Annotated in this window: 52 protein-coding genes, 1 tRNA gene and 1 pseudogene (1 of these 54 running past the window's edge); 25 read left to right on the top strand and 29 right to left on the bottom strand. The window is 70.8% G+C overall.

What is annotated here, in order from left to right; genetic code table 11:
- Positions 1–792, top strand: the 3' portion of a protein-coding gene (locus ACFYXB_RS20880; protein ID WP_389584357.1) for an EI24 domain-containing protein. The gene continues 3 nt to the left of window position 1, outside the view; the window shows 792 of its 795 coding nt (coding positions 4–795); its start codon lies off the left edge, out of view; the stop codon is at positions 790–792.
- 317 nt (positions 793–1,109) lie between these two features.
- A complete protein-coding gene (locus ACFYXB_RS20875) occupies positions 1,110–3,533 on the top strand; it encodes a beta-glucosidase (protein ID WP_389584354.1) in 2,424 nt (807 codons plus the stop codon).
- 76 nt (positions 3,534–3,609) lie between these two features.
- On the opposite strand, the gene ACFYXB_RS20870 is transcribed toward ACFYXB_RS20875, so the two are convergent.
- Complete coding sequence (locus ACFYXB_RS20870; protein WP_351351007.1) at positions 3,610–4,584, bottom strand: aldose epimerase family protein; 975 nt, start codon at positions 4,582–4,584, stop codon at positions 3,610–3,612.
- Between the two features lie 16 nt (positions 4,585–4,600).
- The gene (locus tag ACFYXB_RS20865; RefSeq protein WP_389584351.1) at positions 4,601–5,488 is read right to left on the bottom strand and encodes an SGNH/GDSL hydrolase family protein; all 888 of its coding nucleotides are present in this window, start codon (positions 5,486–5,488) and stop codon (positions 4,601–4,603) included.
- A gap of 273 nt (positions 5,489–5,761) precedes the next feature.
- On the opposite strand from ACFYXB_RS20865, the gene ACFYXB_RS20860 reads away from it, so the two are divergent.
- Entirely contained in the window at positions 5,762–6,256 is a 495-nt protein-coding gene (locus ACFYXB_RS20860) for a DUF3145 domain-containing protein (RefSeq protein ID WP_351351005.1), read from the top strand.
- A 172-nt stretch (positions 6,257–6,428) separates the two neighbouring features.
- Here the strand turns inward: ACFYXB_RS20860 and fabF are convergent, their stop codons facing one another.
- From fabF to fasR, 5 genes are all read right to left on the bottom strand, one after another.
- A complete protein-coding gene (gene fabF, locus ACFYXB_RS20855) occupies positions 6,429–7,700 on the bottom strand; it encodes a beta-ketoacyl-ACP synthase II (protein ID WP_389584347.1) in 1,272 nt (423 codons plus the stop codon).
- Between the two features lie 86 nt (positions 7,701–7,786).
- Entirely contained in the window at positions 7,787–8,035 is a 249-nt protein-coding gene (locus tag ACFYXB_RS20850) for an acyl carrier protein (protein WP_015660680.1), read from the bottom strand.
- Between the two features lie 81 nt (positions 8,036–8,116).
- Complete coding sequence (locus ACFYXB_RS20845; RefSeq protein ID WP_388502531.1) at positions 8,117–9,148, bottom strand: ketoacyl-ACP synthase III; 1,032 nt, start codon at positions 9,146–9,148, stop codon at positions 8,117–8,119.
- Between the two features lie 22 nt (positions 9,149–9,170).
- A complete protein-coding gene (locus tag ACFYXB_RS20840; protein ID WP_389584560.1) occupies positions 9,171–10,100 on the bottom strand; it encodes an ACP S-malonyltransferase in 930 nt (309 codons plus the stop codon).
- 89 nt (positions 10,101–10,189) lie between these two features.
- Positions 10,190–11,395: a fatty acid biosynthesis transcriptional regulator FasR gene (fasR, locus tag ACFYXB_RS20835; protein WP_389584342.1), complete on the bottom strand. Its 1,206-nt coding sequence runs from the start codon at positions 11,393–11,395 to the stop codon at positions 10,190–10,192.
- A 206-nt stretch (positions 11,396–11,601) separates the two neighbouring features.
- Between fasR and ACFYXB_RS20830 the strand changes: the two genes are divergently transcribed.
- Positions 11,602–12,255, top strand: a complete 654-nt coding sequence (locus ACFYXB_RS20830) for a pirin family protein (RefSeq protein ID WP_351351067.1) — start codon at positions 11,602–11,604, stop codon at positions 12,253–12,255.
- On the opposite strand, the gene ACFYXB_RS20825 is transcribed toward ACFYXB_RS20830, so the two are convergent.
- Positions 12,252–13,070, bottom strand: a complete 819-nt coding sequence (locus ACFYXB_RS20825; protein ID WP_389584339.1) for a serine hydrolase domain-containing protein — start codon at positions 13,068–13,070, stop codon at positions 12,252–12,254. The two genes, ACFYXB_RS20830 and ACFYXB_RS20825, sit on opposite strands and share 4 nt — an antisense overlap.
- Positions 13,071–13,088: 18 nt before the next feature.
- Positions 13,089–13,559 (bottom strand): GNAT family N-acetyltransferase, encoded by a 471-nt coding sequence (locus tag ACFYXB_RS20820; RefSeq protein ID WP_389584337.1) that lies wholly within the window; start codon positions 13,557–13,559, stop codon positions 13,089–13,091.
- A gap of 96 nt (positions 13,560–13,655) precedes the next feature.
- Between ACFYXB_RS20820 and ACFYXB_RS20815 the strand changes: the two genes are divergently transcribed.
- Positions 13,656–14,144 (top strand): MerR family transcriptional regulator, encoded by a 489-nt coding sequence (locus ACFYXB_RS20815; protein WP_389584334.1) that lies wholly within the window; start codon positions 13,656–13,658, stop codon positions 14,142–14,144.
- Here ACFYXB_RS20815 and ACFYXB_RS20810 read toward each other — a convergent pair whose 3' ends face one another.
- The 3 genes from ACFYXB_RS20810 to ACFYXB_RS20800 form a co-directional block, all read right to left on the bottom strand.
- A complete protein-coding gene (locus ACFYXB_RS20810; RefSeq protein ID WP_389584331.1) occupies positions 14,145–14,999 on the bottom strand; it encodes a DUF4429 domain-containing protein in 855 nt (284 codons plus the stop codon).
- A gap of 66 nt (positions 15,000–15,065) precedes the next feature.
- Entirely contained in the window at positions 15,066–16,283 is a 1,218-nt protein-coding gene (locus ACFYXB_RS20805; RefSeq protein WP_389584328.1) for an alpha/beta hydrolase, read from the bottom strand.
- 124 nt (positions 16,284–16,407) lie between these two features.
- Positions 16,408–17,034, bottom strand: a complete 627-nt coding sequence (locus ACFYXB_RS20800; RefSeq protein ID WP_351350986.1) for a TetR family transcriptional regulator — start codon at positions 17,032–17,034, stop codon at positions 16,408–16,410.
- Positions 17,035–17,148: 114 nt separating this feature from the next.
- On the opposite strand from ACFYXB_RS20800, the gene ACFYXB_RS20795 reads away from it, so the two are divergent.
- Positions 17,149–18,762 (top strand): MFS transporter, encoded by a 1,614-nt coding sequence (locus tag ACFYXB_RS20795; RefSeq protein ID WP_389584325.1) that lies wholly within the window; start codon positions 17,149–17,151, stop codon positions 18,760–18,762.
- A 213-nt stretch (positions 18,763–18,975) separates the two neighbouring features.
- Here ACFYXB_RS20795 and ACFYXB_RS20790 read toward each other — a convergent pair whose 3' ends face one another.
- Both ACFYXB_RS20790 and aceE read right to left on the bottom strand, forming a co-directional pair.
- Positions 18,976–19,722: a potassium channel family protein gene (locus tag ACFYXB_RS20790; RefSeq protein WP_389584323.1), complete on the bottom strand. Its 747-nt coding sequence runs from the start codon at positions 19,720–19,722 to the stop codon at positions 18,976–18,978.
- Positions 19,723–19,795: 73 nt separating this feature from the next.
- Positions 19,796–22,543 carry a pyruvate dehydrogenase (acetyl-transferring), homodimeric type gene (aceE, locus tag ACFYXB_RS20785; RefSeq protein ID WP_389584321.1) on the bottom strand — a complete coding sequence of 916 codons (2,748 nt, stop codon included), beginning with the start codon at positions 22,541–22,543 and terminating at the stop codon, positions 19,796–19,798.
- Between the two features lie 386 nt (positions 22,544–22,929).
- On the opposite strand from aceE, the gene ACFYXB_RS20780 reads away from it, so the two are divergent.
- The 6 genes from ACFYXB_RS20780 (at position 22,930) to ACFYXB_RS20755 (ending at position 27,528) form a co-directional block, all read left to right on the top strand.
- Positions 22,930–23,367, top strand: coding sequence for a DUF3052 domain-containing protein (locus tag ACFYXB_RS20780; RefSeq protein ID WP_351350978.1), 438 nt, complete (start codon positions 22,930–22,932; stop codon positions 23,365–23,367).
- A gap of 185 nt (positions 23,368–23,552) precedes the next feature.
- Complete coding sequence (locus ACFYXB_RS20775; RefSeq protein WP_389584319.1) at positions 23,553–24,011, top strand: peroxiredoxin; 459 nt, start codon at positions 23,553–23,555, stop codon at positions 24,009–24,011.
- A 123-nt stretch (positions 24,012–24,134) separates the two neighbouring features.
- Positions 24,135–24,710: a TerD family protein gene (locus ACFYXB_RS20770; RefSeq protein ID WP_389584316.1), complete on the top strand. Its 576-nt coding sequence runs from the start codon at positions 24,135–24,137 to the stop codon at positions 24,708–24,710.
- 171 nt (positions 24,711–24,881) lie between these two features.
- Positions 24,882–25,457: a TerD family protein gene (locus tag ACFYXB_RS20765; RefSeq protein ID WP_351350972.1), complete on the top strand. Its 576-nt coding sequence runs from the start codon at positions 24,882–24,884 to the stop codon at positions 25,455–25,457.
- A gap of 77 nt (positions 25,458–25,534) precedes the next feature.
- Positions 25,535–26,680, top strand: a complete 1,146-nt coding sequence (locus ACFYXB_RS20760) for a DUF475 domain-containing protein (protein ID WP_351350970.1) — start codon at positions 25,535–25,537, stop codon at positions 26,678–26,680.
- Positions 26,681–26,793: 113 nt separating this feature from the next.
- Positions 26,794–27,528, top strand: a complete 735-nt coding sequence (locus ACFYXB_RS20755) for a Tellurium resistance (RefSeq protein WP_389584313.1) — start codon at positions 26,794–26,796, stop codon at positions 27,526–27,528.
- A gap of 23 nt (positions 27,529–27,551) precedes the next feature.
- Here ACFYXB_RS20755 and ACFYXB_RS20750 read toward each other — a convergent pair whose 3' ends face one another.
- On the bottom strand, positions 27,552–28,355 hold the full coding sequence (locus ACFYXB_RS20750; protein WP_351350968.1) for a TerD family protein: 804 nt from the start codon (positions 28,353–28,355) through the stop codon (positions 27,552–27,554).
- 185 nt (positions 28,356–28,540) lie between these two features.
- Here ACFYXB_RS20750 and ACFYXB_RS20745 point away from each other — a divergent pair, with 185 nt between their 5' ends.
- Genes ACFYXB_RS20745 through ACFYXB_RS20735 form a run of 3 tightly spaced genes read left to right on the top strand, consistent with a single transcriptional unit; the run spans position 28,541 to position 33,220 of the window.
- A complete protein-coding gene (locus ACFYXB_RS20745) occupies positions 28,541–29,707 on the top strand; it encodes an HpcH/HpaI aldolase/citrate lyase family protein (RefSeq protein WP_389584310.1) in 1,167 nt (388 codons plus the stop codon).
- A 22-nt stretch (positions 29,708–29,729) separates the two neighbouring features.
- Positions 29,730–32,408: a phosphoribosyltransferase gene (locus tag ACFYXB_RS20740; protein ID WP_389584307.1), complete on the top strand. Its 2,679-nt coding sequence runs from the start codon at positions 29,730–29,732 to the stop codon at positions 32,406–32,408.
- Entirely contained in the window at positions 32,408–33,220 is an 813-nt protein-coding gene (locus ACFYXB_RS20735) for an HAD family hydrolase (protein ID WP_389584304.1), read from the top strand. Before ACFYXB_RS20740 ends, ACFYXB_RS20735 begins: the two co-directional genes overlap by 1 nt.
- A gap of 5 nt (positions 33,221–33,225) precedes the next feature.
- Here ACFYXB_RS20735 and ACFYXB_RS20730 read toward each other — a convergent pair whose 3' ends face one another.
- The 4 genes from ACFYXB_RS20730 to ACFYXB_RS20715 all read right to left on the bottom strand — a co-directional run bounded on the left by ACFYXB_RS20730 (position 33,226) and on the right by ACFYXB_RS20715 (position 36,734).
- Positions 33,226–33,453 carry a zinc ribbon domain-containing protein gene (locus ACFYXB_RS20730; protein ID WP_389584301.1) on the bottom strand — a complete coding sequence of 76 codons (228 nt, stop codon included), beginning with the start codon at positions 33,451–33,453 and terminating at the stop codon, positions 33,226–33,228.
- A gap of 28 nt (positions 33,454–33,481) precedes the next feature.
- The gene (locus tag ACFYXB_RS20725) at positions 33,482–34,024 is read right to left on the bottom strand and encodes a DUF4383 domain-containing protein (protein WP_389584298.1); all 543 of its coding nucleotides are present in this window, start codon (positions 34,022–34,024) and stop codon (positions 33,482–33,484) included.
- A 476-nt stretch (positions 34,025–34,500) separates the two neighbouring features.
- The gene (locus ACFYXB_RS20720; RefSeq protein WP_389584295.1) at positions 34,501–35,892 is read right to left on the bottom strand and encodes a hypothetical protein; all 1,392 of its coding nucleotides are present in this window, start codon (positions 35,890–35,892) and stop codon (positions 34,501–34,503) included.
- Between the two features lie 74 nt (positions 35,893–35,966).
- The gene (locus tag ACFYXB_RS20715) at positions 35,967–36,734 is read right to left on the bottom strand and encodes a DUF4097 family beta strand repeat-containing protein (RefSeq protein WP_389584292.1); all 768 of its coding nucleotides are present in this window, start codon (positions 36,732–36,734) and stop codon (positions 35,967–35,969) included.
- 161 nt (positions 36,735–36,895) lie between these two features.
- Here ACFYXB_RS20715 and ACFYXB_RS20710 point away from each other — a divergent pair.
- A tRNA-Val gene (locus ACFYXB_RS20710) sits at positions 36,896–36,967 on the top strand.
- 19 nt (positions 36,968–36,986) lie between these two features.
- Here ACFYXB_RS20710 and ACFYXB_RS20705 read toward each other — a convergent pair.
- Both ACFYXB_RS20705 and ACFYXB_RS20700 read right to left on the bottom strand, forming a co-directional pair.
- On the bottom strand, positions 36,987–37,376 hold the full coding sequence (locus ACFYXB_RS20705; protein WP_389584290.1) for a hypothetical protein: 390 nt from the start codon (positions 37,374–37,376) through the stop codon (positions 36,987–36,989).
- A 159-nt stretch (positions 37,377–37,535) separates the two neighbouring features.
- Positions 37,536–38,210 carry an HAD family hydrolase gene (locus ACFYXB_RS20700; RefSeq protein WP_389584555.1) on the bottom strand — a complete coding sequence of 225 codons (675 nt, stop codon included), beginning with the start codon at positions 38,208–38,210 and terminating at the stop codon, positions 37,536–37,538.
- A 334-nt stretch (positions 38,211–38,544) separates the two neighbouring features.
- Between ACFYXB_RS20700 and ACFYXB_RS20695 the strand changes: the two genes are divergently transcribed.
- The 4 genes from ACFYXB_RS20695 to ACFYXB_RS20680 all read left to right on the top strand — a co-directional run bounded on the left by ACFYXB_RS20695 (position 38,545) and on the right by ACFYXB_RS20680 (position 43,665).
- Positions 38,545–39,189: an HNH endonuclease family protein gene (locus tag ACFYXB_RS20695; RefSeq protein WP_389584287.1), complete on the top strand. Its 645-nt coding sequence runs from the start codon at positions 38,545–38,547 to the stop codon at positions 39,187–39,189.
- A 66-nt stretch (positions 39,190–39,255) separates the two neighbouring features.
- Entirely contained in the window at positions 39,256–40,887 is a 1,632-nt protein-coding gene (locus ACFYXB_RS20690; RefSeq protein WP_389584284.1) for an alkaline phosphatase D family protein, read from the top strand.
- A 125-nt stretch (positions 40,888–41,012) separates the two neighbouring features.
- Positions 41,013–42,911, top strand: coding sequence for an FAD/NAD(P)-binding protein (locus ACFYXB_RS20685; protein ID WP_389584281.1), 1,899 nt, complete (start codon positions 41,013–41,015; stop codon positions 42,909–42,911).
- Positions 42,912–43,038: 127 nt separating this feature from the next.
- Positions 43,039–43,665, top strand: a complete 627-nt coding sequence (locus ACFYXB_RS20680; protein WP_389584278.1) for a DedA family protein — start codon at positions 43,039–43,041, stop codon at positions 43,663–43,665.
- Between the two features lie 18 nt (positions 43,666–43,683).
- Here ACFYXB_RS20680 and ACFYXB_RS20675 read toward each other — a convergent pair whose 3' ends face one another.
- Positions 43,684–43,914, bottom strand: a complete 231-nt coding sequence (locus ACFYXB_RS20675) for a DUF2277 domain-containing protein (protein WP_351356724.1) — start codon at positions 43,912–43,914, stop codon at positions 43,684–43,686.
- 96 nt (positions 43,915–44,010) lie between these two features.
- Between ACFYXB_RS20675 and ACFYXB_RS20670 the strand changes: the two genes are divergently transcribed.
- Both ACFYXB_RS20670 and ACFYXB_RS20665 read left to right on the top strand, forming a co-directional pair.
- Positions 44,011–44,913 carry a ketopantoate reductase family protein gene (locus tag ACFYXB_RS20670; RefSeq protein WP_389584275.1) on the top strand — a complete coding sequence of 301 codons (903 nt, stop codon included), beginning with the start codon at positions 44,011–44,013 and terminating at the stop codon, positions 44,911–44,913.
- A 75-nt stretch (positions 44,914–44,988) separates the two neighbouring features.
- Positions 44,989–45,321 (top strand): hypothetical protein, encoded by a 333-nt coding sequence (locus ACFYXB_RS20665; RefSeq protein WP_389584273.1) that lies wholly within the window; start codon positions 44,989–44,991, stop codon positions 45,319–45,321.
- A 27-nt stretch (positions 45,322–45,348) separates the two neighbouring features.
- Here the strand turns inward: ACFYXB_RS20665 and ACFYXB_RS20660 are convergent, their stop codons facing one another.
- Positions 45,349–46,368: a peptidoglycan-binding protein gene (locus tag ACFYXB_RS20660; RefSeq protein WP_389584271.1), complete on the bottom strand. Its 1,020-nt coding sequence runs from the start codon at positions 46,366–46,368 to the stop codon at positions 45,349–45,351.
- Positions 46,369–46,560: 192 nt separating this feature from the next.
- Between ACFYXB_RS20660 and ACFYXB_RS20655 the strand changes: the two genes are divergently transcribed.
- The gene (locus ACFYXB_RS20655) at positions 46,561–48,615 is read left to right on the top strand and encodes an MDR family MFS transporter (protein WP_389584270.1); all 2,055 of its coding nucleotides are present in this window, start codon (positions 46,561–46,563) and stop codon (positions 48,613–48,615) included.
- On the opposite strand, the gene ACFYXB_RS20650 is transcribed toward ACFYXB_RS20655, so the two are convergent.
- The 3 genes from ACFYXB_RS20650 to ACFYXB_RS20640 form a co-directional block, all read right to left on the bottom strand.
- Entirely contained in the window at positions 48,608–49,126 is a 519-nt protein-coding gene (locus ACFYXB_RS20650) for a GNAT family N-acetyltransferase (RefSeq protein WP_389584268.1), read from the bottom strand. The two genes, ACFYXB_RS20655 and ACFYXB_RS20650, sit on opposite strands and share 8 nt — an antisense overlap.
- 2 nt (positions 49,127–49,128) lie before the next feature.
- Positions 49,129–49,758 (bottom strand): dihydrofolate reductase family protein, encoded by a 630-nt coding sequence (locus ACFYXB_RS20645; protein WP_389584266.1) that lies wholly within the window; start codon positions 49,756–49,758, stop codon positions 49,129–49,131.
- A gap of 88 nt (positions 49,759–49,846) precedes the next feature.
- Positions 49,847–50,257: a DUF1992 domain-containing protein gene (locus ACFYXB_RS20640; RefSeq protein ID WP_351356708.1), complete on the bottom strand. Its 411-nt coding sequence runs from the start codon at positions 50,255–50,257 to the stop codon at positions 49,847–49,849.
- A 99-nt stretch (positions 50,258–50,356) separates the two neighbouring features.
- On the opposite strand from ACFYXB_RS20640, the gene ACFYXB_RS20635 reads away from it, so the two are divergent.
- A complete protein-coding gene (locus ACFYXB_RS20635; protein ID WP_389584263.1) occupies positions 50,357–50,749 on the top strand; it encodes a hypothetical protein in 393 nt (130 codons plus the stop codon).
- A gap of 16 nt (positions 50,750–50,765) precedes the next feature.
- Here ACFYXB_RS20635 and ACFYXB_RS20630 read toward each other — a convergent pair whose 3' ends face one another.
- Together ACFYXB_RS20630 and ACFYXB_RS20625 are read right to left on the bottom strand one after the other, a co-directional pair.
- Positions 50,766–51,437: an O-methyltransferase gene (locus ACFYXB_RS20630; protein ID WP_351356703.1), complete on the bottom strand. Its 672-nt coding sequence runs from the start codon at positions 51,435–51,437 to the stop codon at positions 50,766–50,768.
- Between the two features lie 153 nt (positions 51,438–51,590).
- Positions 51,591–52,301: pseudogene (locus ACFYXB_RS20625) on the bottom strand (MFS transporter); the annotation flags it as partial.
- A 312-nt stretch (positions 52,302–52,613) separates the two neighbouring features.
- Between ACFYXB_RS20625 and ACFYXB_RS20620 the strand changes: the two are divergent.
- Complete coding sequence (locus ACFYXB_RS20620) at positions 52,614–54,671, top strand: bifunctional glycosyltransferase 87/phosphatase PAP2 family protein (RefSeq protein ID WP_389584260.1); 2,058 nt, start codon at positions 52,614–52,616, stop codon at positions 54,669–54,671.
- Positions 54,672–54,710: 39 nt separating this feature from the next.
- Here ACFYXB_RS20620 and ACFYXB_RS20615 read toward each other — a convergent pair whose 3' ends face one another.
- Entirely contained in the window at positions 54,711–55,880 is a 1,170-nt protein-coding gene (locus ACFYXB_RS20615) for a steroid 3-ketoacyl-CoA thiolase (RefSeq protein WP_389584258.1), read from the bottom strand.
- Positions 55,881–55,945: the final 65 nt, after the last annotated feature.

Here is a 55,945-nt window from a genome sequence, read left to right as displayed (position 1 = left end):
CGTGATCTAGGGGTGGGATTCGGCTATCTCCTCATGGGCCAGCGTTGGGTGGGCCGGCACGGGAAGCAGTTCGGGTTCGGGCTGGTGCCCGGGCTGATCACCCTCGTCGTCTATGTCGTCGCACTTGTCGCGCTGGGCATATGGGGCGAGGACTTCGTCGGCTGGTCCACCCCCTTCGCCGACGACTGGTCGAGCCCCTGGCAGGGACTGTTCCGCGGGTTCCTCACCGCCGTGCTGTTCGCCCTCGGTCTGCTCCTCTCCGTCCTCACCTTCACCGCCGTGACGCTCCTGATCGGCCAGCCCTTCTACGAGAGCCTCTCCGAGACGGTCGACCGGGACGTGTCGCCCGACGGCACCGCGCCCGAGTCCGGCCTGCCTCTGTGGCGCGAACTGTGGATCTCGGCCCGGGACAGCCTGCGCATCCTCGTCCGCGCCCTCCTGTGGGGTGTGCTGCTCTTCGCCCTCGGCTTCCTCCCGGTCGTCGGGCAGACCGTCGTGCCGGTGATCGGCTTCTTCGTCACCGGCTTCTTCCTCACCGAGGAACTCACCGGCGTCGCGCTCCAGCGCCGAGGCGTCGAACTCCGCGAGCGCCTCACGCTGCTCCGCTCCCGCAAGACCCTGATCTGGGGCTTCGGCACCCCGCTCGGCCTCGCCTTCCTGGTCCCGTTCGTCGCCGTCTTCCTGATGCCGGGCGCGGTCGCGGGCGCGACGCTCCTCGCCCGGGAACTGCTGGGCGAGGAGACGGAGGAAGGGGCGGACGAGGACGCGGAGAACCGGCAGGTCACTTCCTGACGCGGATCACGTCCGCCGCCACAGCGCCGAACCCTCCTGTACGACGATCCGGCGGGCCTGCGTTCAGGAGTGCGCGACCTCCGTGGTACTGGGCCACGGGGTCGGGCAGTCGCGCGGCGGCCTCGCCCAGTGCCGTGACGAAGGCTCGCGCTGCTGGGGCAGCCGACCGCCCGCGCACGGTCGCCACGTAGACCGCGCGCGCCGCCGTACCGGCGTCCGGCCGATAGCCGCACGGCCGGCGGTTCGCGTGCCGGTTGGGACGCGGGCCGCCGAGGCAGGATGGAGATGTCCGTGGACTTCGACGAGGAGGCACCGCGATGGTGGAAACCCCGGAGGACCGGGCCCGTGAGGCGGTCGTGGAGGCCGCTCTGGGGCGGCTCGACCTGGATGCGAAGGCCCGGCTCCTGGCCGGTCAGGACATGTGGACCCTGCCCGCGCTGCCCGAGATCGGGCTGAAGTCCCTCGTGATGTCCGACGGCCCGATCGGGGTCCGGGGCGTGCGCTGGACCGCCGACGACCCGTCCGTCGCGCTGCCCTCGCCGACCGCGCTCGCCGCCACCTGGGACCCGGACCTCGCCCACCGCGCCGGCGTCCTGCTCGCCCAGGAGGCCCGCCGCAAGGGCGTCCACGTGCTGCTCGCGCCCACCGTCAACCTGCACCGCTCCCCGCTCGGCGGCCGGCACTTCGAGGCCTACAGCGAGGACCCCTACCTCACCGGCCTGATCGGCACCGGATACGTGCGCGGTGTGCAGTCCGGCGGCGTCGGCACCACCGTCAAGCACTTCGTCGCCAACGACGCCGAGACCGACCGCTTCACCGTGAACAACCTGGTGTCCGAACGCGCCCTGCGCGAGCTGTACCTGGCCCCCTTCGAGGCGATCGTCGAGCACGCCCACCCCTGGGGCATCATGACCGCCTACAACACGGTCAACGGCACGACGATGACCGAGCACCACCACTTGGTCGACGAAGTCCTGCGCGGCGAATGGGGTTTCGACGGGTTCAACGTCTCCGACTGGATGGCCGCCCGGTCGACGACCGCCGCGATCAACGGCGGCCTCGACGTCGCCATGCCCGGCCCGAAGACGGTGTACGGCGCGGCCCTCGCGCGGGCCGTGCGCGCCGGTGAGGTCGCCGAGGCCGCCGTCGACACCGCCGTACGCCGCGTGCTGCGGCTCGCCGCCCGCGTCGGCGTCCTCGCGGGAGCCGAACCGGCCGTGACCGAGCCGCCCGCACCGGTCGACGGACCGGCCCTGGCCCGTGAGATCGCCCGCCGCGCCTTCGTCCTCGTCCGCAACGAGCACGCCGTCCTGCCGCTGCGTCCCGGCACGGTCGCGCTCATCGGCGCCGCCGCCCGTGACGCCCGCGTGCTCGGCGGCGGCTCCGCCACCGTCTTCCCGGACCGGATCGTCTCCCCGCTCGAAGCCCTCACCGCCGCCCTGCCCGAGGGCACCCTCAGCTACGCCGTCGGCGCCGACCCCGTCACCGAACTCGCCCTCGGCGCCCCCGGGTTCACGCTCGCCGCCGTCTGCCGCGACGCCGCCGGACACGTCATCGGCACTGGCACCGCACCCGGCGGCCAGATCCAGTGGCTGGGCTCCGACCTCCCCGAGGGCGTCACCCACGGCACCCTCCGCACGGTCCAGTTGACCGGCCCCTTCACCCCGCGCGAGAGCGGCACGCACACCTTCGGCATCAAGGGCCTCGGCCCCTTCACGCTCACGATCGATGGAACGACGCACTACGACGACGCCCAACTCCCCGACGCCGACGACCCGTTCGTCACCTTCTTCGGCGACCCCGTGCCCCATGCCCAGGTCGACCTCACCGCCGGTGAACCGGTCGACATCTCCCTCACCCACGTCGTCACCTATCCCGACGAGGCCCCGCTCAAGAGCGTCATCTTCGCCCTGGCCCACCAGGGCCCGCCGCGCGACCCCGCCGACCTGATCGCCGAGGCCGCCCGGGCCGCGCGCGGTGCCGACACCGCCGTCGTCGTGGTCGCCACCACCGAACGCGTCGAGTCCGAGGGCTTCGACCGCACCGACCTGCGCCTCCCCGGCCACCAGGACGCCCTGGTCCACGCCGTCGCCGCCGCCAACCCCCGCACGGTCGTGGTCGTCAACTCCGGTTCCCCGGTGGAACTTCCGTGGCGCGACGAGGTCGCCGCCGTCCTGCTGAGCTGGTTCCCCGGCCAGGAAGGCGGCGCCGCGCTGGCGGACGTGCTGACGGGGGCGTACGAGCCGGGCGGCCGGCTGCCCACCACCTGGGGCTCCCTGGCCGACGCCCCGGTCACCCAGGTCGTCCCGGAGAACGGCGAACTGCCCTACAGCGAGGGCGTGTTCATCGGCTACCGAGCCTGGGAGCGGGCGGGCCGCACCCCGTCGTACCCCTTCGGCCACGGTCTCGGCTACACCGAGTGGACGTACGAGTCCCTGGAGGTCGAGGGCACCACGGTCACCGTCCGCCTGCGCAACTCCGGTCAGCGCGCGGGCCGCGAGGTAGTGCAGGTCTATCTCACCCCGACCGAGCCGGACCCCGAGCGGCCCGCCCGGTGGCTCGCCGGATTCGCGGGCGTCGAGGCCGAACCCGGCGCGAGCGTCGAGGTCACCGTCGAGCTGCCGCGCCGCGCGTTCGAGATCTGGGACGAGAACACGTGGGCGGTTGTGAAGGGTTCGTACGAGATCGCCGTCGGCCGCTCGATCAACGACCGCCGCCTCACGACCACGATTAACGTCTGACCCGGGACCAGGCATACCGCCCCCGAGCAGCCCCGGTCCGGGACCTGACCCCTGGACCGGGGCTCGCCGAACCGAGTTACGACCGTACGCCGAAGCCGTACACCGTCTCCGAGCGGTACACCTCGCCCGGCCGCAGCTGGGTGCTCGGGAAGTCCGGGCGGTTGGGGGAGTCGGGGAAGTGCTGGGTCTCCAGGGCGACCGCGTCGCCGGGGGCGAAGGGCTCGCCGAGGTGGTCGGCGGTGTAGAGCTGGATGCCGGGCTCGGTCGTCGCCACCGTCAGCACCCGGCCGGTCGCCGGGTCGTGCAGTTCGGCGACCTCGACAGGCGTGTCCGTGACGCCCTTGTCGAGCACGTAGTTGTGGTCGAAGCCGGAGCCGACCTTGTGCGCCTTGCGGAAGTCGAAGCGCGTGCCGGTCACGTCCTCGGGCTCGCCGACCGGGATCTGGTGCGCGTCGACCGGGGTGAACCGGGAGGCATAGAGCCGCAGTTCGTGCCCGCCCGCGTTCCCCGCACCAGCCAGGTTGAAGTAGCTGTGGTTGGTCAGGTTCACCACGGTCGGCTCGTCCGTGACCGCCTCGTACGCGATCCTTAGCGCACCGGACTCGTCCAGCGTGTACGTCGCCGTGACCTCGAGCCGCCCCGGGAAGCCCTCCTCGCCGTGCGGACTGACCCGCGTCAGCCGCACCCCGTGCTCGACCGGCTCCGCGTCCCACACGCGCTTGTCGAAGCCGCGCGGGCCGCCGTGCAGGTTGTTGGGCCCGTCGTTGGGTTCGAGCGCGTAGATCAGGCCGTCCAGCGGGAAACGGGCACCGCCGATCCGGTTGGCGTAGCGGCCGATCAGAGCGCCCAGGAACGGTTCCGGGTGGGCCAGATAACCGTCGAGGCCGGCGAATCTCAGCACGATGTTCGCCGCTCGTCCGTCCCGGTCCGGGACCTCCACGGACTGGACGATCCCGCCGTACGTCAGGACCCGCACCCGCACTCCCGCGCGCTTCAGCGTCCAGCGGTGGACCGGAGTGCCGTCGGGAAGTGTGCCGAAAAGTTCGCTCATGTGGAAAAATTCTAGGTCACGGCCCCTCCGCCGTGATGGTCCGGTACGCGATCGCGGCGAGCCGCGCCTGGCCGTCCTTGCTCGGGTGGAACCAGTCCCAGTGGCTCAGCTGGGCCGGGCCGAACTCGTAGGCGAACACCGCGCCCCCGTCGAAACGGCACCGCCGGTCCTTGGCACACACCTCCTCCAGCACCTGGTTGTAGTCCTCCACCCGCTGCTGCACCCTGTCCCGGCGCACCGTCGCCGCCGAGCCCATCTCGTCCGCGTCGCCCAGCATCGACGGGCAGATGCCCAGCTTCCACACCTGCCTGCCCAGCGGGTTCGTACGGCCCTGCGACCACAGCCGCTTCAGGTTCGGCACGCTCGCCACGTACACCTGCGTCTTCGGCAGCGCGCGACGCAGCGTGGCCAGCGCCTCCTCGAACTCCTCCCGGAATTCGTCCACCGGCGTCATCGCCCGCGCCGAGGACCGGCAGGCGTCGTTCGCCCCCGCCATCACCGTCACCAACTGGGGCCTGCGCGTGGCCGCCTGGGCCATCTGGTCCGGGAGGTCGGCCATTCGGGCGCCCGTCATCGCGTAGTTCCAGCTGTACTCCTCGGCCCGCGTCCGCCCCAGCAGCCGTACCGCCAGGCTGTCGACCTCGGTGCTGGTGCCGGTCGCCCAGGACACCTCGGGGCAGTCCGACAGCACCGAGCAGGCGTCGAAACCCCGGGTGATGGAGTCGCCGACGGCGGCGACGGAGGACGGGCTGCGGTCCCACACCGGGCTGAGCCTGGCCTTGGTGGCCTTGGTGGCCTTCGGCGCTGGGGAGTTGCCCCCCAGGGCGTCGCAGCCCGCCACGCCCAGCGCGGCCGCCAGCGTGACGGCGAGGACGGCACGGGAACGCCGACGTCGGTTTCGCATGCCCTTGTCCATCCCCTTTTCCTACTGTCACGGTGCCCAACCCATGCTGTGTCCCTATAAAAGCAACGCGCGAGGGTTCCCGGGGTTCGGCATGCAACGCCTCACACCCGTACAAGCGTCCCCCTGGGTGAATGGCAGGGGTTCCTGGCAGCGGGACGGTCCGTACGTCACACTCCTCGCGCCGCCGCACGGTAGCCTCGCCATCAACGTGGCCGTCGCGCCACGGCCGCCCTGCCCGACTGCAACAATGACCCGCTCTGCCCGGAGGTCCCGGTGACGACACGTGGAGTTCTGTACGTACACTCCGCGCCGCGCGCGCTGTGCCCGCACGTCGAGTGGGCCGTCGCCGGGGTGCTCGGCACCCGGGTCAGCCTCGACTGGATCCGGCAGCCGGCGGCCCCCGGCACCTGGCGCTCGGAGTTCTCCTGGCAGGCCGAGGAGGGCACAGCCTCCAAACTGGCCTCCGCGCTGCGCGGCTGGCAACTCCTCCGCTTCGAGGTCACCGCCGAGCCCAGCCCCACGGCCGAGGGCGAGCGCTACAGCTGCACTCCCGAGCTCGGCATCTTCCACGCCGTCACCGGCATCCACGGCGACATCCTCATCCCGGAGGACCGCCTGCGCGCGGCCCTGCTCCGCAGCCGGCGCGGCGAGACGGACCTGGAGGCGGAACTCTCCAAGCTCCTCGGCAAGCCCTGGGACGACGAGTTGGAGCCGTTCAGGTACGCGGGAGAGGGCGCACCGGTGCGCTGGCTGCACCAGGTCGTCTGAACCCCCTGAGGGCAGCGCCCCGAAAGGGGCGCGGGGCTGTGCCGACATGCGGCTCCGCCGCGTGGGCGCGACGAGCCCGCACGCGGCATACAACGGACACCGAAACGGCGATTGGCCCGCCCCCAACCCGGGGTGCGGGCCAATCGCCGTTCACGGCAACCTACGGCCGAACTCAGACCGTACGGAACGCAAGCACGACGTTGTGGCCGCCGAACCCGAACGAGTCGTTCAGCGCGGCGATACGCCCGTCCACGGGCAGCTTGCGCGCCTCGCCACGCACGACGTCCGCGTTCGCCTCCGCCTCGGGGTCGAGGTTCTCGACGTTGATGGTCGGCGGAGCCACCCGGTGGTAGAGCGCGAGCACGGTCGCGACCGACTCCACACCACCGGCGCCACCGAGCAGGTGACCGGTCATCGACTTGGTCGCGGAGACCGCGATGTGGTCCGTGTCGTCGCCGAACACCTTGCGCAGCGCCTTCAGCTCGGCCACGTCACCGGCCGGCGTCGACGTGGCGTGCGCGTTGACGTGCACGACCTCCGCCGGGTCCAGGTCGGTGTTGTCGAGCAGGTTCTGCAGCGCGTGCGAGATGCCGCGCCCCTCCGGCTCCGGCTGCACGATGTCGTGGCCGTCGGCGGAGATGCCCTGGCCGACCGCCTCCGCGTACACGCGGGCACCGCGCTTCGCGGCGTGCTCGGCGGACTCCAGGACCAGAACGCCCGCGCCCTCGCCGAGGACGAAGCCGTCGCGGTCGACGTCGTACGGACGCGAGGCACCCTGCGGGTTCTCGTTGTTCTTGGACATCGCCATCATGTTGCCGAACGCGGCGATGGGCAGCGGGTGGATCGCCGCCTCTGTGCCACCCGCGACGACGACGTCGGCGCGGCCGGTGCGGATCATCTCGATGGCGTAGCCGATGGCCTCGGCGCCCGACGCGCAGGCGGAGACCGGGGTGTGAACGCCGGCGCGCGCGCCGACGAGCAGACCGACGTTGGCCGAGGGGCCGTTCGGCATCAGCATGGGGACGGTGTGCGGGGAGACGCGGCGGACGCCCTTCTCCTTCAGCACGTCGTACTGGTCGAGCAGGGTCGTCACGCCACCGATGCCGGAGGCGATGACCGCGCCGAGCCGGTCGGGGTCGACGGCATCGTCCTCACCCGCGCGGGCGGTGAAACCGGCGTCCTTCCAGGCCTCCTGAGCGGCGATCAGCGCGAACTGCGCCGAACGGTCCAGGCGGCGGGCCTGCGGCCGCGGGATGACCTCGGAGGGCTCCACGGCGACGGGCGCCGCGATACGGACCGCCTGCTCGGCGGCCCACTCCTGCTCCAGGGGCTTGACGCCGGACTTGCCGGCGATCAGGCCCTCCCAGGTCGAGGCTGCGTCGCCACCCAGCGGTGTGGTTGCGCCGATACCGGTGACGACCACGGTGCGATTGGTCGGGCTCACGGGAATTCCTTCTCCAACGAAGTACGAGGATTCAGCGGCGCCACCGCCGGGTGGCGGGGCTTGCAGCGTCAGACCCGGGGGTTGACTCAGGCCTGGTGCTTGAGGATGTAGTCGGTCGCGTCGCCGACGGTCTTGAGGTTCTTGACGTCCTCGTCCGGGATCTTGACGTCGAAGCGCTCTTCGGCGGCGACGACGACCTCGACCATGGACAGCGAGTCGACGTCCAGGTCGTCGGTGAAGGACTTGTCCAGCTGGACGTCCTCAACCGGGATGCCGGCGATCTCGTTCACGATGTCGGCGAGACCGGCGACGATCTCTTCCTGAGTGGCGGCCATGTTGGCGCTCCTTCGTAGATATCCAGAGGGTGTGGCGGTGTTGCTCGACCCGTACCGGAAGCATGATCCGGCACGGAGTGCCTAGGGGAGGGTAACGACCGTCGCGGCGAAGACGAGACCCGCCCCGAAACCGATGAGCAGCGCGGTGTCGCCGCTCTTCGCCTCGCCGGTCGCCAGGAGCCGCTCCATCGCGAGCGGGATCGAGGCGGCCGAGGTGTTGCCGGTGGTGCGGATGTCCCGGGCGACCGTGACGTGCTCCGGCAGCCTGAGGGTCTTCACCATCGAGTCGATGATCCGCACGTTGGCCTGGTGCGGGATGAAGACGTCCAGGTCGTCCGCGGTGATCCCGGCCGCGTCCAGCGCCTGCTGGGCGACCTTCGCCATCTCGAACACGGCCCAGCGGAAGACCGCCTGGCCCTCCTGCGTGATCGCGGGGAACTTGACGTTGCCCTCGCTGTCGACGGGCAGGCCGGTCTGGTCACCGCTGCGGTAGCGGTCCCACGTCACGGTCTGCTTGATCGTCTCGGACTTGTCGCCCTCGGAGCCCCACACGGTCGGGCCGATCGCGGGTTCCTGCGAGGGGCCGACCACGACCGCGCCCGCGCCGTCGCCGAACAGGAAGGCGGTGGCCCGGTCCTCCAGGTCGGTCAGGTCGGACAGCCGCTCGACACCGAGGACGAGGACGTACTCGGCCGAGCCCTCGACGATCATGCCCTTGGCGAGCGTGAGGCCGTAGCCGAAGCCGGCGCAGCCCGCGGAGATGTCGAAGGCGGCGGCCTTGTCCGTGCCCAGCTTGTCGGCGATCTCGGTCGCGACGGCCGGGGTCTGGCTGAAGTGCGAGACGGTCGAGACGACCACGGCGCCGATCTGCTCGGCGGTGATGCCCGCGTCCGCGATCGCCTTGCCGGCGGCCTCGATCGACATGGCCGCGACGGTCTCCTCGGGGCCCGCCCAGTGCCGGGTCTCGATGCCGGAGCGCGAACGGATCCACTCGTCGGACGAGTCGATCTTCTCGAGGATCACCTCGTTGGGCACCACCCGGGTCGGGCGGTAGCCGCCGACCCCGAGGATGCGCGCGTACGGGGCGCCCTTGCTGGGCTTGATCTTCGACATGATCGGTCGGCTCCTTAGGGCGTCAGGCGTTTGCGTGCTCGGTGATGAGCTCGCGCGCCGCGTCGAGGTCGTCGGGGGTCTTCAGGGCGAGCGTCTTGACGCCCGGCAGAGCGCGCTTCGCCAGGCCGGTCAGGGTGCCGCCGGGGCACACCTCGATCAGCGCGCTGACGCCCAGCTCCTGGAAGGTCTGCATGCACAGGTCCCAGCGGACGGGGTTGGCGACCTGGCCTACGAGGCGCTCCAGCACCTCGGCGCCGGTGGCCACGGCCTTGCCGTCCTTGTTGGAGACATAGGTGACCTTCGGGTCCGCGGGCGCGAGATCCGCGGCGGCCTTGGCCAGCGTCTCGACCGCGGGGGCCATGTGGTGCGTGTGGAAGGCGCCGGCGACCTTCAGCGGCACGACCTTGCGGACGCCCTCGGGCTTGTCCTCTGCCAGCGCGGCGAGCTGCTCCAGCGTGCCCGCGGCGACGATCTGGCCCGCGCCGTTGATGTTCGCCGGGGTCAGGCCCAGCTTCTCCAGGTGCTTGACGGAGACCTCGGGGTCGCCGCCGAGCAGCGCCGACATACCGGTCAGCGTGATCGCGGCGGCGTCGGCCATGGCGAGACCACGCTTGCGCACGAGGCCGAGCGCGGCGGTGTCGTCCAGCACACCCGCGAAGGCGGCGGCGGTGAACTCGCCGACGCTGTGACCCGCGACCGCGCCCGGGGCGACGTCCTGCGTGATGTCACCCAGTGCCGCGGCGGACAGGATCCCGGCGGCGACCAGCAGCGGCTGGGCCACCGCGGTGTCACGGATGGCGTCCGCGTCGGCCTGGGTGCCGTAGTGGACCAGGTCGAGTCCGATGGCGTCCGACCAGGCGGCGATGCGGTCGGCGGCACCGGGCAGATCGAGCCAAGGGGTCAGGAAGCCGGGCGTCTGGGCGCCCTGGCCGGGAGCGACGAGTACAAGCACTCTCACACTCTCTCTTGTGGACGGCCACAGCCGCCCGTGAGGACAAGGACGAAGAACAGGAGGGGGTTTTGTAGGGCCCCGACAAAGGGCTACGACTGGAGATCGCCATCCACCAGACGCCCCAGGATCAGGGCGATCCGCAGCGTGAACGCGGATCGTACATCGGATGGCGACCAGCCGGTGACGTCCGTCACACGTCGGAGCCGGTAGCGCACGGTGTTCGGGTGGACGAAGAGCATCCGGGCGGCGCCCTCCAGGCTGCTCGCCTGTTCCAGGTAGACGGAGAGTGTCTCCAGGAGCGCCGAGCCGGCCTCCTCCAACGGTCTGTAGATCTCCTCCACCAATTGCTCACGCGCACCGGGATCACCGGCGATCGCGCGCTCCGGAAGCAGATCGTCCGCCAGCACCGGCCGCGGTGCGTCCTGCCAGGCGGTACACGCCTTGAGCCCGGCGGCGGCGGCCTGCGCGGACCGGGTCGCGGCCAGCAGATCGGGTACGACGGGACCCGCGACCACCGGTCCGGCGGCATACGGGCCGATCAGCGACTTGGCGACGGCGAGCGGGTTGTCCCGGCCGCCCGCGATCACGACGAGCCGGTCCCCGAGCACCCCGGTGAGGACCTGGAGCTTGGCGTGCCGGGCGGCCCGCCGGATCGCCTCGACGGTCAACTCGCTGTCGCCGTCGGGCGCGGTGCCGAGCACGACGCACACATGCTCCGGGGCGTTCCAGCCGAGCGCGGCGGCCCGGCTGACCGCGCCCTCGTCGGCCTCACCGCTCAACACGGCGTTCACGACGAGCGACTCCAGCCGCGCGTCCCAGGCACCGCGTGCCTCGGCGGCCTGGGCGTACACCTGGGCGGTCGCGAAGGCGATCTCACGGGCGTACACGAGGAGCGCCTCGCGCAGCACGCTCTCGTCGCCGGGCGCCGCCACCTCGTCGATCGCCGACTCCATGACCTCGATGGTGGTGCGCACCATCTCCACGGTCTGGCGCAGCGTGATGGCCCGCGTCAGCTCACGCGGCGCGGTCCCGAACACGTCCGTCGAGATGGCCTGCGGGGCGTCCGGGTGCCGGAACCACTCGGTGAAGGCGGCGATACCCGCCTGGGCCACGAGCCCGATCCAGGAACGGTTCTCCGGGGGCATGGCCCGGTACCACGGCAGCGTCTCGTCCATCCGCGCGATGGCCTGCGCGGCAAGACTCCCGGACGACCTCTCCAGCCGCTTCAGGGTCGCGGAGTGGGAGTGGACGTCATGCGCTGGGCGGTCGGGCTTATGGGCTTCGGGTTCGGGCACGGGACAAGACTGCCTTATTGGATGGATGGGTCGTGTACCGGGCGCTGGTTGTATTGGCTCGGTCGCCTACGGCTCCCTCGCGGCCCGCGCGTTGGACCAGTGGGCGTTGGTGGGCCCTTGCCGTTGGTTCGGGGGGCAGTGGGCGTCGGTGGAGCCGTACTGTTCGTTCGGTCACATTGTCTGTCGGGGCTACCGTGGGGGGCGTGATGGACGTACGGCGCGCTGCGGAGCGCTATCCCGGTGGGGAGCCGGAGGGCGGGATCGAGTCCTGGCACGCCTTCTCCTTCGGTCCGCACTACGACCCCGGCAACCTGCGCTTCGGCGCGGTGATCGCCTGCAACGAGGAACGGCTCGCCCCCGGCGCCGGATTCGACGAGCATCCGCACAGCCACACCGAGATCGTCACGTGGGTGGTCGAGGGCGAGCTGACGCACCGCGACTCGACGGGCCACGAGACGCTGGTGCGGCCCGGCGACGTGCAGCGCCTGAGCTCAGCGGGCGGTGTGCGGCACGTGGAGCGCAACGACGGCGACGTCCCGCTGACCTTCGTCCAGATGTGGCTCGCGCCCCTGGAACCCGGCGGCACCCCGTCCTACGAGATAGTCCACGGCATCGCCGACTCCACCCCGTACGCGGTCCCCGAGGCCGGAGCGATGCTCCACGTACGGCGCCTGGTCCCGGGGGAGCGGACCGCGGTTCCGGACGCGGCCTACGTGTACGTGCATGTGGTGCGGGGGGAGGTCCGGCTCGGAGGCGAGAAGCTCGCCCCGGGCGACGCGGCGCGCATCACGGAGGCCAGGGAGTTGGAAGCGGTCGGCGTGACGGCAGCCGAACTCCTGCTGTGGGAGATGTCCGGCTAGCGCAGCTCCCCCAGCACCGCATCCGTGAACACCGGCCAAGCCTCGACCGCCCACGGTCCGAACGCCCGGTCCGTCAGGGCAACCCCCGCCACCCCCGCATCCGGGTCGACCCACAGGAACGTACCGGACTGGCCGAAGTGGCCGAAGGTGCGCGGCGAGGACGAACTGCCTGTCCAGTGCGGTGACTTGGAGTCGCGGATCTCGAAGCCGAGCCCCCAGTCGTTCGGGTTCTGATGCCCGTACCCCGGCAGCACACCCTTCGTCCCCGGGTACTGCACAGTCATCGCCTCGGCCACCGTCTGCGGTTCCAGCAACCGCGGCGCCTGCAACTCTGCGGCGAAGCGCAGCAGGTCCGCGACCGTCGACACCCCGTCCTTCGCCGGCGACCCGGCCAGCGATGTCGACGTCATCCCCAGGGGCTCCAGCACCGCCTGCCGCAGATACTCCCCGAAGGGGATGTCCGTCGCCTTGGCCACATGGTCCCCGAGTTGCTCGAACCCCGCGTTGGAGTACAGCCGTCGTTCTCCCGGAGGCGCCGTCACCCGGTGTTCGTCGAAGGCGAGTCCCGAGGTGTGGGCGAGGAGATGACGGACCGTCGCCCCGGGGGGCCCGGCCGGCTCGTCGAGTTCGATCGCCCCCTCCTCGTACGCGACGAGCACGGCGTACGCCGCGAGCGGCTTGGTGACCGACGCCAGCGGGAATTTGGCGTCGACCGGACCGTGGGTCCCGAGGACCGTGCCGTCGGCGCGTACGACCCCCGCCGCGGCGGTGGGCACGGGCCAGTTCTCGATCAGCGCGAGGCTCTGCAGCGACATGCCGTCGAGCCTACGGGCTCAGAGCCTCAGCTCCAGCAAGGGGTCGGGCTTGGGCCGGAAGCCGAGTGAGTCGTACAGCGGGCGCGCCTCGGCGGACGCGGTGAGCTGGACCTGACCGGCACCGCGCGAGCGGAACCACTCCAGCAGTTCGCCCATGCACGCGCGCGCGTACCCGCGCCGGCGCGCCTCCGGGTCGGTCGCCACGCTGAACACGAAGCCCACCGTGCCCAGCGGATTGGCGGCCCGCCCGATCCGGTACTCGATCGTCCCGGCCGCCAGCGTGGCCAGCGCCCCCGGCCGCTCGGGATGGTCCACGACGAACACGGCGAAGTCCCCCTCCGGCTCGCCCAGGCGCTTCCGGAGATTGGGCAGGGACTCCCCATGCCAGTCCGTGGACCGGTCGTTTCCGAACAGCGAATCGATCATCAACTGTCGAAGACGCAGCACTTCCTGTGCGTCCTCGGGCGCGGCGCGACGTACGAAACTCATGCCCCGCACATTAGCCACCGCCCTCGGGACAGTCCCGCCCGTTTCTTACCGGGTTCGCTTGCTTCGAGTGCACTCCAAGGCCATAGCGTGGAGGTCATGACGGTGATGCACACCACGCCCGCGGACACCGAGCAAGATCTCAACCCCGCCGACATCTGTTCCGCCCCGCCCCGGCGCCACCCCCGCCCGGACGGGGAGGACAGCTACACGATCAGCGAGGTCGTCGTTTTCACCGGCCTGACCGCCCACACCCTGCGCTGGTACGAGCGGATCGGCCTGATGCCCCACATCGACCGCTCGCACACCGGCCAGCGCCGCTACTGCAACCGCGACCTGGACTGGCTGGACTTCGTGACCAAGCTGCGGCTGACCGGCATGCCGGTGGCGGACATGGTGCGGTACGCCGAGCTCGTGCGCGAGGGCGACCACACGTTCGGGGAGCGGCAGGAGCTGCTCGAGTCCACCCGCCGGGACGTACTGACCCGGATCGCCGAGCTGCGCGACACGCTCGCCGTGCTCGACCGGAAGATCAGCTTCTACGCCGACGGCGTGCGTGAGTGGGAGCGGGAGCGGGCCGGCCGCTGATCACAGCTCCGCCAGCAGCTCGGCCTTCTTCACGGAGAACTCCTCGTCCGTGACCAGCCCGGCCCGGTGCAGCTCCCCGAGGTGACGGATCCGCTCGGCGATGTCCGCCGGGTCGCGGCGCGCCGGTGACGCAGCGGGTACGGCGGCCACCGCGCCGCGCTCGCGGACCGCGGCCAGGACGGCCGCCGCGAAGGGCAGCGACTCGTGGACCGGGCCGTAGCCCAGGCCGAAGACGACCGTCGCCGGGTCCTGGTCGGGCGGGGCGGGCTGCTCGGCCGGGGCGTCGCGGTGCAGGAGCCGCAGATGCCCCTCGAAGACCTCGGGGGAGCGCCACTCGACCCCGCTCAGGTCGGCGACCGGGAAGCTCTGGTCGCCGGCCTTCCACTTCGCCGAGGACGCGCCCGTCCAGAACCAGCGGAAGTGCACGGCCGTACCGTCGAAGGACGCCTTCGCGTCGTACGCCTTGAAGTGCCGGGGCGCCTCGGGGGCCGGGACCAGATGGCGCTCGGCCGGACCGGACTCGGTCAGCAGCCCGCTCAGCTCGTCGGCGTAGTACTCGGCGAGGGTCTCGCGCTCGGCGGGCATGACCAGTCGGTAGGGGTCGTTGCCCTCCGCCAGCTGCCCGGCCGCCGCCTCCATCAGGGGATCGGCGCCGGGGCGGGGCTCGGCGCGCAGTACGACCGTGCCGCGCTTGCCCGATGTGAGTGTCACCCCCTGCAACGCCGCGAGGGGGACACGGCGTTCACCGAGGGCCTGGAACAGCTTTGGTGTTCGAATCCCCCTTTCGTAGCGGATGAGCACGGAGTCGGACTCGAACTCCCAGGCGGCATGAAATCCGGCCAGTACGTCACCCATGCGGCTCATCGTATGCGGCACGCGCTCCTCCGTCCCCTCCCCGCGCAGACCGCAGTTCCTGCGCCTCTACGCGCGTTTTGCCGCCGTCGTACCGGGCAAACCCGTCCGGCACCCGTCGTCTTCGTGAGCGCATGTGACCGAGCGGTACGCGCCAACCCCGATCGCGGCGAAGTTCCGCAGACTGTCCGTGCCCGGCTCGAAATAGCCGCTGTGTCCCTTCGCGTCGCGCGCGGACAGCACCCGCGCCCCGAACGCGGTGGACACCGGGTCCGCGCCGTGGCCCAGCCCGCCGACCTCCAGATACGGCACGTCCTGGACCCAGTCGGTCGCGTCCCGCATCGCCCACACCCGGGCGGTGGTGCCCAGGTGCGCGGCCTTGCCGACCCGCATGCCGGGGCTGGCGGCCACCACTATGTCGGCGACCCGGCCGGGCATGCCGTGCGCGGCGACCCCGCAGACCACGGAGCCGTAGCTGTGGCAGAACATCGAGACCGGCGCGCTGCCGGGCAGGGCCCGCAGCAGCGCGTTCAGTCGTACGGCGCCGTCCTCGGCGCGCATCGCCGTGGCCGCGTCCACACCGAGGCCGGAGGGCGCGGTGTAGTCGGCCCAGGCGATCACGGCCGTACGCGTCGAGGGGCTCGCCCTGCGCTCGGCAGCGTGCAGGGCCTCGGCCATGCCGGCCGTCGCGGAGTACTTGTGGTTGGTCTTCTGGAAGCTGAGCAGGTCGGTGTCGACGCCGGGGACGACGACGGAGATCCGCTCGGCCTTCGACAGGCTCCCGAACACCTCGGCGATCCGGCCCGAACCCTCGGGATCGAAGGCGAGGATGTGCCGGCCCCTGGTCATCAGCGCCTCGTAGCGGTGCATACGGCGGCCCGCCTGCTGCTGGCCGGCGGCCGTGAGGCGGCTGTCGTGCATGCGTTTCTTCTCGACCTTGCGCGCGTCGTTCAGGGCGATGCGGTTGGCGCGGTAGCGCAGCTCGACCGGGGCGCCGTTCATATTGCCGACGGCGAGGGGGTAGCGGTGTGCGAGGTGCGCGCGCTCCTGTGCGGTGAGCGAGGCGAAGAACCGGCTGAGCAGGGCGGGGGCCGCGTGCGGGTCCGGCAGCCGGTGGCCGACGACGCTGCCCTTGTCCCAGGCGCTGAGCGAGGTCTGCAGGGCGGTGGACTCCCGATGGCTGTGCAGGGCGGTCCAGCCGGTGGTCGCGAGCATCACGAACACGACGGCCAGCGCGAGCAGCATGCGCCAGACGTTGAGTTGCGGGGAGGTGTCGAAGGAAGTCACTGGGAGGACACACTAGGAGAACGGGAGGGTCTCGCGGTAACCGAGTGACTGGTATCACGTTTCGGAACGTGTGACGACGACCTCAGCTGTAAGGACGGGATCAGCAGGAGAACATGACCAGCGGTCAGTTCTCCCGCCAGTTCCCCATCAGCGCCGGTCCCACCTGGTCGAGATAAGCGGCCGTCAGTTCGCGCATCGCCGAGACGCTGAAGTCGTCCCCGACGGACCAGCGGCGCTCGGTCACCCGGATCACCGCACCGAACACCGCCACCGCGAGGCGCGGCCGGGGGTCCGTCTCGGCGTCGACACCCTCGCGCGCGGCCAGCACCCGTGTCAGCTCGTCCTCCGTGTCCACGGAGCGGCGCAGATGCACGGCGAGCAGCACGGGGCTCGACTCGATCACCCGGTACATACGGAGATACAGCTCGATCGGCACGACGGCGGCGATGGCCTCGTGCATCGTGTCCCAGCCCTCGAGCACGGCCTGGCGCAGCGCCTCCAGCGGTGTCTCGTGCGGCGGGCGTTCGCGCACGGCCTCGACGAAGTGCGCCTCCGCTATCTCCTGGAGGGCGAAGGCGGCCTCCTGCTTGCCGGGGAAGTAGCGGAAGAAGGTGCGTTGCGAGACCTCGACGGCGTCGGCGATCTCGTCGACGGTCGTCGCCTCGTACCCCTGAGTGGTGAACAGCTCGACGGCGGCCCGAAGCAGTGCGTCCCGGGTGCGCCGCTTCTTGCGCTCGCGCAGCGTCTCCATGGGACCTCGCTTTCGAACTGTTCTCCCAGTGCAGGGTATATATGGGTGACGTGACAGTTACCGACTTGTGAATTGGTTTGTCAACTGTCAGACGCTGACATTAGCGTGTGCGGTATGACTAGTCAGACCACCATCGAGTCGGCGGGGGACCGGGCACCGGCGGCCCCGGTCGGCCCGGCGCCGGCGTCGGGCCTGCGCGGCCACCCGTGGCTCACCCTCATCACCGTCGCCGTAGGGGTCATGATGGTGGCCCTCGACGGCACCATCGTGGCCATCGCGAACCCGGCCATCCAGAAGGACCTCGGCGCCACGTTCGCCCAGGTGCAGTGGATCACCAACGGCTACTTCCTCGCCCTCGCGGTCTCCCTGATCACCGCGGGCAAGCTCGGTGACCGCTTCGGCCACCGGCAGACCTTCCTCATCGGCGTGACCGGTTTCGCCGCCGCGTCGGGCGCCATCGGCCTGTCGAACAGCATCGCCGCGGTCGTCACCTTCCGCGTCTTCCAGGGCCTCTTCGGCGCGCTGCTGATGCCGGCCGCGCTCGGCCTGCTGCGGGCCACCTTCCCGGCCGAGAAGCTCAACATGGCGATCGGCATCTGGGGCATGGTCATCGGCGCGTCCACCGCGGGCGGCCCGATCCTCGGCGGTGTCCTCGTCGAGCACGTCAACTGGCAGTCGGTGTTCTTCATCAACGTGCCGGTCGGCCTCATCGCCCTCGTCCTGGGCGCCCTGATCCTGCGCGACCACCGCGCCGAGAACGCCCCGCGCTCCTTCGACATCCTCGGCATCGCGCTGCTGTCCGGCGCGATGTTCTGTCTGGTCTGGGCCCTCATCAAGGCTCCCGCGTGGGGCTGGGGCGACGGCAAGACGTGGGCGTTCATCGCCGCGTCGGTGGTGGGATTCGCGGCCTTCTCCTTCTGGGAAACGCGGGTCAAGGCGCCGCTGATCCCGCTGGGCCTGTTCCGCTCCGTGCCGCTGTCCGCCGGTGTGGTGCTCATGGTCCTGATGGCGATCGCCTTCATGGGCGGCCTGTTCTTCGTCACCTTCTACCTGCAGAACGTGCACGGCATGAGCCCGATCAACGCGGGTCTGCACCTTCTGCCGCTGACCGGCATGATGATCGTCGGCTCCCCGCTCGCGGGCGCGCTGATCACCAAGTTCGGCCCGCGTATCCCGCTGGCCGGCGGCATGGCGGCCACCGCAATCGCCATGTACGGCATGTCCACGCTGGAGACGGACACCGGCAGCGCCATCATGTCGGTCTGGTTCGCCCTGCTGGGCCTCGGTCTCGCGCCGGTCATGGTCGGCGCCACCGAGGTCATCGTCGGCAACGCCCCGATGGAGCTGTCCGGCGTGGCCGGCGGTCTCCAGCAGGCCGCGATGCAGATCGGCGGCAGCCTCGGTACGGCGGTCCTCGGCGCCGTGATGGCCTCCAAGGTCGACAGCGACCTGCCGGGCAACTGGGCCGACGCGGGGCTGCCGAAGCTCACGCCGAGCCAGCTCGACCAGGCGTCCGAGGCGGTCCAGGTGGGCGTCGCCCCGGTCGCCAAGGGCACGCCGGAGCCGATCATCGAGAAGATCACCTCCGTTGCCCACGACACGTTCATCTCCGGCATGAGCCTCGCGTCACTGGTCGCGGCGGGCGTGGCGGCGATCGCGGTCTTCGTGGCGTTCCTGACGAAGCGCGGCGAGAACGCCGGCGCGGAGGCGGGTATGGGCCACATCTAGCCCCAGCAGAACGACGACTGCCCGCAGCTGCGCCAGAACGGCGACTGCTGCGGGCAGTCGTGCCTCTCCCCACGCTTCGAGCGGGGGACCCCCAGGCGGCACGGGTGGGCGATGGGGGTCCCCCGCTCGAGCGAAGCCGAGAGTGGGGGAGGCACCCCGCAAGCGCGGGCGAGCGAAACCCACTCCCGCCCGGCACCAGCACCGGCCCACCCCTCAACTCCGCTGTTCCTCCCGCGCCGCCGAAGCCAACGCCGCCACTTCCGCACGCAACGCCCTGACCTCCTCGGTAAGTTCAGCAATCGCGGCAGTCTGCCGCCGCTCCTCCACATCGTCCTTCTCGAACCGCGCAATGAACCACGCCGCGATGTTCGCGGTCACCACACCCAGCAGCGCGATCCCGGACAGCATCAACCCCACCGCGATCATCCGCCCGAGCCCGGTCGTCGGCGCGTGGTCCCCGTACCCCACGGTCGTCATCGTCGTGAACGACCACCACATCGCGTCACCCAGCGTCCGGATGTTCCCGTGCGGCGCCTCCCGTTCCACGGACAGCACCGCGAGCGACCCGAACATCAGCAGTCCGACCACCGCCCCCGCGACATACGTCGTCAGCCGGATCTGCGAGGCCATCCGCGCCCGCCGACCCACCAGCAGCAGCGTCGACACCAGCCGCAGCAGCCGTAGCGGCTGCAGGATCGGCAGCACCACGGCGCACAGGTCCATCCAGTGCGTCCGTACGAACTCCCGGCGCCGCGGGGTGAGCGCCAGCCGCACCAGATAGTCCGCGGCGAACGACCCCCACACCACCCACTCGACCACCGTGCACGCGACGGTCACGGAGGCGTCCGCGGAACTGTCCACGATCGGTACGGCATAGGCGACGGCGAAGGCCACCGCGAGCGCCAGCAGGGGCCGTTGGCTGAGCCGTTCCCAACGCGCCTGAGCCGACTGTTCGTTCATGGCCGCATCGTAAGGAAAACGTGAGGGGGGGTGCCGCGGGCACCGCCCCCTCATCCGTCCAGGCCGCGCAGCTCTACGCGTCGCCCCCTGCCGCCCCCGGATGCGCCGCCGACACGTCGAGCAGCTGGTACCGGTCGATGGCCTGCTTCAGCACCGAACGGTCGACCTTGCCCTCCCGCGCCAGCTCGGTCAGCACCGCCACCACGATCGACTGCGCGTCGATGTGGAAGAAGCGGCGGGCCGCGCCCCGCGTGTCCGCGAAGCCGAAGCCGTCCGCGCCGAGGGACTGGTACGTCCCGGGCACCCAGCGCGCGATCTGGTCCGGAACCGATCGCATCCAGTCGGACACGGCCACGAACGGACCCTCCGCGCCGCTCAGCTTCCGCGTCACGTACGGCACCCGCTGCTCTTCCTCCGGGTGGAGGAAGTTGTGCTCTTCGACGGCAACCGCCTCGCGGCGCAGCTCGTTCCAGGAGGTCGCCGACCAGACGTCCGCCCGTACGTTCCAGTCCTCGGCGAGGATCCGCTGCGCCTGAAGCGCCCACGGCACCGCGACGCCCGACGCCATGATCTGCGCCGGGACCGTGCCCGCCGTGCCCGCGCTCAGCCGGTGGATGCCCTTGAGGATGCCCTCGACGTCCACGTTCGCCGGCTCGGCCGGGTGCTGGATGGGCTCGTTGTAGACGGTCAGGTAGTAGAAGACGTCCTCGCCGTGCGGGTGCTCGACGTCGCCGCCGTACATCCGGCGCAGGCCGTCCTGCACGATGTGGGCGATCTCGTACGCGTACGCCGGGTCGTACGCCACGCACGCCGGGTTGGTCGAGGCGAGCAGCTGGGAGTGGCCGTCCGCGTGCTGGAGGCCCTCGCCGGTCAGGGTCGTACGGCCCGCGGTGGCACCCAGGACGAAACCGCGCGACATCTGGTCGGCCATCTGCCAGAACTGGTCACCGGTGCGCTGGAAACCGAACATCGAGTAGAAGACGTACACCGGGATCAGCGGTTCGCCGTGCGTCGCGTAGGCCGAGCCCGCCGCGATCAGCGACGCCGTGCAGCCCGCCTCCGAGATGCCGTCGTGCAGCATCTGGCCGGTCGGCGACTCCTTGTAGGCGAGCAGCAGATCGCGGTCCACCGACTCGTACTGCTGGCCGAGCGGATTGTAGATCTTCGCGCTCGGGAAGAAGGAGTCCATGCCGAACGTGCGGTACTCGTCCGGCGCGATCAGGACGAAGCGGCGGCCGATCTCCTTGTCCCGCATGAGGTCCTTGAGGAGACGGACGAAGGCCATGGTCGTCGCGATGGACTGCTGGCCGGTGCCCTTCTTCACGGTCGCGTACGTCTTGTCGTCCGGCAGCGGTAGCGGCTTCGAACGCACGACGCGGGTCGGGACGTAACCGCCCAGGCCCTTGCGCCGGTCGTGCATGTACTGGATCTCCTCCGAGCCGCGGCCCGGGTGGTAGTACGGCGGCAGGCCGGACTCCAGCTCTTTGTCGGCGATCGGCAGGTGCAGACGGTCGCGGAAGCCCTTGAGGTCGGCGACCGTCAGCTTCTTCATCTGGTGCGTGGCGTTGCGGCCCTCGAAGTTGGGGCCCAGCGTCCAGCCCTTGATCGTCTTGGCGAGGATCACCGTCGGCTGGCCCTTGTGCGCCTTGGCCGCCGAGAACGCCGCGAAGATCTTCCGGTGGTCGTGGCCGCCGCGCCCCAGGTGCAGGATCTGGTCGTCGGTCATGTTCTCGACCATCGCGCGCAGCCGGTGGTCGTCCCCGAAGAAGTGCTGGCGGATGTAAGCGCCCGACTCGGTGGCGTACGTCTGGAACTGGCCGTCCGGAGTGATGTTCATCTTGTTGACCAGCACGCCGTCGCGGTCCTGGGCGAGCAGCGGGTCCCAGGTGCGGTCCCAGACCAGCTTGATGACGTTCCAGCCGGCGCCCCGGAACTGCGACTCCAGCTCCTGGATGATCTTGCCGTTGCCGCGCACCGGACCGTCCAGCCGCTGCAGGTTGCAGTTGACGACGAAGGTCAGGTTGTCCAGACCCTCGCGCGCCGCGATGGACAGCTGGCCGAGCGACTCGGGCTCGTCCATCTCGCCATCGCCGAGGAACGCCCACACATGCGACTTGGAGGTGTCGGCGATGCCGCGCGCCTCCATGAAGCGGTTCATCCGAGCCTGGTAGATCGCGCCGAGCGGGCCGAGGCCCATGGAGACCGTCGGGAACTCCCAGAAGTCCGGCATCGAGCGCGGGTGCGGGTAGCTGGAGAGGCCGTCGGGGTACTTCGACTTCTCCTGACGGAAGCCGTCCAGCTGCGCCTCGTCGAGCCGGTCGAGGAGGAACGCGCGGGCGTAGATGCCCGGCGAGGCGTGCCCCTGGAAGAAGACCTGGTCGCCGCCGTCGCCCTCGTCCTTGCCGCGGAAGAAGTGGTTGAAGCCCACGTCGTACAGGGAGGCCGAGGAGGCGAACGTGGCGATGTGACCGCCGACGCCGATGCCCGGGCGCTGGGCGCGCGAGACCATCACGGCCGCGTTCCAGCGGGTCGCATTGAGGATCCTGCGCTCGATGTCCTCGTTGCCGGGGAAGAACGGCTCGTCCTTGGTCGCGATCGTGTTGACGTAGTCCGTGCTGCGCATCTCGGGCACGGCCACGCGCTTCTCGCGGGCCCGCTCGATCAGGCGGAGCATCAGATAGCGGGCCCGCTCACGGCCGCGCTGGTCCACGGCGGCGTCCAGGGAGTCGAGCCACTCCTGGGTCTCCTCGGGATCGAAGTCAGGAACCTGACTCGGAAGGCCGCCAATGATGATCGGGTTGCGATCGGATCCGGAAGCCACGCTGTTCCTTACCTGTCAGAGGGCTGCTGTTGTCGCGTTTCCGCTGTACGCATCTGTGTCTGCACCGTTCCCCATCGTGTACCTCGGGGCGGCCCACGTCATCTCTACCGTGAGGTAACCGAGAGGTGCGTACGGTTTCCCTCGAGTCGTACTCCGTCGGCCCGGTCTGAACACGGTGCAAATGGGACGTATGGGTGTGATGTGGGTCACGCCAGGTCGGGGTACCGTGCCAGGAGTTGAGGCGACACGGTCGGGATCGTCACCGTTTCGGCGGTCTGAACCGCCGGGTACTTGCGCGATCCGTCCCGCCCGTGTGGACTACGGCCAATGCTTCGCGCACGCGCGTGGCTGAGATATTCACCGAGAACATGATCAGGAGGCAACCCGTGAGCGCGACCGCGGACCACGCGGAGGAGCGGACGAGCCCTGCCATCAGGCTGGGGTTCCAGCCCGAGCAGGTGGTCCAGGAGATCGGCTTCGACGACGACGTCGACCAGGAGCTCCGCGAGTCCATCGAGGAAGTCATCGGCAGCGACCTCGTCGACGAGGACTACGACGACGTGGCCGACGCCGTGGTGCTTTGGTTCCGCGACGACGACGGTGACCTGACGGATGTGCTGGTGGACGCCACCACGTACATCGAAGAGGGCGGGTCGATCCTGCTGCTGACGCCGAAGACCGGCCGTGACGGCTACGTGGAGCCGAGCGACATCTCGGAGGCCGCTACGACCGCGGGCCTGTCGGCGTCCAAGAGCGTCAGCGTCGGCAAGGACTGGAGCGGCTCCCGTCTGGTGACGCCGAAGGCAGCCAAGTCGAAGCGCTGATCAAGAGGTGACCGCCGGCCCGTGAGCCGGCCCCGGGGGCTGAGTACAGCCCCCCGTTCGGCCTCTCAACGGCCTCGCCCTCGAACACCGGACGGGCTGACTTCGCTCAGCCCGTCCGGAAGGTCCAGGTGGCGGCTGCGTAGGGTGGAGCCACCCGAACAGCCCCTCCGAAGGGATGCAGGACGATGGCGATCCAGGTCGGCGACACGGCGCCCGACTTCGAGCTCAAGGACAACCACGGCCGCACGGTGAAGCTCTCGGACTTCCGCGGCGACAAGAACGTGGTGCTGCTCTTCTACCCCTTCGCCTTCACCGGCGTGTGCACCGGCGAGCTGTGCGAGCTGCGCGACAACCTGCCGACGTTCGTCAACGACGATACCCAGCTGCTCGCCGTCTCCAACGACTCCGTCCCCACCCTGCGCGTCTTCGCCGAGCAGGAGGGCCTTGAGTACCCGCTGCTGAGCGATTTCTGGCCGCACGGCAACACTTCGCGCGCGTACGGCGTCTTCGCCGAGGACAAGGGTTGTGCCGTCCGTGGGACCTTCATCATCGACAAGGAGGGCGTCGTGCGGTGGACCGTGGTCAACGATCTGCCGGACGCCCGTGACCTGAACGAGTACGTGAAGGCGCTCGACACCCTGTGACCCGGGTGATTCTTCGGGTCCAGGGCCTGCGGGGGGCGGGAACCCGTCACTAGGATCGAAACGTTGATCCGGTATCCGACGCAAGACGGGGCTCCCCGCCCCTGGACACCACATGGAGGACCCGTGGGAGTCAGCCTCAGCAAGGGCGGCAACGTATCGCTGACGAAGGAGGCCCCGGGCCTGACCGCCGTCATCGTCGGTCTGGGGTGGGACGTCCGCACCACGACCGGCACGGACTTCGACCTCGACGCCAGCGCACTGCTGCTGAACGCCGCCGGCAAGGTCGGCAGCGACCAGAATTTCGTCTTCTTCAACAACCTCAAGAGCCCCGACGGCTCGGTGGAGCACACCGGCGACAACCTCACCGGTGAGGGCGAGGGGGACGACGAACAGATCAAGGTCAACCTGGCCGGGGTCCCGGCCGACGTCGACAAGATCGTCTTCCCGGTGTCGATCTACGACGCCGAGAACCGCCAGCAGTCCTTCGGCCAGGTGCGCAACGCGTTCATCCGCGTCGTCAACCAGGCCGGCGGACAGGAGATCGCGCGGTACGACCTCAGTGAGGACGCCTCCACCGAGACCGCGATGGTCTTCGGTGAGCTCTACCGCAACGGCCCGGAGTGGAAGTTCCGCGCCATCGGCCAGGGTTACGCCTCGGGCCTGCGCGGCATCGCGCAGGACTTCGGCGTCAACGTCTGACGCGTCAGCGTCTGTCGCGTCGACGTCCCAGACGTCAGCGTCCCAGACGTCAGCGTCCCCGACGTCGACGTCCGAGACGTATGACCACCTCGTCCGGCGCCACGCCGTTTACGCGCGGCGCCGGACGCGCAGGACAACCGAAGAGGCACCACAAAGGGGAGGACCAGCACAATGGGCGTCACGCTCGCCAAGGGAGGCAATGTCTCCCTCTCCAAGGCCGCACCGAACCTCACCAACGTCATGATCGGGCTCGGCTGGGACGCGCGCTCCACCACCGGCGCCGACTTCGACCTGGACGCCAGCGCGCTGCTGTGCCAGGGCGGGCGGGTGCTGGGCGACGAGTGGTTCGTGTTCTACAACCAGCTCAAGAGCCCCGACGGCTCGGTGGAGCACACCGGTGACAACCTCACAGGTGAGGGCGAGGGCGACGACGAGAGCATCCTGGTCGACCTGCCGAAGGTGCCGGCCACCTGCGACAAAATCATCTTCCCGGTCTCGATCCACCAGGCCGACGAGCGCGGCCAGACCTTCGGGCAGGTCTCCAACGCCTTCATCCGCGTCGTCAACCAGGCCGACGGCCAGGAACTCGCGCGCTACGACCTCAGCGAGGACGCCGGCACCGAAACGGCCATGATCTTCGGCGAGCTCTACCGCTACCAAGGCGAATGGAAGTTCCGGGCCGTGGGCCAGGGGTACGCGTCCGGACTTCGGGGCATCGCTCTAGACTTCGGAGTCAACGTTTCGTAAAGCCGCGGACGGCGACGGGGGAGACCCTCCCCCAAGCACCGCTTGGGGGGACCCCCAACATACGGATTGGGTAGCCAGTGCTTCTGAAAACCTTCGGCTGGTCGTTCGCGATTACCGCGCTCGGCCTGGTCGCGGCCGTCTTCTACGGGGGGTGGACCGCGTTCGGCATCGTGGCGATCCTGTCCGTCCTCGAGATCTCGCTGTCGTTCGACAACGCGGTGGTCAACGCCGGAATCCTGAAGAAGATGAGTGCCTTCTGGCAGAAGATCTTCCTCACGGTCGGCGTGCTCATCGCCGTTTTCGGCATGCGGCTGGTCTTCCCGGTCGTGATCGTCGCCGTCACCGCCAAGATGGGCCCCATCGAGGCCGTCGACCTCGCGCTCAACAACAAGGACCGCTACCAGGAGCTGGTCACCGACGCCCACCCGGCGATCGCGGCCTTCGGTGGCATGTTCCTGCTGATGATCTTCCTCGACTTCATCTTCGAGGACCGGGACATTCAGTGGCTGCGCTGGATCGAGCGGCCGCTGGCCAAGCTCGGCAAGGTCGACATGCTGTCGGTCTGCATCTCGCTGATCGTCCTGCTGATCACCTCCTTCACCTTCGCGACCCACGCCCACCAGCACGGCGGCGCGCACGTCGACAAGGCGCAGACGGTCCTGATCTCCGGCATCGCCGGCCTCATCACGTACATGATCGTCGGTGGTCTCTCCAGCTTCTTCGAGGACAGACTGGAGGCCGACGAGGAACGTGAGCACGAGGAGGAGGAAGAGGCCGTCCGCAGCGGCAAACAGCGCTCCGCCGTCACCCTCGCCGGCAAGGCCGCGTTCTTCATGTTCCTCTACCTCGAGGTCCTGGACGCGTCCTTCTCCTTCGACGGTGTGATCGGCGCGTTCGCCATCACCAACGACATCGTCCTGATGGCGCTCGGCCTCGGCATCGGCGCGATGTACGTCCGTTCGCTGACCGTCTACCTGGTCCGCCAGGGCACCCTCGACGACTACGTCTACCTGGAGCACGGCGCCCACTACGCGATCGGCGCCCTGGCCGTGATCCTCATGGTCACCATCCAGCACGAGATCAACGAGGTCATCACCGGCCTCGTCGGCGTCGTCCTGATCGCCTGGTCCTTCTGGTCCTCCGTGCGCCGCAACCGCGCACTCGCGGCAGCCGAGGGAAGCGCGGGCTCGGACGAGAAGACCGAGGTCCCCTCCGGGGTGTGACGGCTGTCCGGAACGGGGGTGTGTGACACCCCCGCCGGTGAGGAACGCTCTGTGCGGGGCGGCCGACTCGCTCGGCCGCCCCGCAGTGTTGACATCAGTGTGTGGGGGCGGGAATGGGTTTCTTCGACGGGCTGCTGGGCGGACGCGCGGCCGACTTCGACTCGGGCAGCGCCGCGACCAACTCCATACAGCTCACCAAGCGGCACCAGCAGGTGTCCCTCACCAAGCAGGGCGCGGCCACCGGCCATCTGCGCATCAACCTGTCCTGGCGGATGCGGACGTCCGACATCGGCGGCGTCCAGCGCACCAGCCTGCTGCGGCACCCCTTCAAGGCACTCAAGCCCCCGGAGGTCCTGGGCCACGGGCAGAGCATGGTCAACGTCGACCTCGACCTGGGCTGCCTGTACGAGCTCTCGGACGGCACGAAGGGGGTCGTACAGCCGCTCGGAAGCTACCTCGGGGACGTGAACCAGCCGCCGTACGTCAAACTCAGCGGCGACGACCGCTTCGGATCGGCGTCCGGCGAGACGATGTACATCAACCTCGACCACCGCGACGCCATCAAGCGCCTGCTCGTCTTCGTCTACATCTACGACCAGACGCCGGCGTTCGACCGCACACACGCGATCGTGACGCTGTACCCCAGCAACGGCCCCCGCATCGAGATAGGCCTCGACGAACGACACCCCCAGGCCCGCTCCTGCGCCGTCGTGATGATCGAGAACATCAAGGGCGAACTGATGGTCCGCCGTGAGGTGAAGTTCGTGTACGGCTTCCAGGGCGAGCTGGACCGCTTGTACGGGTGGGGATTGCAGTGGGGGCGGGGCTACAAGACCAAGGTCGACTAGAGCGCTGCACCCCCTAGCTCCTACTAGGCGCCACGCCCAATGAACTGCGGCCCCTGCGGCGGCAGCCGAAAGTCCGGATCCTGCACGGCAGTGACCGGCGGCGGATAGCCGTATCCGTAACCCGACTGGGCCTGCGGATACCCGTACGCAGGCTGTGCCGCCGCCGTCGCCGCAGGCTGGGGATAGCCGTACGCAGGCTGGGACGGCACCGCCGTAGGCTGCTGCTCAGGGGGCAACGGCTGCGAGATCTCCGGCTGAAGCGCCGCAGGCGTGTCCGCCCCCTCCGACTCGTCCACCGAGATCCCGAAGTCCGTTGCCAGCCCCTTCAGCCCGTCCGAGTAGCCCTCGCCCAGCGCACGGAACTTCCAGCCCTCGCCCCGGCGGTACAGTTCGCCGCAGATCAGCGCCGTCTCCGCCCCCGTCTCCGGCTGGATGTCGAAGTGGGCCAGCGGATCACCGTCCGCGGTCGTCGCGTCGTACAGCATGATGCGCAGAGCGCTTACGCGGTCGAAGGTGACGCCGTCCGCCGAAGCGACCAGCAGAATCCGGCTGACGTCGGTCTCGACACCGGTCAGATCTGTCTGGATCGTGTCGGTCAGGCCCTCGGCGACCCGCTTCTTGCCGAGCCGCCACACCTTCCCGGAGGGGTGCCGGGGCTGGTTGTAGAAGACGAAGTCCTCGTCGGAGCGCACACGACCGTCGGGGCCGAGGAGCAGCGCCGAGGCGTCGACGTCCGGGACCCCCTGCCCGGGAGTCCAGCGCAGCACGGCGCGCACCGTTGTGGCTTCGAGGGGAACGTTCGACCCTTTCAGCATCGCGTGCGTCATGCGGTCATCCTGCCTTCTCGGTCCTGATCACGACAATGCGGGGGTACCTGGTCCACAGTGGGTGTGCTTGCCTGCGTTACCTGGAATTCATGCCCGGCGGGAACCTCTGACATAGATCCATACGTACTATTACCGGCCACCCACAACATCATCCACAGCATCACCTTGGGGCACGGGGGAGTTCTATGCGTCATTTCGGGCACATCGCCCCTGAGGTACGGGGGCGCCTCTTCCACCAGGAGCCGTGCGAGTTCACCGCCGACTCCCCGGCCCGGCTGCTCTCCGCGGCCCTGGGCGCCACGCTGTACAGCCCCGCCACGCGGCCGCGGCTCGCCGACGACATCGTCAAGCAGGCCGAGCGCGGCGTGGTCTCGATGGTGCTGTGCCTGGAGGACTCCATCGCCGACGCGGAGGTCCTGGAGGGCGAGGAGAACCTCGTCCGCCAGTTCGCCGACCTGGCCGCGCGCGAGGGAGCGGCGCTGCCGCTGCTCTTCATCCGGGTCCGCACCGCCGACCAGATCCCCGATCTCGTACGACGCCTCGGCCGCACGGTCCGGCTGCTGTCCGGATTCGTGATGCCGAAGTTCACCGAGGAACGCGGGATCCCCTTCCTGGAGGCGCTCTCGGGCGCCGAAGCCGCGAGCGGACGCCGGCTCTTCGCCATGCCGGTCCTGGAATCGCCCGAGCTGCTGTACCGCGAGACCCGGGTGGAGGCCCTGGAGGGCGTCTCCCGCGCGGTCGACAAGTACCGCGACCGGGTGCTCGCCCTGCGCCTCGGCGTGACCGACTTCTGCTCGTCGTACGGCCTGCGCCGCGCGCCCGACATGACGGCGTACGACGTCCAGATCGTCGCCTCCGTGATCGCCGACGTGGTGAACATGCTGGGGCGGGCCGACGGAACCGGATTCACCGTGACCGGGCCCGTGTGGGAGTACTTCCGGGTCCCCGAGCGCATGTTCAAGCCGATGCTGCGCACCAGCCCCTTCCTGGAGGGACAGGCCGTGGAACTGCGCGAATCCCTCATCGAGCACGCGATGGACGGGCTGCTGCGCGAGATCTCCCTCGACCACGCCAACGGCCTGTTCGGCAAGACCTGCATCCACCCCTCGCACGTCCTGCCCGTGCACGCGCTGTCCGTCGTCAGTCACGAGGAGTTCAGCGACGCGGCGGACATCCTGCGGCCGGAACGCGGCGGCGGGGGTGTACTCAGGTCGGCTTACACGAACAAGATGAACGAAGTGAAGCCGCACCGCGCCTGGGCCGAGCGGACCATGCTGCGGGCCGAGCTCTTCGGCGTCGCCAACGAAGACGTCGGATTCGTGGACCTGCTCGCCGCCGGCATATCCGACTGACCGCCCCCGACACAGGAAACGCATGAACAACGCAGTGAACAACGGGGTCTGGTCCGGCAGCTGGGTCGCCGAGCGACTCGGCGTCCAGCTCGTGGGCGACGCCGCGCTGCCCGGACTGCTGGGGCTGGCGCTGCGCCGCAACCCCAAGCGCGCGCACCTGCTCGTCTCCAACGTGCTAGGCAAGCACGTACCGCAGTCGCCGGCCGTGGTGTACGGGCAGGGGGTCACCCTCGGCCGGCGCGTGCGCGAGCTGCTCGGCGACGAGGAGGCGGCCAGGGCGGTCGTCCTCGGCTACGCGGAGACCGCGACGGGCCTCGGCCACTCGGTCGCCGACGGCCTCGGCCTCGCCCCCTACCTGCACTCCACCCGCCGCCCGGTCGCCGGGATCGCGCCGGCCGGCGGCTTCGAGGAGTCCCACTCCCACGCCACCTCGCACCTCCTGCTCCCGGAGGACCCCGGGCTGCTGGCCGGCGACGGCCCGCTGGTCCTCGTCGACGACGAGTTCTCCACCGGCAACACGGTCCTGAACACCATCCGTGACCTGCACGAACGCTATCCGCGGAAACGGTACGTCGTGGTCGCGCTGGTCGACATGCGCTCACCGGCCGACGCCGGACGCCTGACGGACTTCGCCCGCGAGATCGACGCCCGGGTTGACCTGGTCGCGGCAGCCTCCGGGACCGTACGACTACCGGAGGGCGTACTGGAGAGGGGCCAGGAGCTGGTGGCCCAGCACGAGGCGGCTGCCGCCGGGGCGACGGGCGGTCCGACGGCAACCAGGGCCGGTTCGACGCCCGGGTCTGTGGCAGGGGCGGCGACCGGGCCGGGCGCCGGGTCTGTGGCTGGGCCGACGAGCGGGCCGAGCGCCGGGCCCGCCGCTGAGCTGAGCACCGGGTCTGTGGCTGGGGCGGCGACCGGGCTGGGCGCCAGGACCACCGCTGAGCTGAGCACCGGGCCGAAGCCCGGGGCTGCCGCCGGGCCCAGCCCATCGCGCCGTCCTGGGCGCGTCGGCCGGGTCGACCTGCGCTGGCCGCACCGGCTGCCCGACGGTGGTCGGCACGGGTTCACGCCCGCGCACCGGGTGCGTCTCGAGCGTGCGCTGCCCGCCATGGCCGCCCGGGTCGCCGAAGCGCTGCCCACCGGCGCCCGGCGCGTCCTCGTCCTCGGCTTCGAGGAGCTGATGTACGCGCCGCTCAGGCTCGCCCGCGAGCTGGAGCAGGTCCTGTTCGGCGAGGTGCGCTACTCCACCACCACCCGCTCACCCGTCCTCGCCGTCGACGACCCCGGCTACGCGATACGCAGCCGCATCGTCTTCCCCGCCCACGACACCCCGGCCGACGGCCCCGGCGAGCGCTACGCCTACAACGTGGCCGGAGCCGGCTTCGACACCGTCGTCGCCGTCGTCGACTCCGCCGCCGACACCCCCGAACTGCACGCCCCCGACGGCCTGCTGGCCCAGCTCGGCGCGCACATCCCGCACGTCCTGCTCGCGGTCGTACCGTCGTACGTCCCCGAGCCCCTGTACGTACCCGAAAGGCCAGCCATGCTGCCCGAGCCCCTCCGCGGCCCCGCCTTCTCCTCGTACGCACCCGACGAGGTGGGCTGGCTGCTCCAGGACCTCTCGGACGTCACCCTGGAGGCTCCGACCGAGGAGCGCGAGGAGGCCATCCAGAGCGGCGGGGCGCACTACGCCGAGTCGCTGCCGGTGGAGTACCAGCCCAGCGACCGGTACCAGGAGCTGTTCCACGCGGCCCTCGACGACTCGGCGGCCCGGATCGCGCACGCGGTCGGCGTGGTCACCGAGACCGTGATCGCCGAACGCTCCCCCCGCCCGGTCCTGGCCTCCCTCGCCCGCGCGGGCACCCCGGTCGGCGTCCTGATGCGCCGCTGGGCCCAGTCACGGCACGGACTCGACCTGCCGCACTACGCCGTCTCCATCGTCCGCGGCCGCGGCATCGACGCCAACGCACTGCGCTGGCTGGCCGCCCACCACGACCCCCGGGACGTCGTGTTCGTCGACGGCTGGACCGGCAAGGGCGCCATCACCCGCGAACTCGCCGACGCCATCAGTGAGTTCGAGGCCTCCGACGGCATCACCGGCTTCGACCCGGAGATCGCGGTGCTGGCCGACCCCGGCTCGTGCGTGCGGACGTACGGCACCCGCGAGGACTTCCTCATCCCGTCCGCCTGCCTCAACTCGACGGTCTCCGGCCTGATCTCGCGCACGGTCCTGCGCGCCGACCTCGTCGGCCCCCACGATTTCCACGGCGCGAAGTTCTACCGCGAACTCGCCGGCGCTGACGTGTCGGTGGCCTTCCTGGACACGGTGGCCGCCCGCTTCCCCGAGGTCGCGGACAGCGTGGACGCGGCCGTGAAGGAACTCGCCGCCACCGACCGCACCCCGACCTGGGAGGGCTGGGCGGCGGTCGAGCGCATCAGCGAGGAGTACGGCATCCACGACGTGAACCTCGTCAAGCCCGGCGTCGGCGAGACCACGCGCGTGCTGCTGCGCCGCGTGCCGTGGAAGATACTCGCGCGGGCCGGGGCGGGCGCCGACCTGGACCATGTACGGCTGCTGGCCGAACAGAGAGGCGTACCGGTCGAGGAGATCGGCGAACTGCCGTACACCTGCGTGGGGTTGATCCACCCCCAGTACACGCGCGGAGCGACCGGCGCCGACGGCCGGGCGGTGAACGTCTGATGCCGGTGCTGGTGGCGAGCGACCTCGACCGTACGCTGATCTACTCCGCGGCGGCGCTGGCACTGACCATGCCGGACGCGCGGGCGCCGCGGCTGCTGTGTGTGGAGGTGCACGAGAGCCGTCCGCTGTCCTACATGACGGAGACGGCGTCCCAGCTGCTCACGGAGCTGGGCGACACGGCGGTGTTCGTCCCGACGACGACCCGGACGCGCAAGCAGTACCAGCGCATCAACCTGCCTGGCCCGGCGCCGACGTACGCCATTTGCGCCAACGGCGGCCACCTGCTGGTGGACGGCGTCTCGGACCCCGACTGGCACGCGCGCGTGCTGACCCGGCTGGCCGACGAGAGCGCGCCTCTGGACGAGGTCCGGGCTCATCTCGAGGCGACCGCCGACCCGTCCTGGGTCCGCAAGCACCGCGTCGCCGAGAACCTCTTCGTCTACCTGGTCGTGGAGCGCGAGCTGCTGCCCGAGGAGTGGGTGAAGGAGCTCGCGGTGTGGGCAGAGAACCGCGGCTGGACGATGTCCCTGCAGGGCCGCAAGATCTACGCCGTACCGAAACCGCTGACGAAGAGCGCGGCGGTACGCGAGGTGGCCCGCCGCACCGGCGCGGAGCTGACCCTGGCGGCCGGAGACTCCCTCCTGGACGCCGACCTCCTCCTGGCAGCGGACCGGGGCTGGCGCCCCGGCCACGGCGAACTGGCCGACGCGGACTGGACGGCCCCGGCGATCACGGCGCTCCCGGAGCGGGGAGTGCTGGCCGGGGAACGAATCCTGCGGGAGTTTCTGCGGGCGGCGCGACAGGGCGCGTAGGCGATTCAGCCGCAGCAACCCCCACCACAGCACCCGCCCCCGCCCCCGCCGCCGCGAGGAGCCGGTGCAGGTGCGGACGCGGAGGCCGTGCCGCCCACCGCCACCGTCGACAGGAGCTTCACCGTGTCGTCGTGGCCCGTGGGGCAGGTGGCGGGGGCGGAGGACTCCGCCATCGGGCGGGACAGTTCGAACGTGTCGCCGCAGGTCCGGCAGCGGTACTCGTAGCGAGGCATGCGCACAGGCTAACCCGGCGCGGCCCGCTCAGGACGGCTGTTGCTGCCGGGCCTGATCCTCCAGCTCCGCCTCCTCGGGGTGCCGCGCCCGCCAGTACGGGTTGTCGTGCGGAAGGACCGAGCTGACCCTGCCGTACATCCCGAACACCATCAGCAGAATCCCCACGACAAAGCTGAACAGCACGTTCTGGATCTTGAACGCGAGGAAGTTCTGGTTGGTGTCCAGCAGCGCGAGGTTCAGGAAGCCGCTCAGGAGGAACAGGACGCCGAGCACCATGTTCAGCGTGGACGCGAAGTTCCCGCCGATCACCATGCCGGCGAAGAGCAGCAGCCCGACGCAGACCGACAGGACGCTGAGCGAGCCGTTGGTGTTCAGGCCCAGCGCGGTGTTCCCGCCGGTGTCGAAGAATCCGATGTTGTCGGTGAGCCCGAGGATGCCGAAGGCGAGCAGGAACAGGCCCATCAGGCCCGCCCCCACGCGGTAGATCTTGCTCAGCCGATGATCGACGGGCAGGTGCTCGTCGAACCGGATCCGCCGGCGCGTCCCCGAGTGCAGTGCGTGTGAGGCCATATCCGCCTCCCTGTGCGTGTGCGGAGGCCGTACGTCCTCCCAATATCCGCCCACCACCGCCGGGCGGCAACGGCGCAACACCCACGGTCGCCCGTCGGCAACGGCTCAGGGCCCGCCGACGCCCGCCGGTAGCGGCTCAGTGCTCGCCGACGCCCGCCGGTAGCGGCTCAGTGCTCGCCGACGCCCGCCGGTAGCGGCTCAGCGCTCGCCGACGCCCGCCGGCAAGGGTTCAGTGCCCGCGGGCGTCCGGCGGCAGCGGCTCAGTGCGCGCCGAACTGTGGGCGGCCACAGCTCAGTGTCTGGCGGCGCTCGCCGTCAAGAGCTCGCGGTGCCCACTGGCCGCCGGTAGCGGCTCAGTGCCTGCCGACGTCCGCCTGCAAGGGCCAGCGCCCGCCGACGTCCGCCGGTAGCGGCTCAGTGCCCGTCGACGTCCGCCGGTAAGGGCTCAGCGCCCACTGGCGACCGCCGGCAGCGGGTCAGTGTGTGCCGCCCCCGCGTTCCTCGCGGATCTGCGTCACCACCCGCGCCACCGACTGCCGTACCGCCTCGGTCTCGGTCAGGAAGTGCCAGTAGTCGGGATGCCGCCCCTCCAGCGTCCCGATCGCCCGCTCCAGCCGGGCCACCGCCTCGTCCAGCGGCCGGGCCTGCCGCGGATCCGGCGTCGTACGGCCCGTCATGGCCAGCCGCTGCGCGTCCCGGATCGCGAACCGCGTCCGCTGGATCTCCTGCTGCGGATCCTTCTGTACGGCGTTCAGCCGTCGCAGCCGGTCACCCGCGGCCGACACCGCCTCGTCGGTCGTGTTCAGCAGCGCCCGCACCGTCGACAGCAGCGACGTCGCGTCCGGCCAGCGCTGCTCGTCCCGCGCGGCCTGCGCGTCCTTCAGCTTCAGCTCGGCCTGCCGCACGTTCTCCCCGGCCTGCTCCGGCACATGCTGCAGATCCTGCCAGCACGCCGCCGCGAACCGGCGCCGCAGCTCGCTCAGCACCGGATCCACCTGCCCGGCCCGCGTCGTCAGCGCCTGCGCCCGCGTCCGCAGGCTGACCAGCCGGTGATCGATCTCCGCCGCCCGCTCCGGCAGCCGCTCCGCCTCGACCCGGATCGCCTCCGCCTCCCGGGCCACCCGCTCGGCCCGCTCCAGCGTCTGCGGCACCCCGTGCTGACCGGCACCCTGGTTCAGCTTCGTCAGCTCGGGGGAGAGGGCGGCGAGCCGTGCCGCCAGATCGTCTGCCTTCAGACCCGCGCCCCGTACGGCGTCCAGCGCGTTCGACGCGCCGAGCAGCGCCTGCCGGGCCCGCTCCACGGCGGGCGCGAGCCGCGCCAGCTGCGTCTCGGCCTTGCCGAGCAGCGGCCCGAGACCGTCCTCGAACCGGTCCAGGTCCTGCTTGACCCGGACCAGCTCGTCCTTGGCGGCGGTCAGCTCGCCACGCGCCTGGACGGCGACCGAGGCCTCCAGGTCGTCCCGGTCGAGATCGTGCGCGTCCACGGCGTCGATGTAACGGTGACTCGCCTCGTCGATGCGCTGCCCCAGCGTCGCGAAGTCGGAGACGGCACGCCGGGCGGCGGGTGAGTCGTCCACGGCGGTGATGGTCTCTATCGAGATCCTGAGATCCCGCTGGGCGGTGTCGAGTTCGTAGAACGCGGCCGCGGCGGCGTCCTTCGCGGCCTGCGCCTCCGCCCGCTGGCTCTCGGACCGCCCGCCGAACCACCGCCGGGTGCCGCCACCGGCGAACGCGGCGGGCAGCGCGAGGGCGGCGAGCACGGGCAGGCTGATCAGTGTGAGGGCGTCACGGAGGGGGGAGGGGCCGCGCCGGGGCCGCGCGAATGGCGGGTACGGCTGCGAAGGTGTCGTGGCCGGTGTCCCCGTCACATCCCTCTCCCGTGCTGTGTCTCGCCCTGGGTGCTGTCATTCTCCCACCCGTTGAAGACGAACACACGGGCCGGTCAGTTCACGGTTCGCACCGTGACTTTCCCATCCTGGGTACGGGCACTGACCACATGCGCGCTGGCCGCGTCACGCGGCACGGACACGTCGACCGCACCGTCGCCGGTCCGTGTCGTCACGCGGTACGTCCCCCGGGGCAGCGCGATGGTGACCGAACCGTCGGTGCTGCGGGTGTCCACCAGGTCGGGTACGACGCCGAGTTGGAGCCGGACCGACCCGTCGCCGCTGCTGACCTGCACCCGGGCGGAGGACACCTCGGCCCGCACGGACCCGTCCCCGGTACGCACGTCCAGCGGCCCACTGGAGTCGGTGACATGCACCGACCCGTCGCCCGTCCGAATCCCGAGCGAGTCCCGGAATCCCCGCGCCCGCACACTCCCGTCCCCGTCCTCCACCCTGACGGCCACCCCGCGCGGTACCTCGATACGATGCCGGGCCGAACAGTCGGCGACGATCCCGGAACACTTCACCCGCAGCACCAGCCGATCCCCCTTCATAGCCCAGGTCACCCGAGGATCGCCCCCCACCACGACGGACCCCCGAAACCACCGGGTGACCTCGACCGATCCCGCCCGGTTCGACTCCGAGGAGACGATCTCCAAGGCGGAATCATCGGAGTCGACGACGAGCGAACGCCCGTGCAAGGCGAAGGACCGGTGATCGGGATGTTTGTCGTCCCCGGCGGAGGCGCCACAGGCGGTGACGCCGGCGAGAAGGCCGACGACACCGAGGACGGCGCCCGCGCGGACGGCGACGGTACGGTTCATGCTGATCTCCCCCTGAGCCGGACTGAGCGGTTCTGTCACGACCGTATGGACCCGTGCCGGGAGGGACGATCCGGCACACTCCCGGATCCGGGGTGGGGATAACCCCCTGATACGGGTTTGCGGGGCACCGCCCGGGGCGATGTAGGCTGTCGACTCGTCTGGGGTGCGTAGCTCAGGGGTAGAGCGCCTGCCTTACAAGCAGGATGTCGGCGGTTCGAAACCGTCCGCGCCCACCGATAGGTAAAGCCCAGCTCAGCCAGGCTTTTGCGGCCCTCCGGAGTTGCCTCCGGGGGGCCGTTTTCCGTACCGCTGCCCTGCGGTGGTCAGTCGTCGCCCCGGCGCGTCGTTTCCTGGTACAGCAGGTTGTCCTGGCGTACCGGGCCGGGGCCGTAGGGGGTGGCGTGGGGGCGGGCCGGGTGAGCTTGCGGGGTATTCCTCCAGGGGGACCAGGTCCCTCTCCCAGGCCGAGATGGCCGGTGCGAGGACGCGCCAGGCCTTCTCCGCCTCGTCGCTGCGGATGGACAGGGCCGGGTCGCCGTTCAGGACGTCCAGCAGCCTGCCGTAGGCGGGCGGGGCGGGCGACTCCATGCGGGCGGCCAGTTCGAGCTCGATGAGGTCTCCGACCCGGGAGCCCGTGCCCATCAGGTCGAGGTTCAGGCCCTCCGGTTCGAGTCCGAAGCGCAGCCGCGTGCAGCCGAGGTGTCCGGCTGCCGCTAGGCCGTGGCCTGGTCGCTGTGCCGGTGGATGGTCTCGTCCTCAGCGCTCGGTCGGACCGCGTGCAGCCGAGGTGTCCGGCTGCCGCTAGGACGCGGGCTCGTCGATGTGCAGGCGGATCGTGCCGTCCGCCGCCTGTTCGACCCGTACCTGGGTCAGGTCCTGGACCACCACGTCCGGGCCGTGGGCCCAGGCGCGGGGGCCGACTCCGACCACGCGCATGCCGGCCGCTCGGCCCGCCGTGATGCCCGCGCCGGAGTCCTCGAAGACCACGCAGTCCGCGGGGGACACGCCCAGTTCGGCGGCGCCCTTCAGGAAGCCCTCGGGGTCGGGCTTGCTCGCGCCCACCGACTCGGCCGTGATGCGGATGTCGGGAAGGGGCAGGCCCGCCGCGGCCATGCGGGCCGTGGACAGGGCGACGTCGGCCGAGGTGACCAGCGCGTGCGGCAGGTCGCGCAGGGAGGCCAGGAAGGCCGCCGCGCCGGGGATCTCGACCACGCCGTCCATGTCCGACGTCTCCTGCGCGAGCATGCGCGCGTTGTCGGCGAGGTTCTGCTCCACGGGGCGGTCGGGCAGGAGTACGGCCATGGACGCGTGGCCCTGGCGGCCGTGTACGACCTTCATGACCTCGTCGCCGTCCAGGCCGTGGCCCTCGGCCCAGCGCCGCCAGATGCGTTCGACGACGGCGTCCGAGTTGACGAGGGTGCCGTCCATGTCGAGGAGCAGGGCGCGGGCGGTGAGGACGGTGGGCGGCACGGGCAGCTCCGGGGCGACGGGTGGGTGAGGCGAGGGGGGTCGGGGACAAGGCGGCCCCGCCCGCCGGTCAGGGGTAGCGGGCGGGAGCCACTTTGTTTCTCCACGGTACAAAACCGGGCCGGGGTGCGCCAGCGCTCAGCTCGGCATTCACCTGACGTTCAGCTCACATCGACGCCCGGCCGGCTCGCATCGTCCCCGGCGGCAGAAAGTCCAGCCGTGAACCTTGTCATGTCATGAACGCGTCATTAGTTTCTTACCGCGCGCACACCTCCCAGCAACACGGAGTCGCGAGCATTCCCTCGCCCGCGGTCCAACACCCCCACTCCTCAAGGGAGTTCGCATGTCGAAGTTCTACGCGCGTCGACGGGTCAGCATACTTGCGGCCCTCAGCGGCCTGCTAGCCTCCGTCGCCCTCTTCAACTCCCCGACCGCCTCCGCCGCCCTCCCCACCCCGGTCAGTGGCGCCACCGCCCGCAGCTACCTCGCCCAGCTGACGGTGGCCGCCGAGAACCGCACCGGCTACAGCCGTGACCTGTTCCCGACCTGGATCACCATCAGCGGCACCTGCAACACCCGCGAGTACATCCTCAAGCGGGACGGCAGCAACGTCGTCACCGACTCCGCCTGCGTTGCCCAGAGCGGCAGTTGGTACTCCCCGTACGACGGCGCGACCTGGACCGCCGCCTCCGACGTCGACATCGACCACCTCGTCCCGCTCGCCGAGGCCTGGGACTCCGGCGCGAGCAAGTGGACCACCGCCCAGCGCCAGGCCCTCGCCAACGACGTGACCCGGCCCCAGCTCCTCGCCGTCACCGACAACGTCAACCAGTCCAAGGGCGACCAGGACCCGGCCACCTGGATGCCGTCGCGCACGGCGTACCGCTGCACCTACGTCCGCGCCTGGGTCCAGGTGAAGTACTACTACAACCTCTCGGTCGACTCCGCCGAGAAGAGCGCGCTCACCAGCTACCTCAGCGGCTGCTGACCTCCGAGACCTCCCCAACGGCCTCCGTCGTTCCGTACCGTACGGGGCGACGGAGGAGGGGAGATCATGGCCGGACTGCGCCTGGGACCACTGCTGAGGTATGCCGACGGTTCGTCAGCGACCGTCTGGGTCGAGGCGAGCCGCCCGTGCGCCGCCGAGGTGCGCTGCGAGGGCGGCGCCGGCGGCAGCGCCCGGACGTTCCAAGTGGCGGGACACCACTACGCGTTGATCCCGGTGGACGGACTCACCCCGGGCACTTCGCCGTCGTACGAGGTGTTCCTCGACGGCACGCGCGTGTGGCCGTTGCCCGACTCCCGCTTCCCGCCCTCCGTCATCCGCACGCCCGGCGGCGGCGCGGACGTGGTGCGTGTCGCCTTCGGGTCGTGCCGCTGGGCCGCGCCGCCGGCCGACGAGAAGGATCCGGTCGGCCCCGACGCCCTGGGCTCGCTCGCGGCCCGGCTCGCCGCCGACCCGGACGGCGAACGCCCTGACGTGCTGCTGCTGTTGGGCGACCAGGTGTACGCCGACGAGACCTCTGGGGCGACCAGGCGCTGGCTCGCCGCCCGCCGCGACCTGTCCGACCCGCCGGGCAGCGAGGTCGCGGACTACGAGGAGTACACCCGGCTCTACTACGAGTCCTGGCTCGACCCCGAGGTGCGCTGGCTGCTGTCCACCGTGCCCAGCTGCATGATCTTCGACGACCACGACGTCATCGACGACTGGAACACCTCCGCCGCCTGGCTCGCCGACATGCGGGCCACCCACTGGTGGCAGGAGCGGCTGCTGAGCGGCCTCATGTCGTACTGGGTGCACCAGCACCTGGGCAACCTCTCCCCGGCCGAGCTGGCCGACGACCCGCTGTACGCGGCGGTCCGCGAGAGCCCCGACGGCACCGACGCGCTGCGCGCCTTCGCCGCCAAGGCCGACGTCGACCCCGCCTCGGTGCGCTGGAGCTACCGGCGCGACTTCGGCCGCGTACGGCTGCTGATGGTGGACACCCGGGCGGCGAGAGTGCTCGAGGAACGCAGTCGCGCGATGCTCGACCCCGGGGAAGAGCGGTGGCTGCGCGAGCAGGCGCTCGCGGACCGGGGGTCGTACGACCATCTCCTCGTCGGCACCTCGCTGCCCTGGCTGCTGCCGCACCTGGTGCACGACGCCGAGACGTGGGACGCGGCGCTGTGCCGGGGTGAACGCGGGCCGCGCTGGGCCCGGTTCGGGGAGCGGCTGCGCCGCGTGGCCGATCTGGAGCACTGGGCGGCCTTCCCGGCGTCCTTCGCCGCGCTGACCGGACTGCTCGCCGAGGCCGGGTCCGGAACGGACGCGCCGGCTACGGTCTGCGTGCTGTCCGGGGACGTGCATCATGCGTACGTCGCCGAGCCGTCGTGGCCGTCCGGCACACCCGATGCCCGCGTACTACAGCTCACCTGCTCGCCCGTGCACAACTCCATCCCCCTGTCGGTACGGCTCGGCTTCCGCTTCGGCTGGAGCGCGGCGGCCCGGCTGCTGGGGCGGCGCTTCGCCCGGCACGGGCGCTGTCCCCGGCCCCCCGTCAACTGGCGTAAAACAGGTGGTCCCTGGTTCGGCAACCAGATCATGTCCCTTGTGCTGCAAGGGCGTTCGGCCCGCCTACGACTGGACCAGGCGCGGCCGGACGGCACCCTGTGGACCGTGGAGGAGTCCTCCCTCACCGCCTCATGAGGGACAACCGTGACGTCTGGGACGCGCGTTGGCTTACGTGGTCGGCGGCGGCATGATGAGGCGGGCCGTCCGCTTACGGCGGACGGTTTGCTGCCAAGCGCCCCACACGCCCGGGAGTCTCCCCTTTGTCTGTACCGACCGAGGAATCCGCAGTCGTCTCCGTCGCCCTGGTCGGCGCCGGCCCGCGCGGCACCAGCGTCCTGGAACGCCTCTGCGCGTCCGCACCGGAACTCCTCCCGCCCGGCGTCCGGCTGACCGTCCACGTGGTCGACCCGGCGCCGCCAGGGCCGGGCCGGGTCTGGCGCACCGCGCAGTCGCCGGAGCTGCTGATGAACACCGTGGCCGGTCAGGTCACCCTGTTCACCGACGACAGCGTGGACTGCTCGGGCCCGATCCGGCCCGGCCCGAGCATGTACGAGTGGGCGGGTGGTGAGCTGGGCCCGGACGACTACCCGACCCGCGCGCACTACGGCCGTTACCTGGAGTGGGTGTTCGCGGATCTGCTGGACCGGGCGCCCGAGGCCGTACGCGTCGAGACGTACCGGACCCGTGCCGTCCGGCTCGCCGACGACCCGGACGGGCAGCAGATACTGACGCTCGACGACGGCCGGACGCTGACCGGCCTGACGGCCGTGGTCCTCGCGCAGGGCCACCTGCCCGTGGTCACGGACCGCACGCAGCGGGACCTGGCCGCCTACGCCGCCCGGCACGGTCTGCGCCATATCCCGCCCGCCAACCCGGCCGACGTCGACCTCTCCCCGCTCGCGCCCGGCGAACCGGTGCTGCTGCGCGGCCTGGGCCTGAACTTCTTCGACCACCTGGCCCTGCTGACCACCGGCCGCGGTGGCCGCTTCGCCCCGGCTGCCGACGGCACCCTGCGCTACACGCCGTCCGGCAACGAGCCGCGCCTGTACGCGGGTTCGCGGCGCGGGGTGCCGTACCAGGCGCGCGGCGACAACGCGAAGGGGCCGTACGGCCGGCACACCCCGCTCGTGCTCACGCCGGAGGTGATAGCGGGCTTCCGCAAGCGCGCGGACTCGGGGGAGGCGCCGGACTTCCGGGCGGAGATATGGCCGCTCGTGGCGAAGGAGGTGGAGGCGGTGTACTACGACACGCTCATACGCCGCCCCGACTTCGCCGACCGCTTCCTCGCCGTCCCCCACGGCGACCCCCACGAGGCGCTGCTGCTCGACGAGTTCGGGGTCGCGGAGGCCGGCCGCTGGAGCTGGGAGCGGATCTGGCGGCCGTACGGGGGACGGGAGTTCACGGACCCGGGGCAGTGGCGCGAGTGGCTGCTGGCGTATCTGCGCGAGGACGCCGCGCAGGCCGCCCTCGGCAATGTGGACGGACCGCTGAAGGCGGCGCTGGACGTGCTGCGGGACCTGCGCAACGAGATACGGCTGATCGTCGACCACGGCGGCCTGTCCGGCGCCTCCCGCCGCGACGACCTGGACCGCTGGTACACCCCGCTCAACGCCTTCCTGTCCATCGGCCCGCCCCGCCGGCGCATCGAGGAGCTGGCCGCGCTGGTGTCGGCGGGCGTGGTGACGGTGCTCGGGCCGCGGTTGGACGTGCGGGAGGCGGACGGGGCCTGGGTCGCGCACTCGCCGGACGTGCCCTGCTCCGCGGTGCGCGTGACGGGGCTGGTCGAGGCCCGGCTTCCGGAGCCGGACGTGCGGCGCACCGCCGACGAACTGCTCGCGGGGCTGCTGGCGGCGGGGGAGTGCCGGCCGCACGTCGTGGACGGTTACGAGACGGGAGGGCTGGACGTGACAGAGCGGCCCTACCGTCTGGTCGACGGCCAAGGTCGCCCGCACACCCGCCGGTTCGCCTTGGGGGTGCCGACCGAGGGGGTCCACTGGGTGACCGCGGCGGGGGCCCGACCGGGTGTGGATTCGGTCACACTTTCGGACGCCGACGCGGTGGCGAGAGCGGTTCTCCGTGCGGCCGCGGCCGAGGCCGGGACGGGGCCGCGAGTGGAAGCGGAACCCTGGGCAAATGTTGAACTTGCAAGCATTGACTAGGCAATTTGTCGATGTTCCATGCTTGTTTGGCGACTTCTCGATTCTCCACAGCCCCCTGTGACCCTCCCGTCACACCCCCGGCGTACGCTGTCTGGCTGTCATCGGGGGAGCAACGGGGGGAGTCGTCTTGCTGGAGAGCGTGAGGTCGCTGACCGCCGGCCCATGGATCTACGCCATGGTGGCCCTTTCGGTCCTCCTGGACGTCTTCCTGCCCGTGCTGCCGAGCGGCGTCCTCGTGATCACGGCGGCCACCGCGGTGGCGGCCGGTTCCGGCGCGGCGACGGGTAACGTCCCGCACCAGGTGCCGGACATCGTTTTCCTGATCCTCTCCGCGGCCACCGCATCCGTCCTCGGCGACCTGGTGGCGTACCGGCTGGCCTGGCGCGGCGGGGAACGCCTGGACCGGGCGATCGCCCGCTCCCGCCGTCTCACCACGGCGCAGGAACGACTCGGCGTGGCCCTCGCCCGGGGCGGCGGCGCGCTGGTAGTCCTCGCCCGTTTCGCCCCGGCCGGGCGTTCGGTCGTCTCCCTGTGCGCGGGCGCCGCGCACCGCCGCGCCCGTGACTTCCTGCCCTGGTCGGCGCTGGCCGGCCTCTCCTGGGCCGTCTACAGCGTCGCCCTCGGCTACTTCGGCGCGCAGTGGCTGGGCGCGACATGGCTGGCCACGGGGGTGTCGCTCGTGGCGCTGTTCGCGGCGGGCGCGGGCGCGACGTACCTGATGCGGCGGGAGCCGGAGACGTCGGAGGCGTCGTAGTCCTCCGGACCGCGGCTGTTATCCGGCCCCTCGTACGGCCTGCCCTCGGATCTCCAGCCCGCCGAGCAGCTCGGCCGTGGCCTGCGCCACCGCGTCGACCGCTCGCTCGAAGACCTCCTGGTTGTGGGCGGCGGGCGCCCGGAACCCGGAGACCTTCCGCACGTACTGCAACGCGGCGGCCCTGATCTCGTCGTCCGTGGCCTCGGCTTCCAGCACGGGCGGACGAAGTGTCTTGATGCTTCGGCACATGTTCCCAGTCTCCCCCAGGCCCGGTTGTCCCTGCGATGATCCTGTCCGAGGCGGCCACCGTCCCCGGGGCCGACCGACGAGAGGAACAAGTCCATCATGGCGAACGACGAACTCACCGTGGCCGTCCTGGGCCCCGGCGGCATCGGCGGACTGCTGGCCGCGCTGCTCTCCCGCGCCGGGCACCGGGTGATCTGCCTGGCCGGAGACGACACGGCCCACACGCTGCGCACCGCCGGAATCCGCGTCCGCAGCGGCCTTTTCGGCCACTTCACCGCCCCCGTCGAGGCGGACACCGAACTGCGCGAACCCGTCGACGCGTGCCTGGTCGCCGTCAAGCACACCGCGCTCGACGCGGCGCTCGCCCGCGTGCCGTCCACGGTGCTCGGCGACGGCCTCCTCGTACCGTTCCTGAACGGCGTCGAACACCCCGAGACCCTGCGTGCCCGCCACCGCCCCGACCTCGTGGCCCCCGCCGTCGTCCGCGTCGAGTCGACCCGCCTCGCCCCCGGCGTGATCGAACACGGCAGCCCCTTCGCCGAGATCGACCTGGCCGGTGACCGGGTCCCACGCCCCCGCCTCGACGCCCTCGCCACCGCCCTCGACGCGGCCGGCCCCGCCACCCGGGTCACCGAGGACGAGACGGCGACGCTGTGGGCCAAGATGGCGTTCCTCGCCCCGTTCGCCCTGCTCACCACGCGCTACGGACTGCCCCTCGGCGACGTACGCACGCGGCACCGCGAGGAACTGGCGTCCCTGGTGGCCGAGACGGCGGCGGTCAGCCGGGCCAGCGGCGCCCCCACGGACCTGTCCCGGGCCCTGGCCCGGTACGACGCCTTCCCGCCCCCCACCAAGTCCTCGATGCAGCGCGACGCGGAGGCGGGCCGCCCGCTCGAACTCGACGCCATCGGCGGCGCGTTGCTGAGGGCGGCCGACCGGCACGGCGTACCCGTGCCGGTGACCTCACGCGTCGTACGGGAGCTGCGGGCGGCAGGGCACTGAGGCGCCGAGCACTCGTTCGCATGAACCTCGGGAACGAACTCGCCTCCCAAAATCGAACAGGCGTAGCATTGCCGCGTGGCTGAGACCTATGACTTTCCGAGTGACCTCCTCGCCGGTCAGGAGGAGCTGCATCAGGTCCGGGCCGAGCTCTCGGCCCTGCTGAAGCGACTGCCCTGGTCGGTGGAACCGCTGGACGCGTTCAGCGACACCCAGGGCTGGCGCAAGGTGGAGCGCCCGGCCTCGCCGGGCTGGACGGCCGACGAGCAGGCAGAGGTGGAGAAGCTGCGGCAGCGGGAGCACGAGCTGGCCGTGTTCGTGAGCGGGCACCGCTTCTGGGCGGAGGTGACGGGGGCCGAGCGGGTGGAGGCGCGGATGAGGCTCAAGCACGCGCACCAGGACGCGGGCTGACCCCGGTCCACCGCTTCCTCCGTGGCCCTACGGCTCTGACGTCTCCGACTCCAGGCTCGCCCGCGTGGCCGCCCCGTAGACGCCGAGTTCGTCGGCTGTGACGCCCCGGGACCATTGGTAGCTGCGTACGGCGTTCTCCGTGCGGTTGTCGTAGTTGCCGTTCGCGTTGCCGAAGAAGAGGTTCACCTGGGCCAGGCGGATCTGGAGTTCCTTGACGTCCGGGCCTTGGTCGCCGCGGCGCAGCACCGGGGCGGGGGCAGACGGGGCCACCGCCGTCGTGCTGGTGAGGCTCGCCGTCTGGGTCGGCTGCGTCGAGCGGGACGCGGTGGGGGACGGGGATGCGCTCGGCCCTGTGGTCGAAGGGGTTGGGGAGGAGGAGGCCGGGCCGGCGGACGTGGGCGCCGGGGCTGCCGAGGCGTGCGTCGCGGAGGCCGGGGCCGAGGCCGCCTCGGTCGTCGTGTCGGGCACGCTCTGCCGTAGCTCCTGGGGTGCGGCTCCATCGCGGGTCGGCGTCTCGTAGGAGAGCATGCCGCTCGCGAAACCGGCCGCCGTGAGGCCCGCCACGGCCACTCCGGCCACGGAGAGCAGCAGGGGGCGGCGGGAGCGGCGTCGCGGCCTCCCCGCGGCCCCCTCAGGGCCGCCGTCGTACGGTTCCGCCCCGTCGTGCTCGAACAGGTTCAGGTCGGTCGTGGCCGGCTCGGACGCCGAGGGGGCCATGGGTGCGGAGAGCGCGTCGGCGGGTACGGCACGCAGCGCCATGGTGGCCTCGGCGGCACCCTCCCCCGCCTTCTCCACCGAGGACTCCGCCTCCGCGTACGGCTCCAGCTCCACGTACGGCCGAATCCGCAGCGGGTCGAAGTCCTCCGCCGCTGCCGCCTCCGCCGTGCGCGTGTCACGCAGGGCGTCGGACGCCTCGCGGTTGCAGGCGCACGCCGGTGTGTTGTCCGCGGCACGTGGTGTGCCGCATTGAGGGCAGCGCGTACCCCCTTGCTCGTTCTGCTGGTCCAGCTGGTCCTGCTGGGCCTTCTGGTCGTTCTGGTCCGTCACGATGTCGTCCCCTCCCCTCGCGTCCCCCCGCGAGCTTCAGAGATTATCCAGACCTCCCACACAACTCGTTCGCAAGCCCCCCGGAATCCCGGCTTCCGTGCGGCGTTCCAGCGGGCCCCAATCGGACTCGACAGGCCATAACCCACCAGACCCTCCACGATGGAAGATGTCCACGAGAGCCCGGGAGGTCTCATGGCCCTGGACACGCACGCCGGCACGCAGGAGGGGGAACGCGTCTCCGGCAACGTCCTCGTCTCGATCGGCGCCCTGCTCCTCGGACTGCTGCTCGCCTCACTCGACCAGACCATCGTGTCGACCGCGCTGCCCACGATCGTCAGTGACCTGGGCGGGCTCGAGCACCTGTCCTGGGTCGTCACGGCGTATCTGCTGGCGTCCACCGCGGCGACCCCCCTGTGGGGCAAGCTCGGCGATCTGTACGGCCGCAAGAAGCTGTTCCAGACCGCGATCGTCATCTTCCTGATCGGCTCCGCGCTGTGCGGCATGGCGCAGAACATGCCGCAGCTCATCGGCTTCCGGGCGCTGCAGGGGCTCGGCGGCGGCGGGCTGATCGTGCTGTCGATGGCGATCGTGGGGGATGTCGTGCCGCCCCGGGAGCGCGGGCGGTACCAGGGGCTCTTCGGGGCCGTCTTCGGCACCACCAGCGTGCTCGGGCCGCTGCTCGGCGGGCTGTTCACCGAGCATCTGAGCTGGCGCTGGGTGTTCTACATCAACCTGCCCATCGGCGTCGTCGCCCTCGCCGTGATCGCCACCGCCCTGCGCATCCCGCGCAAGTCCGCCCATCACGTCATCGACTACCTCGGCACCTTCCTGATCGCCGCGGTCGCCACCTGCCTGGTCCTGGTCGCCTCCCTCGGCGGGACGACATGGGCGTGGAGCTCCCCGCAGATCATCGGGCTCGCCGTCCTGGGCGTCGTACTGGCCGTCGTCTTCGTCGCCGTCGAGGGCAGGGCCGCCGAACCCGTCCTCCCGCTCAAACTCTTCGGCATCCGCACCTTCAGCCTCGCCGCCGTCATCAGCTTCATCATCGGCTTCGCGATGTTCGGCGCGATGACCTATCTGCCGACCTTCCTCCAGGTCGTCCACGGCGTCTCCCCGACCATGTCCGGCGTGCACATGCTGCCGATGGTGGCGGGCCTGCTGCTGTCCTCGACCGTCTCCGGGCAGATCGTCAGCCGCACCGGCCGCTGGAAGGTGTTCCCCATCGCCGGTACGGCCGTCACGACCATCGGGCTGCTCCTGCTCCACCGGCTCGACGAGCACAGCTCCACCGCCGAGATGAGCACGTACTTCTTCGTGTTCGGCCTCGGCCTCGGCCTGGTCATGCAGGTCCTCGTCCTCATCGTGCAGAACGCCGTCTCCTACGAGGACCTGGGCGTCGCCACCTCCGGCGCGACCTTCTTCCGCTCGATCGGCGCCTCGTTCGGCGTCGCCATCTTCGGCTCCGTCTTCGCCGGGCGCCTCGCCGGCGAACTGACCGCCGCCTTCCGGGGCGTACACCTCCCGGCAGGCCTCACGCCGGCCGCGCTCAAGTCCGACCCGCGCGGCATCGCCTCCCTGCCGCCCACGCTGCGCCCGGCGGCCCTGCATGCGTACGCCGTGTCGATCACCGACGTCTTCCTCTACGCCGCTCCGGTCGCCCTCCTCGGCTTCGTCCTGGCGTGGTTCCTGAAGGAGGACCGGCTGCGCGGCTCGGTGACGGCGCCCGACGTGACGGAGACGCTGGCCTCCAACCCGGTCCAGCGGTCCTCGTACGACGAGTGCGCCCGCGCGCTGTCCCTGCTCGGCACCCGCGACGGCCGGCGGGAGGTGTACCGGAAGATCACCGAGCGGGCCGGGTACGACCTGCTGCCAGTGACGAGCTGGCTGCTGCTGCGGATGCGCAGATACGGCTCGGTGGAGCCCGGTGTGCTCGCCGAGCGCGCTCTCGTCCCGCTGAACGTGATCCTCGACGGCGCCCGCCAGATCGAGGAGCGGCACCTGGGCGTGCGTGAGGGCCTCGACCTGATCCCGACCGAGCAGGGCAGCCAGGTCGCCGAGCGGCTGGCGTGGGCCCGCGAGGAGTCTCTGGCCGAGTTGCTGGGCGACTGGTGGGGCCCGGACCGGCCCACCGACCTGACCCGCCTGGTGAAGGAGCTGACGGACGAGATGTGCGGCGCGCAGAGCGAGCAGCCGCAGGACGACGGCGCGAGCGCGTCCCGAACGGCACGGACCGCCAAGGTCAGTTGACGGCTTGGGGCGTCAACAGTTCCTTGCGGAACCAGTGTTCGGCGTAGACGTCGTCGTTGTGCGGCTCGGTCTCCGTGTAGCCGAGCCGGGCGTACAGGGCGCGGGCCTCCACCAGGTCGTCCCGGGTGTCGAGGACGATCCGGTTCGCCCCCAGGGCGCGGGCGGCGTCCTCGGCGGCGGCCACCAGGAGCGCAGCGCCGCCCTTGCCGCGCAGCTCCTCGCACACGAAGACGCGGGTGAGTTCGGCGGTGTCCGCGTTCAGGAGCCGTACGCCCGCGCTGCCGCCCGGAGTGCCGTCGTACCGCCCGATGAGCAACCGCCCGCCGGGCGGGGCGAGTTCGGCACCGGCGCGGGCGGCGATCGCCCGCTCCAGCTCGGCCGGGTCGGTGCGGTGCCCTTCGTGCAACAGGTACCAGCGGTCGCTGACCTCGGTGTAGTACGCCCGCCACAGCGCGGCGGCGACGGGGGAGTCGAAGGGCTCGGGGGCGATGGTCCAGGTCATGAACGCCATTGTCAGACAGGCGTGTCGACCCGGCGCAAGCGAATATGGGTGACCTCAGGGGAGTCCAGCACCTGCGTCTTGCGCCACTCGATGTGCTCGTGACCCACGTCGTCGAAGAGCCGCCGGCCGCCGCACGCCAGCACCGGCACGACGTGCAGGAGCAGTTCGTCGAGCCACCCGTTGCGGATGAACTGCTGCACCAGATCCGCGCCGCCCGCGAGCGACACCTCCTTGTCACCGGCCGCCTCCCGGGCCAGCTCCAGCGCCCGCTCGGGCCCCTCGGTCACGAAGTGGAAGGTGGTGCCGCCCTTCTTCACGACCGACTCGCGCGGATGGTGGGTGACGACGTACACCGGCAGGTGGAAGGGCGGCTCCTCGCCCCACGGGATCTCGCCGGTGACGTACATACCGTGCCCCATCACCACCGCTCCCGGCCGTTCCACGAACTCGGCGAGCAACTCGTCGTCCCAGCCGCCGGCGCCGCCTTCAAGCCCCTGCATCCGCCGGAACGTCCGCAGCCCGAACACCCACGAATGCAGCCGCTCCCCGCCGACGCCCAGCGGATGCTCGCGCCCCGACAGCGGCCCCGCGATGTACCCGTCCAGCGACATCGCCAGGCGCGCGATGACCTCACCACTCATGACAGCCTCCTCGGTACGGGCCCTCACCGGCCCTCTCACCCATGCGTCGACCGGGACACGGCCGATTCGACACACGGCACCGGGAAACTCAGAGGCTGCCTTCCTGCCGCCGTCTCCACTCCCGTACGACCTCCTCGACGTCGTACGGCTTCTTTCCCAGCGGCGGGCCGGGCGGTGGCTTGAACATCATGTCGCGGATCTTCACGTTGACGTCGGTGATGATCTTCCGCGCGATGCGCTCCGATGGGGCCGCGTACGCCGCCGCGAGCGCGTCCTCCGCCTCCTTGCGCAGGGCCAGCCCGGGCGGCAGGACCGTGAGCCCCTCGCGCGCCATCTTCCGCCTGATCCACCACAGTTCGTCGTACGACGTGTCGGTGCCCGGTGGCAACGGCTCACCCGCTCCCGCCAGCCGGTCGAACTCGCCGCGCCGCTGTGCGTCACGGATCTGTTTGTCGACGAAAGACTCGAACGGGACGCCCGGTGGCTTTCGCTCGGTCATGAGTCCATTGTGCCGGACGCGACGGGGCCGGGCGTTTTATCATTCGGCGGCGGTGGGCCAAACCGGCCGCCGTACCAGGATGTTTCAGGGGGAGCGCACGTGCTCGAACTCACCATGGCCACCGTCTCCGGGGCGGACGCGGGTGCCACGGCCGGCATGCTCATGGCCGACGCGCCCAGCGATCCGGGCGCCGTGCTGCGGGTCGGCCGGGACGGGTCCGTGTGCCGGCTGAAGACACCGGACGACTGGCTGTTCGTCTCCCGCGTCCACCTGGAGTTCCTGTGCGGGACCGACGGCGTCTGGCAGGTGACCTGGCTGCGCGGATCCCAGCCCGAGCCGTCCTCCGAGGTCCGGCTGACGGTCGGCGAGTACGCGCAGCCCCTCGTCTACGGCGGCAGCGTGCGGCTGCCCCGGGGCGGTTCGGGCGAACTCGTCATCGTGGACCGCGCCGCACCGCGCACCGTCAACGTGGGCTTCTATCACGAGATGTGACAGCCGCCGGGCAGTGTCATGCCAGCACCCGGGCCAACGCGAAACCGTCGTAGCCCTTGCTGCCCACCGTCTGCAGTGCCGTGCCGCTGAGCCTCGGGTGGGTGGCGATCATCTCGATGGCGGCGCGGGTGCCGCGGACGTCCGGCTCGATGCTCTCGGAGTCGACCACTCGGCCGCCCCGCACGACGTTGTCCACGACGATCAGGCTGCCCGTGTGCGTCAGCTTCAGCGCCCACTCCACATAGTGCGGGTTGTTCGCCTTGTCGGCGTCGATGAAGACCAGGTCGAACGGGGCCGGGTTCTCGTCGGCCAGCTTCGGCAGCGACTCCAGGGCCGGGCCGACCCGCACCTCGACGACCTTGTCGAGTCCGGCGCGGGCGATGTTTCGGGTGGCGATCTCGGCGTGCCGGGCGCTGTACTCGAGTGAGATCAGTCGGCCGTCGGTCGGCAGGGCGCGGCCCAGCCAGATGGTGCTGTAGCCGCCGAGCGTGCCGATCTCCAGGATGTGCCGGGCGTCCTGAATCTGGGCAAGGAGTTGCAGGAACTTGCCCTGGTTCGCCGTGACATTGACGTGCGGCAGCTCGGCGGCCTCACTGTCGCGCAGACATGCCTGGAGCGCCTCGTCGTCGGGCGAGAGGTGCGTGGTGAAGTAGAAATCGACGTCGTCCCAGACCTGCGACCCGCTCATTGCGCTCATGCCTTTCCGTGTCCCTCACTGGTCGAGTACCCCGATTCCGCCGGTGGCGGAGGGCAGCCATCGCCAGTGTCCCCCCGACGCTCACAAGCCACGCCGGTATCCCAGCGGCTGGTCCTCGTGGATCACCTCTGCGACGAGGTTGGCTCAGACCTGCTCCACGGAAGGGGCCGACCCCGGCAGCGGGCGGCCCGCCGACTCCGCCATGCGCCACACCGCGAAGCCGCCGATCACGGCCGCCGCCATCATGTAGTAGGCGGGCATCATCATGTCGCCTGTGGCGCCGATCAGGGCCGTGACCACCAACGGAGTCGTGCCGCCGAACAGGGAGACCGAGACGTTGAAGCCGATCGAGAGCGAGCCGTAGCGGACCCTGGTCGGGAACAGGGCCGGCAGGGCCGCGGGCATCGCCGCCGTGAAGCAGACCAGCAGCAGACCGAGGGCGCCCATACCGAGGGCGACCGCGAGCAGGCTGCCCTGGCGGATCAGCAGCAGGGCGGGCACGGACAGCAACAGGAAGCCGGCGCAGCCCGCCGCGATCACCGGGCGGCGGCCGATCCGATCCGTCAGGGCACCGGCGAACGGCTGCACGATCGTCATCAGCGTCATCAGCGTCATCAGCGTCATCACGCCGAGCACCACGAGCAGGCCGTGCGTCTCGTCGTACTTCAGCTCACTGGTGAGGTAGCTGGGCATGTACGACAGCAGCATGTAGTCGGTGACGTTGAAGACCAGGATCAGGGGCACGCACAGCAGGAGGGCCCTCCACTGGCCCGCGACCATCTCGCGCAGCGGGACCTTCGGGCGGTTCGACTCCGCCTTCTCGACCTCCGCCGCAAACGCCGGGGTCTCCTCGACGGGGACAGGGACACGGCCCGCGCCAGGGCGGCCCGAAAACTGACCATAGGGGGACGACCCTCGCTGACGTGACGTATCCAGGTGGATGCATAGTGCAGCCAAACCGCGCTTGCGCAGGCACGTATGTCCGCCTCCATACCTGTTTTCGGACACCGCGCTGTGATCCATCTCGCGCTGGACGGGGGCAACCGCACCGCCCCAGCACTATCGTCTTCCGGACAAAAGGCGAGCGGACGTCAGGTGAAGCGCGGGTTGCCTGCGTCTCTCACCGGGGGGACGTGCGGGACCGACGGGGCGGGAGGCCGGCGAGGCGTGGCGAACGCGGAGCACAGCGGGCGAGCGGCGGAAGTTTTCGGGGGTACGACGGCCGGGACACGTCTCGGGGCGGCCCGGCTCGGACTGTGGGCGGTGGTCGCCGTCCTTGTCGTACGGCAGATGACCGCCGTCCTGAGCACCCCCAGCGGAGAACGGCTCACGGACCTGGAGACCTGGGTCGGCCCCAACGGCGTCCTGCACGTCACGGGCTCGCTCTACGACTCCACCCGCTTCACCGGCACCCCCTTCGCCGGCCTGGTCCTCAAGCCGCTCACCCGCTCCGCCGAGCAGGCCCTCGGCTGGGGCTGGACCTTCGGCACGCTGCTCCTGGTCGTCGCGCTCGGGGTGGTCGCCGCCCGGGCCCTGCCTCAGCCCGTCAGCCGCCGCACCTCGCTGCTCGCGGCGCCGGTGGCGATCAGCCTGCTGATGCTGTCGCTGCCGGTCCGCAACACCCTGTGGCTGGGCCAGACGAGCATCATCCCGGTCCTCCTGGTCCTGCTCGGCTGCTTCGCCGTACGCGGCGAACGGGCCGGCGGCCTGTGCATAGGCGTGGCGGCCGCCCTCCAGCCCACCGTGCTCCTCTTCATCCCGCTGCTGTGGCTCACCGGCCGCCGCCGGGCCGCCGCGTCCACCGCCGGCACGTTCGCCGCGGCCACGGCGCTCGCCTGGGCCGCGATGCCGCACGACTCGTACACCTACTGGGTCCACCACATGGCCGGCGTGGGCCTCGGCGGCAAGGCCGACGACCTCGCCAACCAGTCCCTGCACGGCGCCCTGCTCCGCCTCGGCCTCACCGGACCTCTGGAGATAGCCCTCTTCCTCCTCCTGGGCGCGACCGTCGCCGCCCTCGGCCTGCGCCGCGCCGTGCGCTACGCGCAGGACGGCCAGCTCCTGCTCGCCGTGGCGATCACGGGCTGCGCGGCGGTCGCGGTCTCACCGACCACCTGGCAGCACCAGCTCCTGTGGGTCCTGCTCGCGGTCGTGGGCCGGGTCGGAAAACGAGCCTCGGACCGCTACGTCTGGCCGGTCGCCGTGCTCCTGGTGACCACCCTCCCGGCGAAGATGATGCTCCCGAACATGCCGGTGGTGTACCCGCTCAGGGACAACATCGTGCTGCTGGCGGCGCTGGCGGCGGCGACGCTGGTGCCGTTCCTGTCCCGCGAGTCGCCGTACTACCAGACCCCGATCCCGACGGAGTACGCGGAGCCGGTGCCTGCCCGCTTCCGCCGTGTCCCCCTCCTACCCTCCCTTCGCCGGGTGTTGACGCGCCCGAACCTCCTCCTGGAGCTGCTGCTGATCCGCGTCACCTACGCCGCGTACCAGAAGGTGCGGCTGGCGGCCGGCGGCAGCGACGAGGCGGGCCGCGCGACGGCGGAACACCACGGCAACCAGCTCCTCGACCTCGAACGCTTCCTGCACGTCGACATCGAGCACGCGGTGAATCACGCGGTGGTGAAGGTCGACTGGCTCCGCGCCTTCTTCGACTTCTACTACGAGTCGTTCCACTTCGTGGTCCCGCTGACCGTGCTGGCCGTCCTCTACTGGCGTCGCCCGGTCGACTACCGCTGGGCCCGCTCGTCCCTGGGCTTCGCGACACTCCTCGCCCTGGTCGGCTTCTGGCTCTTCCCCCTCGCGCCGCCGCGCCTGATGTCGACGCTCGGCATCATCGACACGGTCCACGGAGTCCAGGACTTCTCCAAGCCGGACTACGGCACGCTGACGGAACTTACGAACCAGTACGCGGCGATGCCCTCACTGCACTTCGGGTGGTCGCTGTGGTGCGGGGTCGTCATCGCGGTGATGGCGCCGAGGTGGTGGATGAAGGCGCTGGGGTTGTTGCACCCGCTGTTCACGGTGTCGGCGATCGTGGCGACGGGCAATCACTGGGTGCTGGATGCGGTGGGCGGTGCGGTGGTCGTGGGCGCCGGCTTCGGCTTGTCGTACGTCTTCCAGGGGCCGCGGGCGAGGACGGTCACGGCACTGACGGCGACCGAGGAGGCACGTCCAGTGCCCGTTGGCTACGAGACTCCAAGAATCCCGCAGGCCCCCGGCTAGCCTTCCGGCCGGAGGCCTTCACGGAGTTTCTCGGTTGGACTACAGCCGCTGAATGATCGTCCCGGTAGCCAAGCCGCCACCCGCGCACATCGTGACCAGCGCGAACTCCTTGTCTGCGCGCTCCAGTTCATGAAGTGCCGTCGTGATGAGCCGGGCCCCGGTGGCTCCCACCGGGTGCCCGAGCGCGATGCCACCGCCATTCACGTTGACCTTCTCCAGGTCCTGTTCGAAGACCTGGGTCCAGCTCAACACCACTGATGCGAAGGCCTCGTTGATCTCGACGAGGTCGATGTCCTTCAGGGTCATGGCCGCCTTGCCGAGGACCGCCATCGTGGCGTCGATCGGGCCGTCCAAGTGGTAGTGCGGGTCGGCGCCGACCAGGGCCTGCGCCACGATCCTCGCCCTCGGCTTCAGCTTCAGCGCTCGCGCCATCCGTTTCGACGCCCACATGATCGCCGCCGAACCGTCCGAGATCTGCGACGAGTTGCCCGCCGTATGGATCGCCGTCGGCATCACCGGCTTCAGCCGGGCCAGCGCCTCCATGGACGTGTCGCGCAGACCTTCGTCCTTGTCGACCAGGCGCCACATGCCCTGACCGGCGTGCTGCTCCTCCTCGGTGGTGGGGACCTGGACCGCGAAGGTCTCCTTCTTGAAGCGCTCCTCCGACCAGGCGACGGCCGCCCGTTCCTGGGAGAGAAGTCCGAGTGAGTCGACGTGCTCGCGCGTCAACCCCCGCCGCCGCGCGATCCGTTCCGCCGCCTCGAACTGGTTCGGGAGGTCCACGTTCCACTCGTCCGGGAACGGCTTCCCCGGCCCGTGCTTTGAACCCGACCCCAGCGGCACCCGCGACATCGCCTCGACGCCGCAGCTGATCCCCACGTCGATCACGCCCGCCGCGATCATGTTGGCCACCATGTGCGAGGCCTGCTGCGAGGAGCCGCACTGGCAGTCGACGGTCGTCGCCGCCGTCTCGTACGGCAGCCCCATCGTCAGCCAGGCCGTACGCGCGGGGTTCATGGACTGCTCGCCGGCGTGGGTCACCGTGCCGCCGACGATCTGCTCGACGCAGTCGGCGGGGATGCCGGTGCGGCCGAGAAGTTCACGGTAGGTCTCGCCCAGGAGGTAGGCGGGATGGAGGTTGGCGAGCGCGCCGCCGCGCTTGCCGATGGGGGTGCGTACGGCTTCGACGATCACGGGTTCCGCGGCCATGGGGGGCTTGTCCTCTCCTCGGTCACCCGCGCGGCGCGGGGGCGTCCCGGCCCGGCCCGCCACGC

Source organism: Streptomyces sp. NPDC002619 (assembly GCF_042889305.1).
GTDB lineage: Bacteria > Actinomycetota > Actinomycetes > Streptomycetales > Streptomycetaceae > Streptomyces.
The sequence above is the reverse complement of the archived record's forward strand: the minus strand, read 5'-3'. Positions and strand labels throughout refer to the sequence as shown.

Bases quoted from the DNA above. Each gene is read 5' to 3' on its own strand.
- ACFYXB_RS20875 (WP_389584354.1), top strand. From the start codon at position 1,110: ATGGTGGAAACCCCGGAGGACCGGGCCCGTGAGGCGGTCGTGGAGGCC.
- ACFYXB_RS20870 (WP_351351007.1), bottom strand. From the start codon at position 4,584: ATGAGCGAACTTTTCGGCACACTTCCCGACGGCACTCCGGTCCACCGC.
- ACFYXB_RS20865 (WP_389584351.1), bottom strand. From the start codon at position 5,488: ATGCGAAACCGACGTCGGCGTTCCCGTGCCGTCCTCGCCGTCACGCTG.
- ACFYXB_RS20850 (WP_015660680.1), bottom strand. From the start codon at position 8,035: ATGGCCGCCACTCAGGAAGAGATCGTCGCCGGTCTCGCCGACATCGTG.
- ACFYXB_RS20845 (WP_388502531.1), bottom strand. From the start codon at position 9,148: ATGTCGAAGATCAAGCCCAGCAAGGGCGCCCCGTACGCGCGCATCCTC.
- ACFYXB_RS20830 (WP_351351067.1), top strand. From the start codon at position 11,602: ATGGACGTACGGCGCGCTGCGGAGCGCTATCCCGGTGGGGAGCCGGAG.
- ACFYXB_RS20825 (WP_389584339.1), bottom strand. From the start codon at position 13,070: ATGTCGCTGCAGAGCCTCGCGCTGATCGAGAACTGGCCCGTGCCCACC.
- ACFYXB_RS20820 (WP_389584337.1), bottom strand. From the start codon at position 13,559: ATGAGTTTCGTACGTCGCGCCGCGCCCGAGGACGCACAGGAAGTGCTG.
- ACFYXB_RS20815 (WP_389584334.1), top strand. From the start codon at position 13,656: ATGACGGTGATGCACACCACGCCCGCGGACACCGAGCAAGATCTCAAC.
- ACFYXB_RS20810 (WP_389584331.1), bottom strand. From the start codon at position 14,999: ATGGGTGACGTACTGGCCGGATTTCATGCCGCCTGGGAGTTCGAGTCC.
- ACFYXB_RS20800 (WP_351350986.1), bottom strand. From the start codon at position 17,034: ATGGAGACGCTGCGCGAGCGCAAGAAGCGGCGCACCCGGGACGCACTG.
- ACFYXB_RS20795 (WP_389584325.1), top strand. From the start codon at position 17,149: ATGACTAGTCAGACCACCATCGAGTCGGCGGGGGACCGGGCACCGGCG.
- ACFYXB_RS20790 (WP_389584323.1), bottom strand. From the start codon at position 19,722: ATGAACGAACAGTCGGCTCAGGCGCGTTGGGAACGGCTCAGCCAACGG.
- ACFYXB_RS20775 (WP_389584319.1), top strand. From the start codon at position 23,553: ATGGCGATCCAGGTCGGCGACACGGCGCCCGACTTCGAGCTCAAGGAC.
- ACFYXB_RS20765 (WP_351350972.1), top strand. From the start codon at position 24,882: ATGGGCGTCACGCTCGCCAAGGGAGGCAATGTCTCCCTCTCCAAGGCC.
- ACFYXB_RS20755 (WP_389584313.1), top strand. From the start codon at position 26,794: ATGGGTTTCTTCGACGGGCTGCTGGGCGGACGCGCGGCCGACTTCGAC.
- ACFYXB_RS20750 (WP_351350968.1), bottom strand. From the start codon at position 28,355: ATGACGCACGCGATGCTGAAAGGGTCGAACGTTCCCCTCGAAGCCACA.
- ACFYXB_RS20745 (WP_389584310.1), top strand. From the start codon at position 28,541: ATGCGTCATTTCGGGCACATCGCCCCTGAGGTACGGGGGCGCCTCTTC.
- ACFYXB_RS20740 (WP_389584307.1), top strand. From the start codon at position 29,730: ATGAACAACGCAGTGAACAACGGGGTCTGGTCCGGCAGCTGGGTCGCC.
- ACFYXB_RS20735 (WP_389584304.1), top strand. From the start codon at position 32,408: ATGCCGGTGCTGGTGGCGAGCGACCTCGACCGTACGCTGATCTACTCC.
- ACFYXB_RS20730 (WP_389584301.1), bottom strand. From the start codon at position 33,453: ATGCCTCGCTACGAGTACCGCTGCCGGACCTGCGGCGACACGTTCGAA.
- ACFYXB_RS20725 (WP_389584298.1), bottom strand. From the start codon at position 34,024: ATGGCCTCACACGCACTGCACTCGGGGACGCGCCGGCGGATCCGGTTC.
- ACFYXB_RS20715 (WP_389584292.1), bottom strand. From the start codon at position 36,734: ATGAACCGTACCGTCGCCGTCCGCGCGGGCGCCGTCCTCGGTGTCGTC.
- ACFYXB_RS20705 (WP_389584290.1), bottom strand. From the start codon at position 37,376: ATGGGCACGGGCTCCCGGGTCGGAGACCTCATCGAGCTCGAACTGGCC.
- ACFYXB_RS20695 (WP_389584287.1), top strand. From the start codon at position 38,545: ATGTCGAAGTTCTACGCGCGTCGACGGGTCAGCATACTTGCGGCCCTC.
- ACFYXB_RS20690 (WP_389584284.1), top strand. From the start codon at position 39,256: ATGGCCGGACTGCGCCTGGGACCACTGCTGAGGTATGCCGACGGTTCG.
- ACFYXB_RS20675 (WP_351356724.1), bottom strand. From the start codon at position 43,914: ATGTGCCGAAGCATCAAGACACTTCGTCCGCCCGTGCTGGAAGCCGAG.
- ACFYXB_RS20670 (WP_389584275.1), top strand. From the start codon at position 44,011: ATGGCGAACGACGAACTCACCGTGGCCGTCCTGGGCCCCGGCGGCATC.
- ACFYXB_RS20655 (WP_389584270.1), top strand. From the start codon at position 46,561: ATGGCCCTGGACACGCACGCCGGCACGCAGGAGGGGGAACGCGTCTCC.
- ACFYXB_RS20650 (WP_389584268.1), bottom strand. From the start codon at position 49,126: ATGGCGTTCATGACCTGGACCATCGCCCCCGAGCCCTTCGACTCCCCC.
- ACFYXB_RS20645 (WP_389584266.1), bottom strand. From the start codon at position 49,758: ATGAGTGGTGAGGTCATCGCGCGCCTGGCGATGTCGCTGGACGGGTAC.
- ACFYXB_RS20640 (WP_351356708.1), bottom strand. From the start codon at position 50,257: ATGACCGAGCGAAAGCCACCGGGCGTCCCGTTCGAGTCTTTCGTCGAC.
- ACFYXB_RS20630 (WP_351356703.1), bottom strand. From the start codon at position 51,437: ATGAGCGGGTCGCAGGTCTGGGACGACGTCGATTTCTACTTCACCACG.
- ACFYXB_RS20615 (WP_389584258.1), bottom strand. From the start codon at position 55,880: ATGGCCGCGGAACCCGTGATCGTCGAAGCCGTACGCACCCCCATCGGC.